54 protein-coding genes and 1 riboswitch (2 of these 55 only partly in view) are annotated in these 55149 nt (G+C 68.2%); of the genes, 22 read left to right on the forward strand and 32 right to left on the reverse strand.

The window, feature by feature from the left end:
- On the reverse strand, positions 1-896 hold the 5' portion of the coding sequence (locus ACMGEZ_RS16730) for a 6-hydroxynicotinate reductase (RefSeq protein ID WP_436823393.1). 712 nt of this gene lie to the left of the window's left edge; 896 of the gene's 1608 nt are visible here — the first part of the coding sequence; the start codon lies at positions 894-896; its stop codon lies beyond the left edge, outside the window.
- A 276-nt stretch (positions 897-1172) separates the two neighbouring features.
- Between ACMGEZ_RS16730 and ACMGEZ_RS16735 the strand changes: the two genes are divergently transcribed.
- The 3 genes from ACMGEZ_RS16735 to ACMGEZ_RS16745 are packed head-to-tail and all read left to right on the forward strand — an operon-like array spanning position 1173 to position 3849.
- The gene (locus tag ACMGEZ_RS16735; protein ID WP_436823394.1) at positions 1173-1946 is read left to right on the forward strand and encodes a ferredoxin--NADP reductase; all 774 of its coding nucleotides are present in this window, start codon (positions 1173-1175) and stop codon (positions 1944-1946) included.
- On the forward strand, positions 1946-2704 hold the full coding sequence (locus ACMGEZ_RS16740; RefSeq protein ID WP_436823395.1) for a TetR/AcrR family transcriptional regulator: 759 nt from the start codon (positions 1946-1948) through the stop codon (positions 2702-2704). The genes ACMGEZ_RS16735 and ACMGEZ_RS16740 overlap by 1 nt, the downstream gene beginning before the upstream one ends.
- Positions 2650-3849, forward strand: coding sequence for an amidohydrolase family protein (locus ACMGEZ_RS16745; RefSeq protein WP_436823396.1), 1200 nt, complete (start codon positions 2650-2652; stop codon positions 3847-3849). Before ACMGEZ_RS16740 ends, ACMGEZ_RS16745 begins: the two co-directional genes overlap by 55 nt.
- Positions 3850-3865: 16 nt before the next feature.
- Here ACMGEZ_RS16745 and ACMGEZ_RS16750 read toward each other — a convergent pair whose 3' ends face one another.
- The 5 genes from ACMGEZ_RS16750 to ACMGEZ_RS16770 all read right to left on the reverse strand — a co-directional run bounded on the left by ACMGEZ_RS16750 (position 3866) and on the right by ACMGEZ_RS16770 (position 10348).
- A complete protein-coding gene (locus tag ACMGEZ_RS16750) occupies positions 3866-4264 on the reverse strand; it encodes a GtrA family protein (protein ID WP_436823397.1) in 399 nt (132 codons plus the stop codon).
- Positions 4261-5250, reverse strand: coding sequence for a glycosyltransferase family 2 protein (locus ACMGEZ_RS16755; RefSeq protein ID WP_436823398.1), 990 nt, complete (start codon positions 5248-5250; stop codon positions 4261-4263). The genes ACMGEZ_RS16750 and ACMGEZ_RS16755 overlap by 4 nt, the downstream gene beginning before the upstream one ends.
- The gene (locus ACMGEZ_RS16760) at positions 5247-7034 is read right to left on the reverse strand and encodes an ArnT family glycosyltransferase (RefSeq protein ID WP_436823399.1); all 1788 of its coding nucleotides are present in this window, start codon (positions 7032-7034) and stop codon (positions 5247-5249) included. Before ACMGEZ_RS16760 ends, ACMGEZ_RS16755 begins: the two co-directional genes overlap by 4 nt.
- A complete protein-coding gene (metH, locus tag ACMGEZ_RS16765) occupies positions 7034-9787 on the reverse strand; it encodes a methionine synthase (protein ID WP_436823400.1) in 2754 nt (917 codons plus the stop codon). The genes ACMGEZ_RS16760 and metH overlap by 1 nt, the downstream gene beginning before the upstream one ends.
- 20 nt (positions 9788-9807) lie before the next feature.
- A riboswitch (S-adenosyl-L-homocysteine riboswitch) is annotated at positions 9808-9902 on the reverse strand.
- A gap of 8 nt (positions 9903-9910) precedes the next feature.
- On the reverse strand, positions 9911-10348 hold the full coding sequence (locus ACMGEZ_RS16770) for a PACE efflux transporter (protein WP_436823401.1): 438 nt from the start codon (positions 10346-10348) through the stop codon (positions 9911-9913).
- Between the two features lie 92 nt (positions 10349-10440).
- Here ACMGEZ_RS16770 and ACMGEZ_RS16775 point away from each other — a divergent pair, with 92 nt between their 5' ends.
- A complete protein-coding gene (locus tag ACMGEZ_RS16775) occupies positions 10441-11328 on the forward strand; it encodes a LysR family transcriptional regulator (protein WP_436823402.1) in 888 nt (295 codons plus the stop codon).
- Here the strand turns inward: ACMGEZ_RS16775 and ACMGEZ_RS16780 are convergent.
- Positions 11325-12257: an SH3 domain-containing protein gene (locus ACMGEZ_RS16780; RefSeq protein ID WP_436823403.1), complete on the reverse strand. Its 933-nt coding sequence runs from the start codon at positions 12255-12257 to the stop codon at positions 11325-11327. The two genes, ACMGEZ_RS16775 and ACMGEZ_RS16780, sit on opposite strands and share 4 nt — an antisense overlap.
- 225 nt (positions 12258-12482) lie before the next feature.
- On the reverse strand, positions 12483-13529 hold the full coding sequence (locus ACMGEZ_RS16785) for a homocysteine S-methyltransferase family protein (protein WP_436823404.1): 1047 nt from the start codon (positions 13527-13529) through the stop codon (positions 12483-12485).
- A gap of 141 nt (positions 13530-13670) precedes the next feature.
- Here ACMGEZ_RS16785 and ACMGEZ_RS16790 point away from each other — a divergent pair, with 141 nt between their 5' ends.
- From ACMGEZ_RS16790 to ACMGEZ_RS16800, 3 genes are read left to right on the forward strand one after another with little or no spacing between them, the layout of a single operon-like run.
- The gene (locus ACMGEZ_RS16790) at positions 13671-14114 is read left to right on the forward strand and encodes a CesT family type III secretion system chaperone (RefSeq protein ID WP_436823405.1); all 444 of its coding nucleotides are present in this window, start codon (positions 13671-13673) and stop codon (positions 14112-14114) included.
- A gap of 59 nt (positions 14115-14173) precedes the next feature.
- Positions 14174-14452, forward strand: coding sequence for a hypothetical protein (locus tag ACMGEZ_RS16795; protein ID WP_436823406.1), 279 nt, complete (start codon positions 14174-14176; stop codon positions 14450-14452).
- A gap of 51 nt (positions 14453-14503) precedes the next feature.
- Complete coding sequence (locus ACMGEZ_RS16800; protein WP_436823407.1) at positions 14504-14956, forward strand: hypothetical protein; 453 nt, start codon at positions 14504-14506, stop codon at positions 14954-14956.
- 67 nt (positions 14957-15023) lie between these two features.
- Here the strand turns inward: ACMGEZ_RS16800 and hutG are convergent, their stop codons facing one another.
- From hutG to ACMGEZ_RS16870, 14 genes are all read right to left on the reverse strand, one after another.
- Positions 15024-15842, reverse strand: a complete 819-nt coding sequence (gene hutG, locus ACMGEZ_RS16805) for an N-formylglutamate deformylase (RefSeq protein ID WP_436823408.1) — start codon at positions 15840-15842, stop codon at positions 15024-15026.
- The gene (locus tag ACMGEZ_RS16810; protein ID WP_436823409.1) at positions 15839-17233 is read right to left on the reverse strand and encodes a formimidoylglutamate deiminase; all 1395 of its coding nucleotides are present in this window, start codon (positions 17231-17233) and stop codon (positions 15839-15841) included. Before ACMGEZ_RS16810 ends, hutG begins: the two co-directional genes overlap by 4 nt.
- Positions 17230-18480, reverse strand: a complete 1251-nt coding sequence (hutI, locus tag ACMGEZ_RS16815) for an imidazolonepropionase (protein WP_436823410.1) — start codon at positions 18478-18480, stop codon at positions 17230-17232. The genes ACMGEZ_RS16810 and hutI overlap by 4 nt, the downstream gene beginning before the upstream one ends.
- Positions 18481-18490: 10 nt before the next feature.
- Positions 18491-19078: a HutD/Ves family protein gene (locus ACMGEZ_RS16820; protein WP_436823411.1), complete on the reverse strand. Its 588-nt coding sequence runs from the start codon at positions 19076-19078 to the stop codon at positions 18491-18493.
- Positions 19079-19082: 4 nt separating this feature from the next.
- Entirely contained in the window at positions 19083-20042 is a 960-nt protein-coding gene (locus tag ACMGEZ_RS16825; protein ID WP_436823412.1) for a Bug family tripartite tricarboxylate transporter substrate binding protein, read from the reverse strand.
- The gene (locus ACMGEZ_RS16830) at positions 20042-20848 is read right to left on the reverse strand and encodes a phosphate/phosphite/phosphonate ABC transporter substrate-binding protein (RefSeq protein ID WP_436823413.1); all 807 of its coding nucleotides are present in this window, start codon (positions 20846-20848) and stop codon (positions 20042-20044) included. Before ACMGEZ_RS16830 ends, ACMGEZ_RS16825 begins: the two co-directional genes overlap by 1 nt.
- 4 nt (positions 20849-20852) lie before the next feature.
- Positions 20853-21854 carry an ornithine cyclodeaminase family protein gene (locus ACMGEZ_RS16835; RefSeq protein ID WP_436823414.1) on the reverse strand — a complete coding sequence of 334 codons (1002 nt, stop codon included), beginning with the start codon at positions 21852-21854 and terminating at the stop codon, positions 20853-20855.
- A gap of 8 nt (positions 21855-21862) precedes the next feature.
- A complete protein-coding gene (hutU, locus tag ACMGEZ_RS16840) occupies positions 21863-23584 on the reverse strand; it encodes a urocanate hydratase (protein ID WP_436823415.1) in 1722 nt (573 codons plus the stop codon).
- A 26-nt stretch (positions 23585-23610) separates the two neighbouring features.
- Complete coding sequence (gene hutH / locus ACMGEZ_RS16845) at positions 23611-25161, reverse strand: histidine ammonia-lyase (RefSeq protein ID WP_436823416.1); 1551 nt, start codon at positions 25159-25161, stop codon at positions 23611-23613.
- Between the two features lie 86 nt (positions 25162-25247).
- On the reverse strand, positions 25248-26021 hold the full coding sequence (gene hutC / locus ACMGEZ_RS16850; protein ID WP_436823417.1) for a histidine utilization transcriptional repressor HutC: 774 nt from the start codon (positions 26019-26021) through the stop codon (positions 25248-25250).
- Position 26022: 1 nt separating this feature from the next.
- Positions 26023-26805, reverse strand: a complete 783-nt coding sequence (locus ACMGEZ_RS16855) for an ABC transporter ATP-binding protein (RefSeq protein ID WP_436823418.1) — start codon at positions 26803-26805, stop codon at positions 26023-26025.
- On the reverse strand, positions 26805-27665 hold the full coding sequence (locus ACMGEZ_RS16860) for an ABC transporter permease (RefSeq protein ID WP_436823419.1): 861 nt from the start codon (positions 27663-27665) through the stop codon (positions 26805-26807). The genes ACMGEZ_RS16855 and ACMGEZ_RS16860 overlap by 1 nt, the downstream gene beginning before the upstream one ends.
- Before the next feature lie 34 nt (positions 27666-27699).
- Positions 27700-28665 carry an ABC transporter substrate-binding protein gene (locus ACMGEZ_RS16865; protein ID WP_436823420.1) on the reverse strand — a complete coding sequence of 322 codons (966 nt, stop codon included), beginning with the start codon at positions 28663-28665 and terminating at the stop codon, positions 27700-27702.
- Between the two features lie 796 nt (positions 28666-29461).
- The gene (locus ACMGEZ_RS16870; protein ID WP_436823421.1) at positions 29462-30097 is read right to left on the reverse strand and encodes a CesT family type III secretion system chaperone; all 636 of its coding nucleotides are present in this window, start codon (positions 30095-30097) and stop codon (positions 29462-29464) included.
- A gap of 20 nt (positions 30098-30117) precedes the next feature.
- Here ACMGEZ_RS16870 and recQ point away from each other — a divergent pair, with 20 nt between their 5' ends.
- Positions 30118-32001, forward strand: a complete 1884-nt coding sequence (gene recQ, locus ACMGEZ_RS16875) for a DNA helicase RecQ (protein WP_436823422.1) — start codon at positions 30118-30120, stop codon at positions 31999-32001.
- Between the two features lie 91 nt (positions 32002-32092).
- On the opposite strand, the gene ACMGEZ_RS16880 is transcribed toward recQ, so the two are convergent.
- The 4 genes from ACMGEZ_RS16880 to ACMGEZ_RS16895 form a co-directional block, all read right to left on the reverse strand.
- Positions 32093-32413, reverse strand: coding sequence for a hypothetical protein (locus ACMGEZ_RS16880; RefSeq protein WP_436823423.1), 321 nt, complete (start codon positions 32411-32413; stop codon positions 32093-32095).
- A gap of 164 nt (positions 32414-32577) precedes the next feature.
- On the reverse strand, positions 32578-33312 hold the full coding sequence (locus tag ACMGEZ_RS16885) for a hypothetical protein (RefSeq protein ID WP_436823424.1): 735 nt from the start codon (positions 33310-33312) through the stop codon (positions 32578-32580).
- Between the two features lie 209 nt (positions 33313-33521).
- The gene (locus ACMGEZ_RS16890) at positions 33522-35099 is read right to left on the reverse strand and encodes a S41 family peptidase (protein ID WP_436823425.1); all 1578 of its coding nucleotides are present in this window, start codon (positions 35097-35099) and stop codon (positions 33522-33524) included.
- 47 nt (positions 35100-35146) lie between these two features.
- A complete protein-coding gene (locus ACMGEZ_RS16895; protein ID WP_436823426.1) occupies positions 35147-37468 on the reverse strand; it encodes an ATP-binding protein in 2322 nt (773 codons plus the stop codon).
- Positions 37469-37595: 127 nt separating this feature from the next.
- Here ACMGEZ_RS16895 and ACMGEZ_RS16900 point away from each other — a divergent pair, with 127 nt between their 5' ends.
- The 3 genes from ACMGEZ_RS16900 (at position 37596) to ACMGEZ_RS16910 (ending at position 41051) form a co-directional block, all read left to right on the forward strand.
- On the forward strand, positions 37596-38795 hold the full coding sequence (locus ACMGEZ_RS16900; protein ID WP_436823427.1) for a threonine ammonia-lyase: 1200 nt from the start codon (positions 37596-37598) through the stop codon (positions 38793-38795).
- A gap of 79 nt (positions 38796-38874) precedes the next feature.
- Positions 38875-39027: a hypothetical protein gene (locus ACMGEZ_RS16905; protein WP_174262778.1), complete on the forward strand. Its 153-nt coding sequence runs from the start codon at positions 38875-38877 to the stop codon at positions 39025-39027.
- 176 nt (positions 39028-39203) lie between these two features.
- On the forward strand, positions 39204-41051 hold the full coding sequence (locus ACMGEZ_RS16910) for a phosphoenolpyruvate carboxykinase (GTP) (RefSeq protein ID WP_436823428.1): 1848 nt from the start codon (positions 39204-39206) through the stop codon (positions 41049-41051).
- A 59-nt stretch (positions 41052-41110) separates the two neighbouring features.
- Here the strand turns inward: ACMGEZ_RS16910 and ACMGEZ_RS16915 are convergent, their stop codons facing one another.
- Positions 41111-41725, reverse strand: coding sequence for a hypothetical protein (locus ACMGEZ_RS16915; protein ID WP_436823429.1), 615 nt, complete (start codon positions 41723-41725; stop codon positions 41111-41113).
- Between the two features lie 11 nt (positions 41726-41736).
- Here ACMGEZ_RS16915 and ACMGEZ_RS16920 point away from each other — a divergent pair, with 11 nt between their 5' ends.
- Positions 41737-42711, forward strand: a complete 975-nt coding sequence (locus ACMGEZ_RS16920) for a LysR family transcriptional regulator (RefSeq protein ID WP_436823430.1) — start codon at positions 41737-41739, stop codon at positions 42709-42711.
- Here ACMGEZ_RS16920 and ACMGEZ_RS16925 read toward each other — a convergent pair.
- Positions 42708-42881 (reverse strand): hypothetical protein, encoded by a 174-nt coding sequence (locus tag ACMGEZ_RS16925; protein WP_436823431.1) that lies wholly within the window; start codon positions 42879-42881, stop codon positions 42708-42710. The two genes, ACMGEZ_RS16920 and ACMGEZ_RS16925, sit on opposite strands and share 4 nt — an antisense overlap.
- Before the next feature lie 123 nt (positions 42882-43004).
- Here ACMGEZ_RS16925 and ACMGEZ_RS16930 point away from each other — a divergent pair, with 123 nt between their 5' ends.
- Positions 43005-43835 carry a metallophosphoesterase gene (locus tag ACMGEZ_RS16930; protein WP_436823432.1) on the forward strand — a complete coding sequence of 277 codons (831 nt, stop codon included), beginning with the start codon at positions 43005-43007 and terminating at the stop codon, positions 43833-43835.
- Positions 43836-43841: 6 nt separating this feature from the next.
- Here the strand turns inward: ACMGEZ_RS16930 and ACMGEZ_RS16935 are convergent, their stop codons facing one another.
- Positions 43842-45383, reverse strand: a complete 1542-nt coding sequence (locus ACMGEZ_RS16935) for an alkaline phosphatase D family protein (RefSeq protein WP_436823433.1) — start codon at positions 45381-45383, stop codon at positions 43842-43844.
- Between the two features lie 84 nt (positions 45384-45467).
- Between ACMGEZ_RS16935 and ACMGEZ_RS16940 the strand changes: the two genes are divergently transcribed.
- A complete protein-coding gene (locus tag ACMGEZ_RS16940) occupies positions 45468-46697 on the forward strand; it encodes a nucleoside recognition domain-containing protein (protein ID WP_436823434.1) in 1230 nt (409 codons plus the stop codon).
- Between the two features lie 129 nt (positions 46698-46826).
- Entirely contained in the window at positions 46827-47270 is a 444-nt protein-coding gene (locus ACMGEZ_RS16945) for a flavin reductase family protein (protein WP_436823529.1), read from the forward strand.
- An 11-nt stretch (positions 47271-47281) separates the two neighbouring features.
- Here the strand turns inward: ACMGEZ_RS16945 and ACMGEZ_RS16950 are convergent, their stop codons facing one another.
- On the reverse strand, positions 47282-48001 hold the full coding sequence (locus tag ACMGEZ_RS16950; protein WP_436823435.1) for a GntR family transcriptional regulator: 720 nt from the start codon (positions 47999-48001) through the stop codon (positions 47282-47284).
- Positions 48002-48123: 122 nt separating this feature from the next.
- On the opposite strand from ACMGEZ_RS16950, the gene ACMGEZ_RS16955 reads away from it, so the two are divergent.
- The 6 genes from ACMGEZ_RS16955 to ACMGEZ_RS16980 all read left to right on the forward strand — a co-directional run bounded on the left by ACMGEZ_RS16955 (position 48124) and on the right by ACMGEZ_RS16980 (position 53793).
- Positions 48124-49113 carry a Bug family tripartite tricarboxylate transporter substrate binding protein gene (locus tag ACMGEZ_RS16955; protein WP_436823436.1) on the forward strand — a complete coding sequence of 330 codons (990 nt, stop codon included), beginning with the start codon at positions 48124-48126 and terminating at the stop codon, positions 49111-49113.
- Positions 49114-49128: 15 nt separating this feature from the next.
- Entirely contained in the window at positions 49129-49878 is a 750-nt protein-coding gene (locus ACMGEZ_RS16960; protein WP_436823437.1) for a TSUP family transporter, read from the forward strand.
- Positions 49879-49901: 23 nt separating this feature from the next.
- Positions 49902-51287 (forward strand): amidohydrolase family protein, encoded by a 1386-nt coding sequence (locus tag ACMGEZ_RS16965; RefSeq protein ID WP_436823438.1) that lies wholly within the window; start codon positions 49902-49904, stop codon positions 51285-51287.
- A gap of 52 nt (positions 51288-51339) precedes the next feature.
- Positions 51340-51837, forward strand: coding sequence for a BON domain-containing protein (locus ACMGEZ_RS16970; protein ID WP_436823439.1), 498 nt, complete (start codon positions 51340-51342; stop codon positions 51835-51837).
- Positions 51838-51906: 69 nt separating this feature from the next.
- Positions 51907-52836: a DMT family transporter gene (locus ACMGEZ_RS16975; RefSeq protein ID WP_436823440.1), complete on the forward strand. Its 930-nt coding sequence runs from the start codon at positions 51907-51909 to the stop codon at positions 52834-52836.
- 42 nt (positions 52837-52878) lie between these two features.
- Positions 52879-53793, forward strand: coding sequence for a glutaminase (locus ACMGEZ_RS16980; RefSeq protein ID WP_436823441.1), 915 nt, complete (start codon positions 52879-52881; stop codon positions 53791-53793).
- A 52-nt stretch (positions 53794-53845) separates the two neighbouring features.
- Here the strand turns inward: ACMGEZ_RS16980 and ACMGEZ_RS16985 are convergent, their stop codons facing one another.
- Positions 53846-54730: a LysR family transcriptional regulator gene (locus ACMGEZ_RS16985; protein WP_436823442.1), complete on the reverse strand. Its 885-nt coding sequence runs from the start codon at positions 54728-54730 to the stop codon at positions 53846-53848.
- 5 nt (positions 54731-54735) lie between these two features.
- Between ACMGEZ_RS16985 and ACMGEZ_RS16990 the strand changes: the two genes are divergently transcribed.
- A complete protein-coding gene (locus tag ACMGEZ_RS16990) occupies positions 54736-55038 on the forward strand; it encodes a YjiS-like domain-containing protein (RefSeq protein WP_436823443.1) in 303 nt (100 codons plus the stop codon).
- A gap of 54 nt (positions 55039-55092) precedes the next feature.
- Here ACMGEZ_RS16990 and ACMGEZ_RS16995 read toward each other — a convergent pair whose 3' ends face one another.
- Positions 55093-55149, reverse strand: the end of a protein-coding gene (locus ACMGEZ_RS16995; protein ID WP_436823444.1) for a LacI family DNA-binding transcriptional regulator. It continues 969 nt past the right edge of the window; the window shows 57 of its 1026 coding nt (coding positions 970-1026); its start codon lies off the right edge, out of view — the gene reads right to left on this strand; it ends in the stop codon at positions 55093-55095.

A 55149-nucleotide genomic window follows, 5' to 3' on the forward strand; every position in this document is an offset into this window, starting at 1 on the left:
AGGCAGCGCCCGGCCTGGTGCTCGGTGAGCACGCCGGTGATGTGGTCGTCGACCACCACCACCTCGTCGGCCTGGCTGAAGAGCTGGCGCGCGAAGATGCCGATGGCGGCCGAACCGCAGCCGACGCGCATGCGCTGTTCCTCGACCCCATTGACGATGGGCGCGCGGCCGGCCTGGATCACCATGCTGGCGCCGCCATCGATCACGCATTCGACCGGCTTCTTGTTGCCCAGCAGCTGCATCAGCTCGGCCGTCATCCGGCCTTCCTTCTTGCTGCCGCCGGTGAGGTGGTGCACGCCGCCGAGCGAGAGCATCTGCGAGCCGTACTCGGCAGTGGTGACGTGGCCCACCACCTCGCCGCGGTAGCGCACGTTGGCCTGCTCGGCGCCCAGGAAGCGGTCGGTGTCGATCTTCACCTTGAAGCTGCAGTAGCTGAAGATGCCCTCGGTCACCACCGTGACCATGTCCACGCCCTGGGCCTTCGAGGCCACGATGAAGGGCGCGGGCTTGTAGTCGGGGTAGGTGGTGGAGGAGCCCACGCCGGTCACGAAGACCTCGTCGGCGTGGAGGAGATCGCCGCTCCAGTCGGGCTCGGCACCGGGCGTTGCCGGCTCGGCCGCGGGGCGCGCGAAAGGCACCAGCGCAGGCGACGCGCTGGCCAGTTCGCGGCGCAGCAGCAGCACCGGGTCGACCCGCACCAGCACCCCCTCTCGATTCGCATAGCGGTCGCAGGCGCCGGTGCGGCCCTCGGAGATCTGGCAGAGCACGGGACAGGCGTTGCACTCGACCTTGGCCACGCTCATGCGCTCGTTGCGCAGCGGCGAGCGGCCGCTCGCCTCGGGCAGCACCGGCATGTCCATGCCGGGCAATCCATCTGTCTTGGTGTGTTCGGTCATCGCGGGCTTCTCGTGGAATCGTGGCGTCGGGCTGTGCAACAAATGTGCCGGAGGGCTCTCTTGTGCTGGGTCTTCGCTTTGTGTAGCATCCACTACAAATTCATGTGGTGATCACTACATGAAGTCAATGTAGCAAACAGACCCGATGCTTGCAATGGTGTTTTCTCAGGTGTCGCCGACAATCGGGGGGTTGCGGCAGACTGACGGTGCTCGGCTCCGCGCCACCGCGCACCCCGTCCGTGCGCGTTTTCTCGTTCACAACCACCCCTGATTCCTATGAGTGCATTCAGCGAAGAACGTGTGTTGAGCGTCCATCACTGGACCGACCGCCTGTTCACCTTCACCACCACCCGCGACCCGGCGCTGCGCTTCTCCAACGGTCATTTCACGATGATCGGCCTGAAGGTCAACAACAAGCCCCTGCTGCGCGCCTACAGCATCGTGAGCCCGAACTACGAGGAGCACCTGGAGTTCCTCAGCATCAAGGTCGAGGAAGGGCCGCTCACCTCCCGGCTTCAGCACATCCAGGTCGGCGACACCATCATCGTGGGCCGCAAGCCCACCGGCACGCTGCTGATCGACTACACGCTGCCGGGCAAGCGGCTTTATCTCTTCGGCACGGGCACGGGCCTCGCACCTTTCATGAGCATCATCCGCGACCCGGAGACCTATGAGAAGTACGAACAGGTCGTCCTGGTGCACGGCGTGCGCCAGATCGACGAGCTGGCCTATCACGACCTGGTGACCGACCATCTGCCCAAGCACGAGTTCCTGGGCGAGATGGTCGAGAAGCAGCTGCTGTACTACCCGACGGTCACGCGCGAGGAGTTCCGCAACATGGGCCGCATCACCGACCTGATCTCGACCAACAAGCTCACCGACGACCTGGGCCTGCCGCCGCTGAATGCAGCCGAGGACCGGGTCATGCTGTGCGGCAGTCCCGGCCTGCTGGTGGACCTGAAGCACATCCTCGAAGGCCGGGGATTCAAGGAGGGCAACACCTCCACGCCGGGCGATTTCGTCATCGAACGCGCCTTCGCCGAAAAGTAATGGCAGCGGCTCGCGCACCCAAGCCGGCCACGCGCCGCACCGGCGTGCGCGAAGCCGCCGCGCAGGCCACGCGCGACAGCATCCTGCGCGCGGCGACCAAGGTGTTCGCCAAGTACGGCTACGACGGCGGCAGCGTCGAGAAGATCTCGAAAGCCGCCAATTCGTACGACCGGATGATCTACTACTACTTCGGCAGCAAGGAAGGCCTGTTCATCGCGGTGCTGGAAAGCATCTACCGCCGCATGGACGATGCCGAGGCCGCGCTCCACCTCGATTCCAGCCGCCCCGTCGAGGCCCTCGCCGCGGTGATCCGCTTCGTGCTCGGCTACTACCGCAAGAACCCCGAGTTCGTGACGCTGCTCAACACCGAGAACCTGCACAAGGGCCGGCACATCGCGAAGTCGCTGCGCGCGCGCGAGTACTCGTCGCGCGCGATCGCGATCATTCAGGAGCTGCTCGAAAGCGGTGCGGCGCAGGGCCTGTTCCGCAAGGACGTGGCGGCGCGCGACCTGTACCTGCTGATCGCGTCCACCGGCTACTTCTACACCTCGAACCGCCACACGCTGACCGCCTTCCTCGGCGAGCCGCTGGAGACGCCGGAGGCGGTCGCGCACTGGGAGGACTTCGTGATCGAGACCGTGCTGCGCACGGTCGACGCGGGCGCTCCCGAGGAAGAAACACCACCACCCCACGAGGACAAGAAATGGCAGAAGTCGCAACTGGCGCAAAGTCGGGCAAGGTCGTCATCCGGAACATAGGCCTGCTGCTCTCGGGCGACCTCGACCGCCCCATCCTCGAGGCCGACACCCTCGTCGTGAACGACGGCCTGATCGTCGCGGTCGGCAAGGAAAAGGACTGCGACACCGAAGGCGCGCAGACGGTCATCGACGCGAAGAAGACCTGCGTCGCGCCCGGGCTGATCGACAGCCACGTGCACCCCGTCTTCGGCGACTGGACGCCGCGCCAGAGTCAGCTGGGCTGGATCGATTCCACGATGAACGGCGGCGTCACCACGATGATCTCCGCCGGCGAGGTGCACCTGCCCGGCCGCCCCAAGGACATCGTCGGCTTGAAGGCGCTGGCCATCACCGCGCAGCGTGCGTTCGACAACTTCCGCCCCGGCGGCGTCAAGGTGCTGGCGGGCGCGCCGGTGCTCGAGAAGGGCATGGTCGAGAGCGATTTCAAGGAGATGGCCGAAGCGGGCGTAGGCCTGCTGGGCGAGGTAGGCCTGGGCTCGGTGAAGGCCGGCTACGAGGCCAAGGAGATGGTGGCCTGGGCGCGCAAGTACGGCATCCAGAGCACCATCCACACCGGCGGCCCCTCCATTCCAGGCTCGGGCCTGATCGACAAGGACGTGGTGCTGGAGGCCGATGCCGATGTCATCGGGCACATCAACGGCGGCCACACCTCGCTGCCCGAGGCCCACGTGTGCGAGCTGTGCGAGAAGTCCTCGCGCGCCATCGAGATCGTGCACAACGGCAACGAGCGCGTGGCCATCGCCGCGGCCAGGGCGGCGCTGGACCTGAAGTGCCCGCACCGCATCATCCTGGGCACCGACGGGCCGGCCGGCTCGGGCGTGCAGCCGCTGGGCATCCTGCGCATGGTGGCGATGCTGTCCTCGCTGGCCAACATCCCGGCCGAGCTGGTGTTCTGTTTCGCGACCGGCAACACGGCGCGCATCCGCAAGCTGAACTGCGGGCTGATCGAGCCCGGGCGCGCGGCCGACTTCGTCTTCATGGACCGGGCGCAGCACACGGCCGGCAAGACACTGCTCGAAAGCGTGCAGCTGGGTGACATCCCCGGCGTTGGCATGGTGATGATCGACGGCATCGTGCGCTGCGGGCGCAGCCGCAACACGCCGCCGGCCACCGAGATCCCGGTGGTGGTGTCGGGCGCGCACTGACGCGGCGGCTGCCTTCTCAGTGCCGGCGCGGCGACTTGAAGATCAGCTGCCGCGCCGCCAGGAAGTTGAGCGCCAGCCCCGCGCAGCTGCCCAGCGCCACGCCGAGCGCCGGCACCCAGGCCCCGCTGAAGGCATGCAGCACGAGCACGTAGACGCCGTAGTTCACCACCGCGCCGCCGAGCATGGTCAGCAGGTAGCCGAGGTATTCGCGGGCCAGGGACGCGCCCGAATGGCGCGCACTGAAGGCATAGCGCCGGTTCAGCGCCCAGGTGGCGGTCGCGGCCGCGAGAAAGGACACCACGCGCGCCGCGTACCAGCCCAGCAGCGGCGCCGCCAGGTAGAGCACCCCCACGTCGACGCCGAGACCGATCACGCCGGCGAGCGCGAACAGCAGGAACTCGCGGCCCGCCTTCATCGTCGGGGCCGCTCGACGGGCCCACGATGCAGCACGCCCGGAATGGCCAGATAGCGCAGCCGCTTGGCCTCGCGGCGGCCCATGGTCACGGCGTGAAGCACGATGCCGCAGACGAAGGCCAGCATCGCGGTCAGCATGGTGCCGGTCAGCAGCACCGCGGTGGGCAGGCGCGGCACCAGGCCGGTGGCGAGGTAGGTCAGGGCCAAGGGTACGGCCGCGGCGATCGAGCCCAGCGTCAGCACGGTCGCGATTCCCGAGAAGAACAGCAGCGGCCTCTCGCTCACGAACAGCTTGCAGATGGTCCTGAGGATGCGCCAGCCGTCCCGGTAAGTGGACAGCTTGCTGTGCGAGCCCTCGGGCCGCGAGCGGTAGCGCACCGGCAGCTCGGCGAAGGGCATGCGCAGCTCCAGCGCGTGGACGGTGAGCTCGGTCTCGATCTCGAAGCCTTCGGAGACCGCCGGAAAGGACTTGGCATAACGCCGCGAGAACACGCGCAGGCCGGAGAGCATGTCGGTCAGCCGTCCGCCGAAAAGCGCCGCCACCGCGCCGGTGAGCAGCCGGTTGCCGAAGCGGTGGCCGGCGCGGTAGGTCTGGGCGTCCCCGCCGTCGTCGACGCGCGAACCGACCACCATGTCGAGGTTGCCTTGCACCAGCGTGTCGACCAGGTGGCGCAGCTCGCAGAGGTCGTAGGTGGCGTCGCCGTCGACCATGACGTAGATGTCGGCTTCCACGTCCGCGAACATCCGGCGCGCAACGTTGCCTTTGCCGCGCAGGGCCACATGCGTGACCTGGGCACCGGCTGCCCGCGCGACGGCCGCCGTGCCGTCGGTGGAGGCGTTGTCGAACACGTGGATCTCGATCTCGGGCAGCACGGCGCGGAACTCGTCCACCACCTGCGTGATGGCGAGCGCTTCGTTGTAGCAAGGGATCACCGCGGCGATGCGCAGCGCGGGCAAGGCGGCGTTGGAGGCAGGAGCTTCGGTCATGGTGCGGGGGGCAGGATACGGTACGCCTTGGCGCCGTCCTGCTCGTACATCAGGGCGAAGTGGCGGTTGAAGTCCTCATGGCCGGCCAGGTTGCGCGCCACCGTATCGGGCATCACGATGGCTTCGAAGCCCAGCCCGGCGAACCTGCGCGCGGCCTCGGCTCCGGGCAGCAGCGGGAAATCCGCATAGCGCCACGGGCCGAGCGTATCGCCCCAGATCGGGTTGGGCCCGTAGTAGATGGCCTCGCTGAGCGCGATCTGGTAGACGCGGCCGGAGACCTGCTCGCGCACGTGGTCCATCACGGCATAGCCCGGCACGTTGGCCCGCAGGAAAGCCTCCCGCGCGGCGGCCGTGGGCGACACCTTGGCCAGTTCGCGGGTGGTGTGCCGGACCGACACCGCCGCCAACATCACAAGGAACAGGCCGGCCGCGATGCCGCCCGCACTCACCGGCGAACCGGCACGGCCGGTCGCCGGCACCAGTCTGCGCAGCCCCGCCGCAACCCATCGCAGCAGCACCTGCCAGCCCAGCACCGCGACCAGAGCGAGCAGCGGGAAGGAGGCTGTCATGTAGCGCGGGTAGCGCGAGGTTGCCGCCCACACGAGCAGCGAGTAGGCGCAGAACACGATCGCCGCGTGCACCGCCGGCGAGCGCCGCCACGCCAGGCTGAAAGGTGCGAGCACCACCGGCCAGATCAGGAAGTTCGGCAACGCTGCGTGGGCGCGCACGTCGTCGACCTGGTTCTTGTAGTCGGCCAGGTTCCAGTTGCTGAAGCCGAACAGCTTGGCGCCGATTGGGTTGAAGGGGTCGCCAGTCATGACGGCGTTGCGCGCGTACCAGTAGACGCAGGGCAGCAGGAAGCACACGAGCCCCACCGCCCAGACGGCCGGGCGCCGTTCGCGCCGGACCACGAACCACGCGGCCAGCGGCAGGAAGGTCAGGGCCTGGTACTTGGAACCGGCCGCAAGCCCCAGGAAGAAGGCCGCCAGCGCCAGCCAGCGCGCGCCCTGCGCCGGTTGCGCCGCGTGCGACTCGTTCCACCACCACAGAGCGATCCAGGCGGACAGCACGAACAGCGCGACGCCCATGTCGATCAGCGCGTTCGAGTAGTCGCCGATGCCGAGCCAGATGCCGGCGGCCGCACAGGCCAGCACGCGATTGAGATGCTGCACGCCCAGGCGGTAGATCATCCATACCGACAGCCAGCCGGCCAGCCCGTTCATGAAGTGCGGCAGCGCGTCGTCGCCCACCAGCAGCGCGGCGGCATAGAGCAGGTTGTAGTTGTACGGGAACCAGGGGTAGCGCAGCCACTCGTGGATGCCCAGCGTGCCGGTCTGCGCCACCTGGCGCGCGTAAGGCAGGTGGTACATCAGCTCGTCGAAGGCCGCAGGCGGCGCCAGCGGCGCCACCAGCGTAGGCAGCGCGACCAGCGCCAGCGCGCCGAGGCCGGCCTTCTCGACCCAGGTGAGGGAGGGCCCCGGCTCGAGGGCACGCGCCTGTCGCAGCCATGCGGGGAACTGCACGCAGGCCGCGGCAAAGCCGACCGCGACGGGCAGCAGCACGCCGGGAACATTGAGCAGCCCCGCGATGCCGAGGGCCTGGAACACGCAGATGAAGATGCCCACGCCGAGCGCCATGGCCATGGCCATCTCGAGCCAGAAGTCGCGGTGCACCGGCGCACCGAGGCGCGCGAACACCGCCCGGCCGAAGCCCCAGCAGGCGGCGACGAAGATCGCGAGCGCCGCGTAATGCGCGGCTGCGAAGGTCAGTTTCTCGACCAGCATCAGAGATTGGGCGCCAACAGCCGCTCAAGGTCGGCTTCGCTCTCGTGGCGCCGTGCGGCCTGGTCCTGCAACTGGTCGCGCCCGATCTTGCCGACGTTGAAGTAGGTGGCCTCGGGATGGCTCAGGTAGAAGCCGCTGACGCTGGCGGCGGGCATCATGGCCAGGCTTTCCGTCAGCGTCATGCCGATGTCCTGGCACTGCAGCAGCTCGAACATCGGCCCCTTCACGCTGTGGTCCGGGCAGGCCGGATAACCGGGCGCCGGGCGGATGCCGCGGTACTTTTCGGCAATCATCGCCTCGTTGCTCAGCGCCTCGTCGGGCGCATAGCCCCAGAGGTCGGTGCGCACGCGGTGGTGAAGCGCCTCGGCGAATGCCTCCGCCAGCCGGTCGGCCAGCGCCTTCAGCATGATGGCCGAGTAGTCGTCGAGGTCGTCGAGGAAGAACTTCTCCTTCTTCTCGACGCCGATGCCGGCAGTGACTGCGAACATGCCCACGTAGTCGGCCAGGCCGCTGTCGCGCGGCGCCACGAAATCTGCCAGGCAGCGGCTGGGGCGCATCACGCCGTCGATCGCCTGCTTCTCGGTCTGCTGCCGCAGGCCGTACCAGGTGAGTGCGGTCTTGGTGCGCGTCTCGTCGGTGTAGATCACGATGTCGTCGTCGTTCACGGTGTTGGCGGGCCAGAAGCCGATCACGCCGTTGGCGGTGAGCCAGCGGCCCTCGATCAGGCGCTTGAGCATGCGCTGCCCGTCGCCGAAGACGCGCACCGCTTCGCTGCCCACCACCTCGTCCTTGAGGATCGCGGGGAAGGGCCCGGCCAGGTCCCAGGTCTGGAAGAAAGGCCCCCAGTCGATGTACTTCGCGAGCTCGCTGAGGTCGAAGTTGCGGAACATGCGCCGCCCGGTGAACTTGGGCACCGGCGGCACGTAGCCCTTCCAGTCGATCGGCGTCCTGTTGGCGCGCGCCTTGGCCAACGGCCACAGCGGCACCTGCTTCTTGCTGGCATGCAGCTGCCGGACCTTGTCGTAGTCGGCGTTGAGCTCGTCGATGTAGGCGGTGGCCTGCTCCGAGAGCAGCGACTGCGCCACGCTCACGCTGCGCGAGGCGTCGGGCACGTAGACCACCGGCCCCTCGTAGTGCGGCGCGATCTTCACGGCCGTGTGCACGCGGCTGGTGGTAGCGCCGCCGATCAGGAGCGGGATCTTGCGGATGCGGAAGTGCTCGTCCTTCTGCATCTCGCCGGCGACGTACTGCATTTCCTCGAGGCTGGGCGTGATCAGGCCCGACAGGCCCACGATGTCCGCGCCCTCGACCTTGGCGCGCGCCAGGATCTCGTGGCAAGGAACCATCACGCCCATGTTCACCACCTCGAAGTTGTTGCACTGGAGCACGACGGTGACGATGTTCTTGCCGATGTCGTGCACGTCGCCCTTGACGGTAGCGATGACGATCTTGCCCTTGGTGCGCACGTCGCGGCCGGCGGCCTCGTCCTGGCGCTTCTCTTCCTCGATGTAGGGGATCAGGTGGGCGACGGCCTGCTTCATCACGCGCGCCGACTTCACCACTTGCGGCAGGAACATCTTGCCGGCGCCGAACAGGTCGCCGACCACGTTCATGCCGTCCATCAGCGGGCCCTCGATCACGTGCAGCGGGCGGCCGCCCTTGGCGAGGATGGCGCGGTAGGCCTCCTCGGTGTCCTCGACGATGAAGTCGGTGATGCCGTGCACCAGCGCATGCGACAGGCGCTGGTTGACCGACACCGGCTGCTCGGGCGTGCCGCGCCACTCGAGCTTCTTGCTGTCGTCCTTGGCGCCGCTCTTGGCGGTTTCGGCCACTTCAACCAGGCGCTCCCCTGCGTCGGGCCGGCGGTTGAGCACCACGTCTTCCACGCGCTCGCGCAAGGACGGCTCGAGGTCGTCGTAGACGCCCACCATGCCCGCGTTGACGATGCCCATGTCCATGCCCGCCTGGATCGCGTGATAGAGGAACACCGTGTGGATGGCCTCGCGCACCGGGTCGTTGCCGCGGAAGCTGAAGCTTACGTTCGACACCCCGCCCGAGACCTTGGCGCCCGGCAGGTTCTTCTTGATCCAGCGCGTGGCCTCGATGAAGTCGACCGCGTAGTTGTTGTGCTCCTCGATGCCGGTGGCGATCGCGAAGATGTTGGGGTCGAAGATGATGTCCTCGGGCGGGAAGCCCACTTCATCCACCAGGATGCGGTAGGCCCGTTCGCAGATTTCGATCTTGCGCTGGTACGTGTCGGCCTGGCCCTTCTCGTCGAAGGCCATCACCACCGCGGCCGCGCCGTAGCGGCGCAGCAGCGTGGCCTGGTGCTTGAAGCTCTCCACGCCCTCCTTCATGCTGATCGAGTTGACGATGCCCTTGCCCTGGATGCAGCGCAGGCCCGCCTCGATCACCTCCCACTTGGAGCTGTCGACCATGATCGGCACGCGCGCGATGTCGGGCTCGCTGGCGATCAGGTTCAGAAAGCGCACCATCGCGGCCTTGCTGTCGAGCATGGCCTCGTCCATGTTGATGTCGATCACCTGCGCGCCGTTCTCGACCTGCTGGCGGGCCACCGCCAGCGCCTCCTCGAACTGGCCGTTGAGAATCATGCGGGCGAAAGCCTTGGAGCCGGTGACGTTGGTGCGTTCGCCGATGTTGACGAACAGCGTGCCCGCGCCGATCTGCACCGGCTCCAGGCCGGACAGCTTCATCGGGGGGACTTGGACGGGAGAAGTGGAATCTGAAGACATGTACTCACCTGCGAACGGGGTTCAGGCGAGCGTCGTTGCACTCCAGCGAATGGAAGCCCAAGCCTGACGCGGCGCCCTGGTCAAGGGAGGCCGCGCTGCAACGCTCCTTGGGAGCCGGGGATTTTACGCCGGCTTCGCGGCCCCGGACGCCGACGCGGGCAGGCCGAAGATCCCGTCGAAGGCCCAGTTGAAGATGAAGGTGTAGACCAGAAAGAACACCACCAAGCCCAGGTCCATCACCAGCGCCTGCCACAGGCTCACGTCCAACCACCAGGCGAAGACCGGCACCAGGAAGGCCACCAGCCCGCCCTCGAAGCCGATCGCGTGGGCGATGCGGCGGCGCAGGCTGCGTCCACGTACGGTTTGGCGCGACTCCCAGCGCTCGAACAGGGCGTTGAAGCTGAGGTTCCAGAGAATGGCGATGGCCGAGGCCAGCACCGCCGCCACGCCTGAATGGCCGGCGCTCTGCCCCGTCATTAGTGCCAGTCCCGCACTTGCCACAATGATGGCGATGCCCTCGTAGAGCGTGATGTAAAGGACGCGGCGCTTGAGCCCTTGCATGAAATCGATCCTGTGGTGCTGTGGATCCGCTCGACTTTATGTGTCTGTTGCTGATATAAAAAGTCATCTTCTTTCAGGTTTTCTGATAGCCGATGAGTTTCACCAGCGACAACGTGGAGGTTTTCCTCGCCGTGCTCGACCACGGCTCGTTCTCGGCCGCCGCGCGCGCCCTGCACCGCGTGCCCTCGGCGGTCAGCATGGCGATCGCCAACCTCGAAGCCGAGCTGGACCTCGCCTTGTTCGACCGCAAGGGACGTGAGCCCCAGCCGACGCCCGCCGCGCGTTCGCTGGAGCCGCAGGCCCGTTTGCTGGCGGCGCAGCTGCAGCAATTACAGGTGCAGGCACTGGCCCTCACCCGGGGTCTGGAGAACCGGCTGACCCTCGCCATCGCGCCCGAGCTGCTGGCCGCGCCTTGGAGCGGCGCGTTGGCCACACTCGCGCAGGAGTATCCGCAGCTGGAGGTCGAGGTGCTGGCCGCGCCGCAGGACGACGCGCTGGCGCTGCTGCACAGCGGCCGCGCGCAGCTGGCGCTGGTCTTCGAACGCCCGAGCCTGGACGGCCGCGAGGCCTTTCACGAGGTCGCCAACGAGATGATGGTGGCCGTGATCGCGCCAGGCCATCCGGTGCTGGCCGGTGCCGGCGGGCGGCTGCGCGAGGATCACCTGAGGACGACCCGGCAGATCGTCGTGGCGGGCCGCGACCTGGCCACCCGTGACCCGCGCTTCGAGTTCGCGCGCCATGTCTGGCGCACGGACAACGCGCTGGCGGCGCTAAGCCTGATCACCGCCGGGCTGGGCTGGGGTTGGCTGCCGCGCAACTTCGCCCGGCCGCATGTGGCGGCCGGCGCTCTGCTCGAGATCCCTTTCGAGAACCTCTCGAACGGGTTGGACCTGTGGGTGGACGTGGTCTGGTCGCGCGAACGCCCACTGGGCCTGGGAGCGCAGCGCTTCGTGGCGCTGATCGCGCGCAAGAAGGACTAGGGTTGATCGTTCGACGGCGGCCGGTTGATCCGGTCAAGCTGCCGTTGCCGCAGATCCGCGCCAGGCATGGCCGGCGCCGGGCCCGGCGCGGGACTTGGCGCCGGCGGGCGGCCGGCCGCTTGGCCCGGGTGCATTTGCGGGGGGCGAGCGCCCGGCTGCATGCCCGGCGGCTGGGCGTGCTGGGGCGGCCGGACGCCAGCATCGCCCCGCGGCGGACGGAAGTCGTGGCCAGGTTGGGGGGGTTGGACGCCAGCATCGCCCCGCGGCGGGCGGAAGTCGTGGCCGGGCTGCGGCGGACGGACGTCACGGTCAGGCCGCGGCGGCCGGAAGCCGTGCTCCGGCGGCGGACGCTGCCCGGGCGGCGGTTGCCAGCCAGGTTGCGGCCGGAAGCCTGGGTCCGGATGGGGCTGGTAGCCAGGGCCCGGGCGCGGCCGGTACCCCGAGTCGCGGTCATGCCAGGGCCGGGGCTCCCAATTCGGCCTCGGCGGCGGCACCGGACGCCATCCCGCCACCGGCGGTGGCGGCCGCCCATGCCACCAGCGCGGCTCGCGGTACCAGGGCCGGTCGCGGTAGTGGTCGGCCCAGTAGTTGCCGATCGTGAAGCCGACGATCGGCACGCCGATGGTCGCCCCGTATGTTGCCAGGGGGAGGCGCCGATCCTCGTAGACGTAGTCGATGGCGTCTGCATATACCCACCCGCGCAGGCCATCGGGCAGCACCACGTCGCACCACCTGTAGCCGCTGGTGCAGCCCAGCACCTCGAAGGGTTGGCCCCGCCCCAGCCGCGCCACCACCGGGTAGTCGCCCGAAGGGCCTGCTCGAAGATTGACGGTGCCGCGCGCGACGGCCTCCTGGGCCGCCGCGGCGACCGGAAGCACTAGGGCTAGGGTTCCGATGCCGATCCAGCGCTGCGCGAGCTTGCTGTTCATGGTGCCTCCTTGATGAACTTTCGGGGCAGACCGCGTGCCCGGGCATTGCCTTTCGGCGACGGCCTGACCGTCCAACGGGCCCGCTCGGGAGGCGGTGCACCGCCATAACCCTTGGAGAGCTTCTTCATCCGACCTTTACAGGAGGCCGGCGGCGGGGCGGATTCACTGAAGGTACCTTCGCCTTCGGCTGCGGTACGAGCCCCTTCGGAACGGCCGGGCGAGGGCTCAGGCGGCTTCGGGATAGAAGGCTGCTCGGTGCAGCGCCCGGCCCGCCAGCGGCGAAACCGCCTGCCCGATCGCGGCGATGTGTTCCGGCGTGGTGCCGCAGCAGCCGCCCACGATGTTGACCAAGCCCTCGGAGGCGAACTCGTGCAGCAGGCGCGAGGTGACCTCGGGCGTCTCGTCGAAGCCGGTCTCGCTCATCGGATTGGGAAGGCCGGCGTTGGGATAGCAGCTGATGAAGGTGTCGTCCGCCACCCGGGCGAGCTCCTGGATGTAGGGCCGCATCAGGGCCGCGCCCAGCGCGCAGTTCAGCCCGATGGCGAGCGGGCGCGCATGGCGGACGCTGTGCCAGAAGGCGGTGACGGTCTGGCCGCTGAGAATGCGCCCGGAGGCATCCGTCACCGTGCCGCTGATGATCAGCGGCAGGCGCTCGCCGCTCGCCGCGAAGTACTCGTCGACCGCGAAGAGCGCGGCCTTGGCGTTGAGCGTGTCGAAAATGGTCTCGACCAGCAGCACGTCGGCGCCACCTTCGACCAGCGCCTCCACCTGCTCGTAGTAGGAAACACGCAGTTCCTCGAAGCTCACGTTGCGCGCGCCGGGGTCGTTCACGTCGGGGCTGATGCTCGCGGTCTTGGGCGTCGGGCCGAGCGCGCCGGCCACGAAGCGGGGCTTGTCGGGGGTGGAGAACTTGTCGCAGGCGGCGCGGGCGATGCGGGCCGACTCGAGGTTCATCTCGCGCGCGAGGTCGGCCATCTTGTAATCCTCCTGCGCGATGCGGGTCGCGCCGAAGGTGTTGGTCTCGATCAGGTCGGCGCCAGCGGCCAGGTAGGCCTCGTGGATGTCTCGGATCACCTCGGGCCGTGTCAGCGAAAGCAGCTCGTTGTTGCCCTTCACGTCGCGCGGAAAGTCCTTGAAGCGCACCCCGCGGTACTGGGCTTCGGTGAGCTTGAAGCGCTGGATCATCGTGCCCATGGCCCCGTCGAGGATGGCGATGCGGTTGGCGAGGATGGCGGGGAGCTGCTGGGCGCGCGTGTAGGCGAGGGGCTTCATGGGGCGATTGTAGGAAGGGCTCGACGCCCGTGTCAGGGCCCGGCCTTGTGCACTGATGGAACCAATCCGCCAACGGGGGTTACGCATCTGGACGCGCTGCTTCGTCCATGGTGGACAAGGCCGCAAAACAGGAACAGCACCATGAACCAGCTCCAATTCAACGGCATCTGCGAAGCCGCCGCCCGGGCATTGCACGTCGAACCGTCGCCGCAGGACGGGCGCTACTCACTCTCGGTCGAAGAGCCCGAAATCCTCATGGATTTCGACGACGCGGAAGACGGCGACGCGCTCTTCTTCTACATCGACCTGGGCGACACCGACTCGCACGAGCGCGCCGAGGTCTGCGAGCAACTCCTGCAGCTCAACCTGCGCACGCACGGAACGCTCCGTGGCGCCTACGCCTTCGACACCGCCTCGTCGCGCGTGATTTTCTGCGGGGAGCTTCGCGATGGCGAAGCGCTCGACGGGGCATTCGTGGCGGAGATGCTCCGGTTTCACCTGGAGGAAACCAGGACGGCGCGGGACGTCATCGGGGTGCGGGCGTCGGAGGGCCATGGCGTGTTGCTGACCAGCGTGCTGGCTTGACCGGCGTTTGCCATTACTCAACTGTTTCTTCCATCATCATCCAATCGCAAAAATTCGTCATGACAGATAGATTCTCAAGCCTGAACCACCCTGCAATCAACCGCGGTGCTTCTCGATCAGCACAAAAAGTCAAAAAAAAGGAGAAGGAAAAGAAGCAGTCAAAACTGACAAGTTTGGTCCCCCGATTGCCGTTGAAAGACACGGCTGGCACGAAATCCACCGATCGACCTAAGCAATCAAAGAAAGCAGAACAATCAACGAAAGGCCAGCGCTTTCAAGACGATGAATTCGACTCGAGTGAAGCATCTATGACTCGTGAAGCATCAGAACGCAGGTGAAAGTCTGATTGTTTTCAGCCCGCTTGAAGACAGCGAAACAAGTACCCGGAAGTGGGAAGCCAGCACCAGTCACCAGTTGCCGAAGAGAAGCCCTCAGGATTCAAAAAGGCTAATCCATCCCGACAGACCAGGCAGAACCTAGGTACGGTCTTGTCTCCTAGAGAAAAGAAAAAAGTTCCTGTATCAACAGGTCCGTGGAAAGCACCTGCTGCTGACGCTGAGCACGAGGAGCGCCACCGCCAACACCCTGCACCGGCGCGATTGGTGCGTCAGGAGCGCGTCTTGACTATGACAAAAATTGTGCAAAGTTCCAGCATTGCTCGATCTCAAGACCCTGGCGTCCGCCAAGGCTTGGCCAATCCGCCCGTCGCCCTGCATACCCCTACAAATGTCGACGATCCGAGTTCCACGCATGTCGTGAACAGCTTCGCGACATTGACATTGATCCCGGATGACGCAGGCTCTGCAACTGCCTCCGAAGACGATCAGCGCAACGAAAATTAGTGAGCAATGCAGGATGCAAACCTGCATCCTTGACTTCCCCGGCGATTTCGGGACGAAAGCGCAGCTCTTACCGCCTTTCAACAAACTCCAGCACCGCCTCCACCATCCGCCGCACCACCGGCTGCACGCGGATGGCGGTCTCAGGCAGGTACGCAAAGGGCGGTTGCTCCTCCATGTAGCTGGCCTGCGTCATTTCCAGCTGCACTGCATGCACGCCACCCGCGGGATTTCCGTAGGTGCGCGTGATGTGGCCGCCTTTGAAGCGGCCATTCAACACCGCGGTATAGCCGCTTGCCGATGAGGCGATCCGGAGCAGCGCATCAGCCAGCTCCGGATCGCAGCTCGTCCCGCCCCCTGTCCCCAGATTCAGATCGGTCAGCCGCCCTTCGAAGAAGCGCGGCAGCACCGACCTGATCGAGTGCGCGTCCCACAGCGCGACGGTGCCGTGCACCGCCTTCATGCGCTCCAGCTCGGCCGCCAGCTTCTGGTGATACGGCTTCCAGATCGCATCGACGCGCGCCGCAATCTCGGCTTCGTCCGGCACATCGCCGGCGGCGTAGACCGGGGTCTTGTCGAAGGTGTCGACAGGACACAGGCCAGTGGTGTCCTGGCCCGGGTAAAGGTTCTGGTTGTCGGGCGGCCGGTTGAGGTCGATCACATAGCGCGAGTGCGTGGCCACGAGCACGGAAGCCCCCAGTTCGTCGGCGAAGCCGTAGAGGCGCTCCAGGTGCCAGTCGGTGTCGGGCACCTGCCTCGCCTCCTCGGTCAGGCGCGCGGCCAGCGCGGGCGGCAGGTGGGTGCCGACGTGCGGCATGGAGATCAGCAATGGCCGCGTGCCCTGGCGGAAGCGGAAAGGCGGCTCGGTGGTTTCGAAGAAGTTGTTCATGATGAAGTGGTGAGCAGTTGGCTGCGCGCGGCGACGAAGGCCGCCGCCGCATCGTGGTGAAGCGGGTGCAATCCGCCGGCGACGCGCTGTTGACCGGCCACCCAGGCCGAGGCAATCGCGTTGGTCCGGTGGCTGGCGAAGACGTGCGAAGAGAGCATGTCGCTCGCGCAGAGGCCGGCGAGCGCGGGATGGACGGCGTCGAGCATCACGAAGTCGGCCCGCTGGCCAATGACCAGGCCCCCGATCGCGCGGCCCGAAGCCTGTGCCCCGCCCTGCACGGCCGCGAGCGTCATGGCCGTCGCGACGCAGGGCTGGGCCGCATCGGCGCCGATGTTGCGCTGCCGGGTCGCCAGCCGCTGGCCGTACTCGAGCAGCAGCAGTTCCTCGGCCGCGTTGACGCACGCATGGCTGTCGGAACCCACGCCCCAGCGCCCGCCATGCGCGCGCCACGCCCCGAAGTCGAAGAGGCCGTCGCCGAGGTTGGCCTCAGTGGTCGGGCACAGCCCCGCGACCGCGCCGCTCGCGGCGGCATGGCGGTATTCGCTTGCGTCCATGTGCGTGGCATGGACCAGGCACCAGCGGGCGTCGACCGGCGCATGGTCGAGCAGCCAGGCGACAGGGCGCTGGCCGCTCCAGGCCATGCAGGCCTCGACCTCGGCGATCTGCTCGGCGATGTGGATGTGGATGGGTGCGGTGGCATCGATCGCGTCCAGCCCCGAGAGCACCTCGCGCAAGGCATCGGGCGCGACCGCGCGCAGCGAATGCGGCGCGAGGCCGAGGCGCGCCCCCTGCGACTCGCACAAGGGACGCAGCCGCTCGAGCAGGCGCAGCATCGAATCCGTCGAGCGGATGAAGCGCCGCTGCCCCGCGTTGGGCGGCTGGCCGCCGAAGCCGCTGGACTGGTAGAGCACGGGCAACAAGGTGAGGCCGATGCCGGTTCGCTCGGCGGCGCGCAGCAGGGCCAGCGCGAGCTCGGCCTCGTCGGCATAGGGGCGGCCGTCGCGGTCGTGATGCAGGTAGTGGAACTCGCACACCGAGGTGTAGCCGGCCTCGAGCATCTCGACATAGAGCCAGGTGGCGATGGCCTCGACCTGCGCCGGCGAGAGCTGGGCCGCGAAGCGGTACATCAGCGTGCGCCAGCTCCAGAAGCTGTCTTCTCCGCTGCCGCGGAATTCGGTGAGGCCGGCGAAGGCGCGCTGGAAGGCGTGCGAATGCAGGTTGGGCATGCCGGGGACGATGGGGCCGGTGGAGAGAGGCGCATCAGCCTGCGCTTCGGCATCGGGCTGCACCAGCGTGAGCCGGCCTGCCGCGTCCCAGCGCAGCAGCACGTTGCGCGCCCAGCCGGAAGGCAGCAGCGCATCGCAGGCATGCAGGGCGCCGGGTTCGGTCATCGTCCGCCCCCCTGCGCAATGCGGCCTTGACGGACCACGCGCCTGGCCGCGCGGTGGCCGAACCAGTAGGCCAGCTCGGAGGCATCGGTGGCGTCCCACAGCACGAAGTCGGCGGGCCGGCCCGCACCGAGCACGCCATGCGTGTCCGACAGCCCCAGCGCCCGCGCCGCGTGCACGGTGACGCCGGCCAGCGCCTCGGGCACCGTCAGGCGAAACAGTGTGCAGGCCATGTTCATCATCAGCAGCAGGCTGAGTGCCGGCGAGGTGCCGGGGTTGTGATCGGTCGACACGGCCATTGGCACGCCGGCCGCGCGCAGCGCTTCGATGGGCGGCAGGTGCGTGTCGCGCAGCGTGTAGTACGCCCCCGGCAGCAGCACGGCGACGGTGCCGGCCTCGCGCATGGCCGCGATGCCGTCGGAGGAGAGGTGCTCGATGTGGTCGCACGAGAGCGCGCCGTAGCGTGCCGCCATTGCCGCACCGCCCATGTCGGAAAGTTGCTCGGCATGCAGCTTGACCGGCAGGCCTAGCGTGCGGGCAGCCTGGAACACGCGCTCGGTCTCTTCCAGCGAGAAGGCGATGCGCTCGCAGAAGACATCGACCGCGTCGACCAGCCCTTCGGCGGCGAGCGCGGGCATCATCTCGCCGCACACGGCATCGATGTAGTCGCCGCTGCGGCCGGCGTATTCGGGCGGCAGCGCATGGGCGCCGAGGAAGGTGGTGCGCACGGTCACGCCGTACGCTTCGCCGAGCCGTCGGGCCACGCGCAATTGCTTGCGCTCGTGCTCGAGCGACAGGCCGTAGCCGGACTTGATCTCGATGGCGCACACGCCGTCGGCCAGCAGCTGTTCCAGGCGCGGCGCGGCCTGGGCGAAGAGCTGGTCTTCGTGGGCCTCCCGTGTTGCGCGGACCGACGAGACGATGCCGCCGCCGGCTTTCGCAATCTCCTCGTAGCTCGCACCCGCGAGGCGCATCGCGAACTCGTTGGCGCGCTGCCCGCCGTAGACCAGGTGCGTGTGGCAGTCGATCAGGCCGGGCGTGACAAGCGCGCCTGCGCCGTCGTGGCGCGGCGCATCGGCGAAGCGCTCCGGCACGGCGCGGCTGCCGCCGATCCAGGCGATGCGGCCCTGCTCCACGGCAATTGCCGCTTGCGCACCTTCGGGCAGCATCACATCGGGCGCAGCGCCGGGCGCGAGCCGCAGGTCGCTCCACAGGCCGTCGGCAGAAGGAAGTTGGTTCAGGTTGTTCATCGTTCGCCCCTCAAGGCTGCGGGTTGGCGGGCAGGATGCGCACCACGGCCATGCGTGCATCCGGGGTTTCCGGCACGGCCTGCCACCCGCGCGATGCATCGGTCCAGCACAGGCCCTCGCCTTCGCGGCAGATCTGCTCCTCGCCGCCCAGGCGCCAGTCTCCGCGCAAAGCAAGCAGCACGCCATGAGGAGCCGCTTCGACGACGGCTGCACCCCCGAGCACTCGCACCTCGGCCTGCCATTGCCCGCGCCGCGTCATCACGTTGAAGTCGCTCGAGGCCCCGCCCTGCAGCGTGCAGTCGATCTCCGCATCGCCGGCAAAGGCGTAAGGCCGGTGCGGCATGTCGAGCCGGTGATCGATACGCCCATCGCGCGAACGCAGGCGAACGCCCTCGCCCTCCAGCAGCATGATGCTGCGATCGATGCCCGCGAAGACCGAGAAGGGCCCCCGGGCCGCGATGGTCGCGATGCTCACGCGCCAGCCGAAGTCGGACAGGCCCGCGCCCGGTGGCCAGCAGGCGATCTCCTGCGTGGTGCCGCCGCCGTTCTTCCACGGCGTTACGGCCAGGCTGCGGCGCGAGAAACGCGTAAGGGCCATCACGTCAATCGGGCTTGATGTTCTGCTTCTTGATCACCTCGGACCAGCGCGCGGTTTCCGTGCGGATGGTGGCCGCGAGGTCCTGCGGCTTGCCGCTGCCGGGTTCCAGGCCTTGGGCAGCGAACTTTTCCTTGATCGCAGGCTTGGCCAGCGAGCGCGCGCTCTCGGCGTTGAGGCGATCGACAACGGCGGCAGGCGTCCCGGCAGGCGCCATCAGCGCATACCACGACACGGCCTCGAACTTCGGCAGGCCCTGCTCCGCGATGGTGGGCAGCTCGGGCATGGCGGCCGAGCGCTTGAGGCTGGCGACGCCGAGCGCGCGCAGCTTGCCGGAGTTGACGTGCGGCAGCACGGCCGACATTGCACCGAACATCATCGTCACCTGGCCGCCGACCAGGTCGTTGATGGCCGGGCCGATGCCCTTGTAGGGCACGTGGATCAGCTTCACGTCGGCCTCCAACGCCATCAGCTCGCCGGCCAGATGGGCCTGGCTGCCGGCGCCGGGCGAGGCGAAGCTCAAGGTGCCGGGCTTCTGCTTCGCCAATGCGAGCAGGTCCTTGAGCGATTGAATGGGCACCTCCGCATTGACCGCGAGCACGTTCTCCACCGTCGCCAGCATTGCGACCGGCGCGAGCTCGCTGGCCTTGTAGGGCAGCGAGGGAAAGAGGGTGGGGTTGACCGCGATGTTGCCCACCGGGACGATGCCCAGCGTGTAGCCATCCGGCACGGCCTTGGCGATCTGCTCGACGCCGATGTTGCCGGCCGCGCCCACCTTGTTCTCGACGACGAAGGGCTGGCCGAGCGAGTCGGAAAGCTCCTGTCCGATCACGCGTGCCAGCACGTCGGCCGGGCCGCCGGGCGCGAAGGGCACGATGATGCGTACCGGTTTGGCAGGCCATGCCTGCGCGTGAACGACGGACGCGAACAGAAGAGGCAAGAGAAGGGCAAGACGACGCTGGATCATCAGAGTTCCTCGAAGGTGGGAAGGTCGGAATGGGCGATCTGCGCGAGGACGTCATAGTCCGCGCGATCGGGCACGGCGAAGCCCGCAAGCAACAGGCGTTGGGTCACGGCACGCAGCTCGGGCGCTTTCGTGCTGGCCTGCAGCGCATCGCGCAGGCGCGCGAGTTGGTCAGGCTCCAGTGCGTCGGTGGCCACCAGCGGCGGAATGGGCCGCGCCTCGGTGCTCGCGATGGTGCGCACCTGCTGCGCGAATGCGGGCTCGCCTTGCCGCAGCAGGTCGTGGTAGTAGCTGTCGAGCGGGCCGACGTCGATGGTGCCGGCGGCCAGCGCATCGATCACGCCGCGCGCGTGGATCAGGTTGCCGACCGCCTTGCGGTAGAGGCGCTGTCCCCGCACTTTCCGATAGGGCGCGAGGTGGTGCGCCAGGGCGACGCCGCCCGACATCGAGTCGGCCAGCGTGTAGCCCACGACGCCGCCGAAGGTGTCTTCGAGGCGCTGGTACGGCGCATCGGAGCGCACCACGACGTCGGTGAAGTAGACCGGCCGGCCGCCATAGCGCGTCGGCGAAGGCACCGGCGCTGCGACCAGCGTGGGCCGTGGCGTGCGCTGCGAGAAGGGCAGCCCGCACATCATCGCCAGGCCCAGGTCCTCGCGCGCCCACAGCGCGGAGAGCGGCGCGGGCGCGTCGTAGTCGATCACCTCCCAGGCGAGCTCCGCGCGCGCAAGCACCCATGCGAGCAGGGTCTTCCAGTCGGCCCGCGCCGAGGCGGTGGCCGAGTACATGCGCGCGTTGGCGACGCGGGCCATGGCGTCAGCGGAAGCGAAGCTGCTGGCCCAGCCCCATGCGCTTGGCCTTCTCGAGCATGGCCGCGCCCAGCGCAATGTCCGACAGCGAGAGGCCGCGGTGCCAGAAAAGGTTGGTCTCGTCCTCGCTCTCGCGCCCCGGCTTGAGCCCCGCGACGATCTGGCCCAGCTCGGCGTGCAGCGTCTCTTCGGAGAGCTTGCCGCTGTCGACATGCGCGCGCAGCGCACCCAGCGGGCCAGCCTTGGCCTGGCCCCAGTCGTCCATCACCATCTTGTCCATGATGTCGGTGAGCGAGAGCTCGACCGCGCTCATGGTGCCGTAGGGGATGACGCAGGCGCCCTTCTTGATCCACTCGGTCTTGAGCATGGGCGTGGGCTTCTCCAGGCGCGATGCCTCGACCACGATGTCGGCGCCGCGCACGCAGGACTCCCAGTCCTCGGTGATGGTGATCTTCGTGCCGAGGTCGCGCTCGAGCCGCGCGGCGAACTTCTCGCGGCTCTCCGGCCGGCGCGAGTGCACGCGGATCTCGTCGAAGTGGAAGATCGAATGCAGCAGCCGCACGTTCCAGTAGGAGGTGCCGCGTGCGCCGATGTGGCCGAGGATCTTCGAGTTCTTGCGCGCGAGGTGCTTGGCGCCGATGGCGGTGATCGCGCCGGTGCGCATGTCGGTGATGTCGGAGGCATCGATGATGGCCACCGGCACGCCGGTCTTCGGGTCGAAGAGATTGAGCAGCGCCAGCTCCGACGGCAGGCCGATCTCGTAGTTGCGGTAGAAGTCGCCCACCACCTTCACGCCCGCCACGCCGAGCGGCCGCACGTAGCCGCGCAGCACGTTGAAGTGGCCGGGGTAATCCTTCTCGGGCACCAGGTGCATGCGCGGCTCGATGGTGGTCTCGCCCCGCCCTTGCGCGAGCAGGCCGGCCTCGACGGCTGCGACGATCTCGGCGTCGGTCATGGCGAGTGCCTGGACGTCGAGGTGGTTCAGGTAGTGCAGGTAGATCTCTGACATGGGAGGGCTCACTTGATCATGGGCAGCTGAAGGGCGTGCTTCTTCGCCGTCGCGACGGCCTGTTCGTAGCCCGCGTCGGCATGGCGCATGACGCCGGTGGCCGGGTCGTTCCACAGCACGCGCGCGATGCGCTTTGCCGCGGCGTCGGTGCCGTCGCACACGATCACCACGCCCGAATGCTGGGAGTAGCCCATGCCGACGCCGCCGCCGTGGTGCAGGCTGACCCAGGTCGCGCCGCCTGCGGTATTGAGCAGCGCATTGAGCAGCGGCCAGTCGGACACGGCATCGGTGCCGTCCTTCATGGCCTCGGTCTCGCGGTTGGGGCTGGCGACGGAGCCGGTGTCGAGATGGTCGCGGCCGATGACGATCGGGCCCTTGAGCTCGCCCGACTTCACCATTTCGTTGAAGGCCAGGCCAGCCTTGTGGCGCTCCCCCAGGCCCAGCCAGCAGATGCGCGCCGGCAGGCCCTGGAACGAGATGCGCTCGCGCGCCATGTCCAGCCAGCGGTGCGTGTGCTTGTTGTCGGGGAAGAGCTCCTTGATCTTGGCGTCGGTCTTGTAGATGTCTTCCGGGTCGCCGGAGAGCGCGACCCAGCGGAAGGGACCCTTGCCCTCGCAGAAGAGCGGACGGATGTAGGCAGGCACGAAGCCGGGGAAGTCGAAGGCATTCTTCACGCCTTCGTCGAAGGCGACCTGGCGGATGTTGTTGCCGTAATCGACGGTGGGGATGCCCATGGCCTGGAAGTCGAGCATGGCCTGCACGTGCACGGCGCAGGACTTCGCGGCCTCGGCCTTCAGGCGTGCGTGCTGCGACGGGTCCTTCTGCGCGTCGATCCATTGCTCGACGCTCCAGCCGGCGGGCAGGTAGCCGTTGATCAGGTCGTGCGCGGAGGTCTGGTCGGTGACGAGGTCGGGCTTCAGTCCGCCGGCCTTGGCGCGCCTGACCAGCTCGGGCAGGATCTCGGCCGCGTTGCCGAGCAGCGCGATCGAGACCGCCTCTTTCGCGGCCGTGTGCTGCCGGATGAGCGCGATCGCGTCGTCGATGTCCTTGGCCTGCTTGTCGACATAGCGCGTGCGCAGGCGGAAGTCGATGCTCGACTGCTTGCATTCGATGTTGAGCGAGACCGCGCCCGCCAAGGTGGCGGCAAGCGGCTGCGCGCCGCCCATGCCGCCGAGGCCTGCGGTCAGGAACCACTTGCCTGCCAGGTCGTTGTCGTAGTGCTGCCGCCCGGCCTCGACGAAGGTCTCGAAGGTGCCTTGCACGATGCCCTGGCTGCCGATGTAGATCCAGCTGCCGGCAGTCATCTGGCCGTACATGAAGAGGCCCTTGCGGTCCAGCTCGTTGAAGTGCTCCCAGGTCGCCCACTTGGGCACGAGGTTGGAATTGGCGAGCAGCACGCGCGGCGCGTCGGGATGGGTCTTGAAGACGCCCACCGGCTTGCCCGACTGGATCAGCAGGGTCTCGTCGTCCTCGAGCGTCTTCAGCGAGGTGAGGATCTGGTCGAAGCATTCCCAGTTGCGCGCGGCGCGGCCGATGCCGCCGTAGACCACCAGGTCCTGCGGGCGCTCGGCGACCTCGGGGTCGAGATTGTTCTGCAGCATGCGGAACGGGGCCTCGGTGAGCCAGCTCTTGCAGCTGAGCTGGCTGCCGCGCGGCGCGCGGATCACGCGGGTCGGGTCGTGACGGGGATCGGTGGCGGTCTGGGCGACGAACTTGTCTGGAGCGTTCATGGCGGCTTGTCCTTTCGTTGGCGGGTTCAGGGGCGGCTGGGGAGGATGTCCAGCAGGGCGGCGGGCCAGTTGCTGCGGCGCGCCCACTGGCGCATGGCCTCGATATCGGGCGCGATGAAATGGTCCTGGTCGATGAAGGCGACGCGCTGGCGGATGGCGGCGAATTCGGCTTCGAGCAGTGCGGAGCTCTTCGGGCCTCTCTTGAGCTCGATGCCTTGCGCGGCGGCCATGGCCTCGATGCCCACGACCACCGCGGTGTTCTCCACCATCTCGGCCAGGCGGCGTGCGGCGAAGGTGGCCATCGACACATGGTCCTCCTGGTTGGCCGAAGTGGGGAGGCTGTCCACGCTGGCCGGATGGGCGAGCGACTTGTTCTCCGAGGCGAGCGATGCAGCCGTGACCTGCGCGATCATGAAGCCGGAGTTGACCCCGCCATCGCGCACCAGGAAGGGCGGCAGGCCCGACAGGCCGCTGTCGAGCAGCAGGGCCATGCGGCGCTCGCTGATGGCGCCGATCTCGGCCACGGCCAGCGCGATGATGTCGGCCGCGAAGGCCACGGGCTCGGCGTGGAAGTTGCCGCCGGAGATCACGTCGCCGTTGTCGAAGACCAGCGGGTTGTCGGAGGCCGCGTTGGCTTCGATGCGCAGCACGCGTGCCGCGTACGCCAGGTTGTCGAGGCAGGCGCCCATGACCTGCGGCACGCACCGGATGGAATACGGGTCCTGCACGCGGCCGCAGTCGGCATGCGAGGGGATGATCTCGCTGCCTTCGAGCAGCATGCGCACCGCGGCCGCGACGGCGATCTGCCCTGGCTGACCACGCGCGGCATGGATGCGCGCATCGAAGGGCTTGATCGAACCCTGGATCGCCTCGAGCGACAGTGCGCCCGCCATGAGGCCGGCGGCGAACACGTCCTCGGCACCGAACAGGCCGGCGAGCGCCAGCGCGGTCGACACCTGCGTGCCGTTGAGCAAGGCCAGGCCTTCCTTGGGGCCGAGCACGAAGGGCTCGAGGCCGATGCGCGAGAGCGCCTCCGCGCCGCCGATCACCGCGCCCTCGGGCGTCGTGACCTCACCCTCGCCGATCAGCACGCAGGCCAGGTGGGCGAGCGGCGCCAGGTCGCCCGAGGCGCCGACCGAGCCCTTGGACGGAATAAGAGGCAAGAGGCCGGCGTTGTGCAGCGCGATCAGCGCATCGACGATCTCCGGCGCGATGCCCGAGTGGCCGCGCGCCAGGCTCACGGCCTTGGTGGCGAGCACCAGGCGCACCACGCCGCCGGGCAGCGGCGCGCCGGTGCCCGCGCTGTGCGAGAGCACGAGGTTGCGTTGCAGCTCGGCGAGGCGCTCGTGCGGGATGATGGTCTGTGCAAGCTTGCCGAAGCCGGTGTTGATGCCGTAGACGACCTCGCCGGCCTCGACGATCTTGCGCACGGTCGCCTGCGCGTTCAGGAGGCCTGCGCGCGCCGCAGGGTCGAGGGCGAGCTGCACGCCACCGGCGTGCACGCGCCGAAGCGCGGCGAGCTCGACCTCGCCGGGCGTGAGCAGCAGCGGTGCGGTGGAGAGGGAGGCGTTGTCCATGCGTCGATCCTGTCTATACAAGTGGGTGCGTGCGAAGAGCAAAGGGGCAAAGGGCGAGGGGCGGTCCTGGCTCCGGCGACCTTCGCTCAGCCGAAGCTCGGGTTGCCGTCGGCGCGGAAGCGGCTGCCCAGCCGATAGCGCGAGGCCGGATGCAGGCAGCGCACCATGGTCACGGGGGTGCTGCGCGACCAGGTGCGCCGCGTCAGCAGGAGGCAGGGGTCGCTGGACGGCATGTCGAGCCGCTCGGCCTGCTCGGGCGTGGGCAGCACGGCGTCGACCACGTGCTCGATCTGGTCGAAGGGCACGTTGCGCACCAGGTACTCGCTGGGCGACGTGGCCGAGAAATCCTGCTCGAGGAAGGCCGGCACCATGCGCGGATTGACGTGGCGGTCTTCCAGCTGCACGGGCAGGTTGTTCTCCAGGTGCAGGCACACGGTGTGGAACACCGACTCGCCAGGCCGCAGGTCCAGCCACACGGCCACGTCGGGCGCGGCGGCGATGCGCTCGGCCACGAGGAACTTGCAGCGGTAGTCGTGGCCGCGGGCGCGGATCTCGCTCGCGATGTTGGCGATCTGCAGCAGCGTGGACTGCGGCTTGTCCTCGGCCACGAAGCTCCCCACGCCGGCCACCCGCACGATGCGGCCCTGCTCCATCAGCTCGCGCAACGCGCGGTTGACCGTCATGCGCGCCACGCCGAACTTCGCCACCAGTTCGCTTTCCGAAGGCAGGCGATGGCCGGCAGGCCAGGAGCCGTCCTGGATCTTGTGGGTGATGAAGGACTTGACCTGCTCGTACAGCGCGAGCGCGGGCTGCGGCGCGTGGGCCTTGCGGGCGGGGGAGGCGCGGGCGTCCGCTTTCATCTCAATGCTCCGCGGCCGCCATCGACTCCGCCCGGATTTCTTCGGTCAGGCGCGCCTTGATCTGCATGAACTCGGGCGAGGTCTTGATGGTGTAGTGGCGCGGGTGCGGGAAGTCGACCGCGATCTCGCTTTTGATCCGGCCCGGCCGCGCGCTGAACACAGCGACGCGGTTGGCCATGAAGATCGCCTCGTCGATGTCGTGGGTGACGAAGAGCACGGTCTTCTGCGCCGACTCCCAGATGCCCAGCAGCAGCTCCTGCATCAGCACGCGGGTCTGGTTGTCCAGCGCGCCGAAGGGCTCGTCCAGCAGCAGGATCTTGGGGTCGTTGGCGAGCGCGCGCGCGATTGCGGTGCGCTGCTGCATGCCGCCCGAGAGCTGCTTGGGGTAGTGGTTCTCGAAGCCGCGCAGGCCGACCTTGGCGATGAAGTAGTCGCTGCGCTCCTTCTGCTCGGCCTCGCCCATGCCGCGCTCGCGCAGGCCGAAGCGGATGTTCTGCGCGATGGTGAGCCAGGGGAAGAGCGTGTAGCTCTGGAACACCATGCCGCGGTCGGCGCCCGGCCCTTCGATGGGCTGGCCGTCGAGCAGCACGCGGCCTTCGCTCGGATGGTCCAGGCCGGCCACGATGCGCAGCAGCGTGGACTTGCCGCAGCCCGAGGGGCCGAGGACGGTGACGAAGTCGTTCTCGCGCACGTCGAAGTCGATGGGCAGCAGGGCCTGGGTGCGCTGGCCCCGGTTGCCGGTGAAGGTGCGGGACACGCCGCGGATCGAAAGCTGGCTTTGCATCACAGCGTGCTCCAGGCGAAGAGGCGCCGGTTGACGAACTTGAAGACGAAGTCAGAGACCAGCCCGATCACGCCGATGACGATGATCCCGAAGATGATCTGGCCGGTGTTGAGCAGCGCCTGGCTGTCGGTGATCATGTGGCCGATGCCGGACGACGAGCCGATCAGCTCGGCCACGATGACGTAGGTCCAGGCCCAGCCCAGCACCAGGCGCAGGGTCTCGGCGATGCCCGGCGCAGCGCCCGGAATCAGCACGCGCGCGACGATGCCGCGGCTGTTGGCGCCCAGCGTGTAGGCCGCCTCCACCAGGTCGCGGCGCGCGCCGCCCACGGTGACCGCCACCATCAGCGTGATCTGGAACACCGAGCCGATGAAGATCACCAGCAGCTTCTGCGCCTCGCCGATGCCGGCCCACAGAATGAGCAGCGGGATGAAGGCCGAGGCCGGCAGGTAGCGGCAGAAGGAGACGAAGGGCTCGAAGAATGCCTCGATGGGCTTGTAGGCACCCATCGCGATGCCCAGCGGCACCGCGACGATGGTGGCAAGCACGAAGCCGCCGACCACGCGCCACACCGTCATGCCGATGTCGTGGATGAAGTTAAATTCGGTGAAGAGGCCGTAGCCCTCCTTCACCATCGTCACAGGGCTCGCGAGGAAGGTGGGCGGCACGTAGCCGCCGAGCGTGAACGCGGCCCAGACCGCGAAGAACAGGACGAAGAAGCCCAGTCCGAGCATCCAGCGCGTGCGCGGGCTGACGGGCTCGAGCGGCGCCATGCCGCGTCGGCGGCGGGGCGCCGCCGTGACCGGCATGGCGGCGGGTGCTGCAGGCGCAGTGGTGGGGACGGCGGTGGTCGCTTGCATGGCAGTGGCGCGGGCAAGTTGGTGCGCAGCGCTCTTACTTGATGAAGCTCGCGTCGAAGGTCGCCGAGAGATCCTCGGGCGCCTTGCGGATCACGCCGGCCTCGAGCAGGATCGGCACCGCCTCCTTCATGAACTGGGTGAGCTCGCCCGCGAAGAACTTCTGGTTGGCCGCCTTGTCCTGCCAGCGCAGGTAGGCCGAAGACTTGGCGAACTGTTCCCCGCTCTGCTTGACGGCCGAGCCCATCAGCTCGTTGGCCTTGGCCGGGTCGTTCTTGATCATCTCCAGCGCCTCGAAGTAGGAGTTGGTCAAGGCCTGCGCGGCCTTGGCGTTGGCCTTGAGCCAGGTGGGCGCGCAGCCGACGGTGTCCATCACCATCGGGTAGTCGAGCGTGGTGGCGAGGATCTTGCCGGCCTGCGGGTTGGCGCGCACGGTCGAAAGATAGGGCTCGTAGGTCATCGCGGCGTCGTTCTGGCCGGCGACGAAGGCCTGCGCCGCGGGCTGCGGCTCGAGCGAAACGGTCTTCACGTCCTTCAGCGTCATGCCGTTCTTGCTCAACATCCAGGCCAGGCCGAAAAACGGGGCGGTGCCGGGCGCGCTGACCCCGATGGTCTTGCCCTTGAGGTCGGCGAAGGACTTGATGTCGTTGCGCACCACGATGCCGTCGGCGCCGTAGGACTTGTCCATCTGGAAGATCTGCACGATGGGCACGCCGTTGGCGTTCCAGGCCACGTGCGTCTCGACGGTGGTGGCCGCGCACTGGATGGCGCCGGAGGCCAGGGCCAGGTGGCGGTCCTTCTGGGGGATCATCTTGATCTCCACGTCGAGACCGTTCTTCTTGAATATGCCGGCCTTGTCCGCCAGCGAGAGCGGGGCGAAGCCGGTCCAGCCGGACATGCCGAGGGCGATCTTGCTTTCCTGGGCGTGGACGCCGGCCGCCATGCCTGCGGCGCAGAGGCCGGCCGCGAGCAGCGAGGCGGTTTTGGCGAGGTTCTTGACCATCTGGGGTACTCCTGTTGGGTTCGTAAAAAGCCTGGCTCGCCATACGTGACACACGCGGCATTCAGGCATATGTTGCCGGCCCGCGATGCACCTGTATATACAGGCAAACCCCAAAATGGCACTTTTTCATGACTTCGAGGCGCTCAGGCCCGGTGCACGGGGCTTGTCGGGCAGCGTGCGCAGGCGCTGGCGGGTACTTGGCTAGCAAGGCGCGTGCCGCACCTGCGGCAGCGCCTCGCGCTGGGGGCCGCCGCTCGGCGGCTACGAGCCGATCCAGGCGCGGGATGAAGGCGTTCACCTGCGCCTAGGCGCGCGCGGCTCAGGCCGCGCTGCCGGGCGCAGTCAAACCAGCACTCTTGGCGGTTCTCGTCTTTCCACGTAGGAGCTCTTGCCGCTCTTGCTCCGCTCGCGCTCCGTCGCTCGCTGATAAAAGCGGTGGAACTGCGGCTCAATGGCGTTGCGCGCAGCATCGAGTTCGTCGGAAGGAATCCCAAATCCATCATGCCCCAATGCATCAGGGCGGCTGGGCTGCGATGGCACTTGTTCTGAAGGTCGAATGCTTCGGCCTCCCCTGCTTGCGTCGGGTCTGGGATTTTTTCCTCGACGTTCGCCTCTGGAGGGAATTCACGAGGTGTGAACTCTCCTCCCGGCGGGGCGGGCTTGAAGGAGCGAACAAGCGCCGCTCCCGACCCCAGCCCTTGGTGTGGGTATATTGCCGTAGTCCTGTGCAGCGGGGACGCGCAGTGCCAGGCGCTGTGGGGCCTACCGAAACTGATCTCATCGCAAGGCTCCTTCTTCAAGCCGACGAGCCGGAGAAAGACAAGGCTCCGGTTCCGGGTGGCGCAGTGTCGAGTGCGTCCCGCAACATGCCTTTCCACTCGTCCACCAAAGGAATCAGTTGCTCGGTGAGCACGGACGCGAGGTCGACGTCCTCGTCGAGCAAGGTCTGCAGGGGAATGTGGCAAGCCACCACCGGATGGTCGCTCTCGGGGTGCAGGCTGAAGGTGGGCAGGTAAAAGCTGGTGTTGCCGAGGTTGGCCTGCAGCAGCAGCTCGCGCATTGCGTTGCGGTCGATGTCGTCCTCGAGTTCGCCGAGGTCTGCGAGCAGGCGAATCTCGTCTCGTTCTTCCAGGTACTCGATGCCGACCAGCGTCTCGTCGACCTGCAGCAACCCGCGTTCCAGAAACTCGCCGGCGTCGCCGAGCTCCAGCTCCAGCTCCTCGCAAAGATCCTGTACCAGTTCGATATAGTTCTCTCGACTCATTGGGGCCTGTCTCCTTGCGAGGTCGAACAAGAAAAACTCGTCTCGCTGGTTGGTAACAGTCGTGTCTTGAGCAATCCGTCGGCAACCCTGAACTTTTGTGACGGCGGTTGAAGCAACAATCAGTTCGCTGCCAAATTCGGGCCGATCGGCCCCTTCGAATCCATTCACGCCTCATCGGTCTCATACCCGTGTCCGTCCTGCCGTCCTCATCCGCCGAACGCGAGCTGTCGCAAATCCTTCGCGACGTCTTCGGCTACACCGAATTCCGCGGCCATCAACAAGCGATCGTCGAGCACGTCACGGGCGGGGGCGACGCGCTGGTGCTGATGCCCACTGGCGGGGGCAAGTCGCTGTGCTATCAGATTCCCGCCATCGCGCGGCAGAGCGCAGGACGCGGCGTGACGATCGTCGTTTCGCCGCTGATTGCGCTGATGCACGACCAGGTAGGTGCGCTGCACGAGGCAGGCGTCGATGCCGCCTTTCTCAATTCCACGCTGGATTGGGAACAGACGCAGGATGTCGAGCGCCGCCTGCTGCGCGGCGAGATCACGTTGCTCTACGCAGCACCCGAGCGCGTGACGACGCCGCGATTCCTGTCGCAGCTCGACGGGCTGCACGAGCGGCGCCGGCTGTCGCTGTTTGCAATCGACGAGGCGCATTGCGTGAGCCAGTGGGGCCACGACTTCCGGCCCGAATACCGCGCGCTGACGGTGCTGCACGAGCGCTATGCCGGCGTACCGCGCATCGCGCTCACCGCCACCGCCGACGCGCTGACGCGCGCCGACATCGTGGAGCGGCTGCAGCTCGAGGAGGCGCGCCAGTTCGTCTCCAGCTTCGACCGGCCGAACATCCGCTACACGATCGTCGAGAAGAAAGACCCCACCACGCAGCTCTTGCGCTTCATCGAGCGCGAGCACGAGGGTGACGCTGGCGTGGTGTACTGCCAGTCGCGCAAACGTGTCGAGGACACGGCCCAGACCCTGCGCGACGCCGGGATCGAGGCCCTGCCCTACCACGCAGGGCTCGATGCCGCGGTGCGCCAGAAGCACCAGGATCGCTTCTTGCGCGACGAGGGCATCGTGATGGTGGCAACCATCGCCTTCGGCATGGGCATCGACAAGCCGGACGTTCGCTTCGTCGCCCACCTGGACATGCCGAAGAACATCGAGGGCTACTACCAGGAGACGGGCCGCGCGGGCCGCGACGGCGCGCCGGCCGATGCCTGGATGACCTACGGGCTGCAGGACGTGGTGAACCAGCGCCGCATGATCGACGAAAGCCCTGCCGGCGAGGAGTTCAAGCAGGTGATGCGCGGCAAGCTCGACGCCCTGCTCTCGCTGGCCGAGGCGAGCGACTGCCGGCGCGTGCGCCTCTTGAACTACTTCGGCGAGCAGAGCACGGCCTGCGGGAATTGCGACAACTGCCTGAACCCGCCACAGGTCTGGGACGGCACGGACGCGGCGCGCAAGCTGCTCTCGACCATCTACCGCGTGCAGCAGCAGAGCGGCATCAGCTTCGGCGCGGGCCACATCATGGACATCCTGCGCGGGAAGACGACGGAGAAGGTCACTCAGTTCGGCCATGCGCGGGTCAGCACCTTCGGCCTGGGCGCAGAGTTCAGCGAAGCGCAGCTGCGCGGCGTGATGCGCCAGCTGATCGCCACCGGAGCGCTGTCGGTCGACTCGCAGGCCTTCAACACACTGCAGCTCACCGAAGGCTCGCGCGCGGTGCTCAAGGGCGAGATGCCGGTGCTGCTGCGCGAGTCGGTGTCGTCACCGGCCGAGCGCAAGAAGTCGCGCCGCGACAAGCCGGCGCGCGGCGCGCCCTCGCCCGCTGCGGCCACGCTTGACACGGCCGGCCAGGTACGTTTCGCCGCGCTCAAGGCTTGGCGCAGCGAGGTGGCGCGCGAGCACAACCTGCCGGCCTACGTGATCTTCCACGACGCAACGCTGGCGGCCATAGCCGAGCGTGCCCCGGCCACGCTCGAAGACCTGCAAGGGCTGAGCGGAATCGGCAGCAAGAAGCTGGAGGCCTACGGGGCCGACGTGCTGCGAGTCTGCGCGGCGTTCTAGCCCGGCCAGCGCCCGGGGCGGAGCAGCCGGTTCTCGAGGATCGGAGAGCGCACCAGGTAGGGCACGCGCTCGGCTTCGGCCTTGCGCATGGCTATATCGGCCTTGCTGGCCGATGCTGGGGTGGGGCAAACGCCGCCCCCCAGAATGTGCAATGCCACTGCAAGCCGGGCTTCTTTCGGATCGCCAAGCTCGTGTTTGAAGTCGTCCACCACCGCACAGGTCGGCCTGAAGCCATCGCCGTAGTCGCCGAAGACCTTGTCGTTGACGCCTGGAACTGGATCGCATAGTGGATGGACTGGAATAGCTCCATCGTGGAGGTGAGCCAGTATTCGGCTGTCGCAATGTCTTCGTTGAAAAGCATGTAGCCGACATTCTTGCCGCCGCCGATGTCGAAGGCGTTCAGCGTCGGCACGGGGTCGCGAGTGATCGACGCCGACGCGAGCGTGAGGGTGCGCTCGGTGCCGTCGTTCGCCCGCAGCTAAAAGCTGTGACTCTCGCCTGCGCGCTGGGGCACGATCGCGGAATTGAGTGCGTCGACATCCGTCCCGTTCACGACATCGATGCCGTCGATCTCGATCAGTCGTCCACCGCGAGCCACAAGCGCCCGTGCCGCCGGAGAACCCGGCTCGGTGAAGCGACGCGGATGTCGCGCGGCGCCGAAGCGCTGATGAAGGCGAGCTGCATGCCATAGCCGATTTCGGTGCCGTTCTGCGAAAGTGCGCGCGCCTGCTCCGTGTTGGCGGTGAAATGGAAGCGGTCCTTGGGTTTGCCTGATGCAGTGAGCTTTGGTGTCTTCAGCACATTGAAGTAGGAGACTGGCGTGGCGTGGTCCTTCGCGAGCAGCGTCGTGGGCACCTCGTCGAACCAAAGGTGGGTCTCGTCGATCCATGCGCGCACCCAGTCTTTCTCGTTGGCCAGAGTCCCCTGGCGATCCAGGAAAGCGGCGTTGGTCGACGGGTCGATGCCGGCCCGCGGCGCGGCGCATTGGGCGGCGACTTCGGAGGACTTGACGATCTCTTGCCGAGCGTCCGGCGCGGAAGGCACCGCCGGCGTCTCGGGCATCGGCGACGGAGGGTTGGCGGGCAGCAGGGGCGCTGAGGGATCCAGTGGCGTCGAAGGCGGCGGAGGCACTGCCGGGTCCTCGGGCGAGGCCGGCACCGGCGCTGGATCGGAATTGCCGGGTGCGGCAGTCGTGGCGAGCGGCAGGAAGCCGGGCCCGCCGCCACCGCCACCTCCACATGCCGCCACAGCGACGATCCATGCCAGGCTGAGCGCGCATTGCGCCAACTTCTTGTCGAGAACTTTCCCCATGCTCCCCCCCGATGAGACTTCGCTGTCCATTTGCAGCCAGGGGATCCTAGGAATACTCAGGTCACAAAAGTTCTCGCGACCACAATTCTTCAGAATGTGGAGAAATCACGGTCCACCGGAGGACCTGCGATGGCTCGAGCAGATCTTCAGAAAAGAAGGCAGGGGCATCACCACCCTCGACGGGCGGTGACACCTGCGTGAGCGCCGCGTCAGGGCTGCGTCGCGCGCAGCGTGGCCACCAGCCGGTTTTCACGAACCGGCGATCGCATGAGATAGGGCGTGCCCTGCGCCTCTGTCTTGCGCAGCGCCAGCTCGGCCTTGCTCGACCCTGGCGCCGGGCACGCGCCGCTGCTGAGGAAGGTCAACGCCGCCGCGAGCCGCGCCTCGGCGGGGTCGCCCAATGCATGATCGAAGTCGTCGGCCACCACGCAGGTCGGCGCAAAGCCGTCGCCGTAGTCGCCGAATCCCTGGTTGTTGACGCCCTGGAACTGGATTGCAAAGTAGGTGGTGCCGCAGTTGTCCTGCGGCAGGAAGCCATAGGGCTTGCCGCAGGTGGCGCCGCCGATCAGGTTGACCGTGATCCCGACGCCGCGCAGGCTGTTGATCACCGACTCGCTCGCGGAGCAGGTGTCAGGGCCCGCGAGCACGGTGACGCGCGACAGGCCCAGGCGCGGCAGTCCCTGCCCTGCCGGCGTGGAGAAGCCGCGCGAAGTCACGTGGAAGGGCACGGTGGCCTGCGCGGGCGCCAGGCGAAACGGGTTCTTGCTGTTGAAGACCAGGCGCTCGAAGACGGCGCCGGTGGTGGCGCCCGCCGAGCTGACCATGGAAGCCAGCTCGCTCGCGACATCGAGCAGGCCACCGCCGTTGTAGCGCATGTCGATCACCAGGTCGACCACGCCTGCGCCCTGCAGCTGGTTCACGGCCGCGATCAGCGCCGCCTCCGCGGTCGCGAGATGGTCGTTGAATTGCATGTAGCCCACCGGCCCGCTCGCGGTGGCGATGGTCTTCACGTTCTGCACCGGAAGACGGGTCACGCGCGCCGCGGCCAGCGCGAGCGTGCGCTCGGTGCCGTCGGGCGCGCGCAGCCTGAAGCTATGGGTCTCCCCCTCGCGTGCAGGTGCAAGGCCCGCGTTGAGCGTGGGCGTGTCGGTGCCGTTGGCGACGTCGACGCCATCGATTTCCACGACGCGCGTGCCGCGCACGACGCCCGCCTGCGCCGCGGGCGAATTGGGCTCGGTGTAGGCCACGCGCACGTCGCGCGGCGGCGATGCGCTCAGGAAGGCCAGCTCCAGACCGTAACCCACAACCGTGCCGCCTTGCGACAGTGCGCGATAGGCGGCCGTGCCCTGCGTGAAGTGAAAGCGGTCCTTGGGTCGGCCGGAAGCGGTGAGCTGAGGCGTCTTGAGCACGCTGAACCAGGCGATCGGGCTGGTGTAGTCCTTCGACGCCAGCGTGGTCGGCACTTCGTCGAACCAGAGGTAGGTTTCGTCGATCCAGCCGCGCACCCAGCGCTTCTCGTCGGCGACGGTGCCGTCGCGGTCGGGGAAGGCGGCGCCGGTATCCGGGTCGATGCCTGTGCGCGGCGCGGCGCACAGGCCAGCGACGCTGGCAGAAGCGACGATGGCGTCGTCCTCGGCCGCCGCGGGCTCGGTCGGGCGCTGGGGTGCCGCGGCCAGCGGCACGAAGGCGCCGCCGCCTCCTCCGCCACCGCCCCCGCATGCCGTCAACGCAACGGCGGCCGCGCACACGGCCAGCAGTGCAGCCAGCCGCTGCAATCGAAGCTCCATGAAGAAATCCCCCTCCGCGCGCCGCGCGCGGCGCGACCATCGCAGTCTTAGTGAACGAAGCCCATGCCGCGCGATTCGCGTACCTCGGGCTTGATGCGGTGCTCGGCCTCCAGCTGATCCAGGAACTCGTCGGCCGAGAACGCGACCCCGAGGATATCGGTCTGGCGTTTGACGGCCGCGAAATCGCCGGGACATAGCTGCGGCAGCCTGGCCAGGCGCTGTTGCCGTTCGCTCGTCAGGCCGGCAGCATCGCCGCCCAGGGCCTCGATCAGGAACATGCGCTCGCGCTGCACCGGCGTTAGCGGCATGAACTTGATCTTGAAGGTGAAGCGCCGCAGCGCCGCCTGGTCGAGGCGGTCCAGCAGGTTGGTGGTGCAGACGAAGATGCCGTCGAAGCGCTCCATGCCCTGGAGCATTTCATTGACCTCGGTGACCTCGTAGGTGCGCTGTGCGCCGCGGCGGTCCTGCAGGAAGCTGTCGGCCTCGTCGAGCAGCAGGATCGCCTCTTCGGCCTCGGCCTCCTTGAACATGGCGGCCATGTTCTGCTCGGTCTCGCCCACGTACTTGCTCATCAGGTCGCTCGCCTGCTTGATGATCAGCGGCCGGCCGATGGCGCGCGCCATGTGCTCGGCCAGCGCCGTCTTGCCGGTGCCGGGCGCGCCGTAGAAGCACAGGGTGCCGTGGCCGCGCACCTTGAGCGCTTCGACAATGCGCGGAATCTCGAAGCGGCTCTCGACGTTGAGCATGTCGAGGTCGTAGGTGGTCACGCTGCGGCGCGCTCCCAGGCCGCCCTGCGTGCCGAGTGCCAGGTCGGCATTGCGAAGCTGACGTTCGATCAGGCTCTCGATGGAGGTCCCCTCCGACATGGCCAGCCCCGCGAAGCGCACCGCCGTGCGGATCTGGGCCGGCGTGAGGCCCTTGCGGGCGGCCAGTTTCGCGGCGAAAGCATCGGACACCGCCGCGCCCTCGAGCGTCTTGCGCACCAGTTGCTCGCGCGCACCGGGCGGCGGCGACTTGAGCTCGAGGTGATAGGCGAAGCGGCGCCGGAAGGCAGGGTCGATCTGCTCGATGCGGTTGGTCACCCAGATCGTGGGCACGGCGTTCGATTCGAGGATCTGGTTGACCCACGCCTTGCCGCTCACGCTGCCGCTGGCGGATGCGGGAATCTGCTCGGCGCGCGCCATGAGCTGGGCCGCCTCGGTGCTGATCGGCGGGAACACGTCCTCGACCTCGTCGAAGAGCAACGCCGCCTGCGCGCTCCCCTTGAGGAAGACCTGCGCGATCTGCAGCGAGCGGTAGCGGTCGCGGCCCGAGAGCGAATTGCCGTCGCGGTCGGCGTACTCGACCTCGAAGAGCTCCAGGCCCGCGGCCTGCGCCACGACCTTCGCGAGCTCGGTCTTGCCGGTGCCGGGCGGGCCGTAGAGCAGCACGTTGACGCCCGGCTCCTTGCGCGCCACCGCGGCAGAGAGCAGGGTGATGAGCATCTGCGCGTCTTCCTGGACGAAGCTGAAGTCCTGCACGACGAGCGCGCTCTTGGCGGAGGGCCGCGTGAACACGGCCATCAGCTCGTTGTGGTCGCGGTATTCGCGCATCAGCACCGGCGGCAGCTTCTCGCTGACCTTCATGAGGTCGGCCAGGTCGGTGATGTTGTGCTCGGAGATCAGGTTCTCGACCAGGCCGATTCGCTCCAGCCGCGAGCCGGCGCGCAGTGCCTCGCCCACATCGCTGGCATCGACGCCGGCCACCTCGGCGATCGCGGCGTAGGCCTCCGGCGCGTTGTTGACCTTGAACTCGACCAGGAGGGAGCGCAGATCGCGCTGGTAGCGCGCGAGCGTGCCGTAGAGCAGGAGCGCGCGCTCGGCCTTGTTGAGCTGCAGCAGGCCCGCGAGCGCGTCGATGTTCTTCTCGACCAGGGTCGACTGCTTGCGCAGCGCATGGGTGAGCCAGTCGCGCGTGGCCGAGAGCACCGAGAGCAGATCCTTCGGCTGGTCCTTGGCGTACTCGTCGAGATAGAAGAAGAGAGTGCCTTCCTCGTAGGGGCCGCGCCACACGCCGTGGCGCTCCAGCAGCGTGCGGCCGTCGAAGTGCTCGACGCCTTTCCAGACTTCGTTGCCGGCGCAGCGCCGGCCCAGGAATTCGCGCAGGCGCTGCAGCACGGCCAGCGGCCACACCAGGTGGCGGCCGGTCAGCGAGAGCAGGCCGTTGAGGTCGCGGCGCACGTTGAAGCGCGGGCCCTGCTTGGCCGCGAGGGTGAGCACGAAGTGCGAGCACATGAGCTCGAGCACCGGCGCTTCCTTGAGTCCGGGCGACGGCAATGCATGACCGCGGGAAGCCGCAGCCACGACATCGGCACCGGAACGCTTGACCATCGAGCAACCTCCAGATAGGAGAACCAGAATCGGAAACTGATCGCGACCATAGCGCAGAGTTTTAGCTTCGGGAAGACTCGGGAACGGTAAAAACCCGCATGTTGCGATTCCGTCCACAATGCCGCCCATGATTGGAATCGACGACATCGAACGCGCCGCCGAGCGCCTGCGCGGCCAGGTGCTCGATACGCCTTGCGTGGAATCGCGGACGCTTTCAGAGATCGTCGGGGCGCAGGTTTTCCTCAAGTTCGAGAACCTGCAGTTCACTTCCTCCTTCAAGGAGCGCGGCGCCTGCAACAAGCTGGTCGACCTGTCGGAGAACGGCGTCGGGGGCGTGATCGCAATGTCGGCCGGCAACCACGCCCAAGGGGTGGCCTACCATGCCCAGCGTCTTGGCTTGCGGGCGCTGATCGTCATGCCGCGCTTCACGCCGGGCGTGAAGATCGAACGCACCCGCGGTTTCGGCGCCGAGGTGGTGCTGCACGGCGACACGCTGGACGCAGCGCGTGCCCACGCCCTGGCGCTCGCGCAGCAGGAAGGCCTGGCCTTCGTGCACCCTTACGACGACGAGGCCATCATCGCCGGCCAGGGCACCGTGGCGCTCGAGATGCTGGCCGCGGTGCCACAGCTCGATGCGCTGGTGGTTTCGGTGGGCGGCGGCGGCCTGATCGCCGGCATGGCGCTGGCGGCACGCGCGCGCAGCCCGGGGATCGACATCGTGGGCGTCCAGACCCGGCGCTTCCCGGGCATGGTCAATGCCGTCCAGGGAACGCATCATCCGCAGGGGCAGAGCACCATCGCAGAGGGGATCGCAGTGGGCACGCCGGGCGAGCTGACGCAGGCCATCATCGGCGCGCAGGTGAACGATCTGCTCCTGGTCGACGAGGGCGACATCGAGCAGGCGGTGCTGATGCTGCTCGAGATCGAGAAGACGCTGGTCGAGGGCGCGGGCGCGGCCGGGCTGGCGGCACTGATCCGGCATCCGGAGCGGTTCAAGGGCAAGCGCGTCGGGCTGGTGCTGTCGGGCGGAAACATCGACCCGCTGCTGCTGGCGGCGATCATCGAACGCGGCATGGTTCGCGCCGGCCGGCTGGCGCGCGTGCGCGTCAGCGCGCGCGACGTGCCGGGCTCTTTGGCACAGATCACGGCCACTGTGGCGGAAGCGGGCGCTAACGTCGACGAGGTGCATCACCAGCGCGCCTTCACCATGCTGGCGGCGCAGAACGTGGACATCGAGCTGGTCCTTCAGACCCGCGGGCGTGCGCATCTCACGGCGGTGCTCGAGGCCTTGCGCAACGCCGGCTTCGAAGCCGACGAGCAGCGCTGAGGGGCTGGCAACCCCCTAGACCGCGGCGACCGGGCCGGTCGGTAAAATGGCCTCAGTTTTGCGTACCCGAGGAATAACCATGTCCAATCCCACTCCTGTCGATCCGGCCAAGGCCGCCGCTGTCGAGGCCGATGCGGTCGAGTCGATCGTTCACCTCATGCCCCTCGTGCTGCCCGTCGCGGGCGGGGTGCTGATGCTCCTCCTGGCCTCCATCGCCGTCTACTTGGCCTGACAACCGGCTGCGGCAGCGGCGGACACCCTGCAGGCTGCCGCCGTTCAAGGATTGCGAGCCCCGTCTCGGGCTGCACGATCCACTCTCCCGAGACTGAAACGTTTTCTCCAACGGACCTCGACGGCCCGGCGCCCGAGCCCCGTTCGAAAAGACGATTTTTCAACTTAGGAGTTTCTATGAACGCACCATTGAAGGGCCTTGCCGTACAGGCACCCGCATACGTCAAGAACGCGAAGCTGGTCGCCTGGGTCGCGGACATGGCCGCGCTGTGCAAGCCCGAAGCCATCCACTGGTGCGATGGCAGTCAGGAAGAATACGAACGCCTGTGCCAGTTGCTGGTGGACGCCGGCACCTTCAAGAAGCTGAACCCCGCGAAACGGCCCAACTCCTTCCTCGCGACTTCCGATCCGAGCGATGTTGCCCGTGTCGAGGACCGCACCTTCATCTGCTCCGAGAAAAAGGAAGACGCCGGCCCCACCAACAACTGGATGGCGCCCGCCGAGATGCGCGCCACGCTGCAGCCGCTGTTCGACGGCTGCATGAAGGGCCGCACGATGTACGTCGTGCCTTTCAGCATGGGCCCGCTGGGCTCGCCGATCGCGCACATCGGCATCGAGCTGTCCGACAGCCCGTACGTGGCGGTCAACATGAAGATCATGACCCGCATGGGCAAGGCCGTGTATGAGGTACTGGGCGCCGAGCGCGAGTTCGTGCCTTGCGTTCACACGGTCGGCGCGCCGCTGCAGGCCGGCGAGAAGGACGTGGCCTGGCCCTGCAACAAGACCAAGTACATCGTCCACTACCCCGAGACGCGCGAGATCTGGAGCTACGGCTCGGGCTACGGCGGCAATGCGCTGCTGGGCAAGAAGTGCTTCGCCCTGCGCATCGCCTCGAACATGGGCCGCGATGAAGGCTGGCTTGCAGAGCACATGCTGATCCTCGGCGTCACCAACCCCGAGGGCAAGAAATACCACGTGGCAGCGGCCTTCCCCAGTGCCTGCGGCAAGACCAACTTCGCGATGCTGATCCCGCCCGCCGGCTTCGAGGGATGGAAGGTCACGACGATCGGCGACGACATCGCCTGGATCAAGCCCGGCGCCGACGGCAAGCTGCGCGCCATCAACCCGGAGGCCGGCTACTTCGGCGTTGCGCCCGGCACCAACATCCAGACCAATCCGAACTGCATGGCCAGCCTCGGCCGCGACGTGATCTTCACGAACGTGGCGCTGACCGACGACGGCGACGTCTGGTGGGAAGGCATGGGCGAGCCTCCGGCCCACGCGATCGACTGGCAGGGCAAGGACTGGACGCCCGCCATCGCGAAGGAGACCGGTGCCAAGGCTGCCCACCCGAATGCGCGCTTCACGGTTGCGGCGGTCAACAATCCGGCGCTCGATGAGGCCTGGGACGACCCCAAGGGCGTGGCGATCGACGCCTTCATCTTCGGCGGCCGCCGCTCGACCACCGTGCCGCTGGTGACCGAGGCGCGCAACTGGGTCGAGGGCGTCTACATGGCCGCGACGATGGGTTCCGAGACCACCGCGGCCGCCGGGGGCCAGCAGGGGGTGGTGCGGCGCGATCCGTTCGCGATGCTCCCCTTCGCCGGCTACAACATGAGCGACTATTTCCAGCACTGGCTGGACCTGGGCAAGAAGCTCGAGGCCGCGGGCGCGCGCCTGCCCAAGATCTACACCACCAACTGGTTCCGCAAGGGCGCGGACGGCAAGTTCGTCTGGCCCGGCTACGGCGAGAACATGCGCGTACTCAAGTGGATGATCGACCGCATCGAAGGCAAGGGCGAAGGCATCGAACATGTGTTCGGGGTCAGCCCGCGCTACGAAGACCTCAACTGGTCCGGCCTGGATTTCAGCGCCGAGCAGTTCGACACGGTGACCCACATCGACAAGGCCGCCTGGCAAGCCGAGCTGAAGCTGCATGCGGAGCTGTTCCAGCAGCTGGCGCATCGTCTACCGAAGGAACTGCCGGCAACCAAGGCAGCCATCGAGCAGCGGCTGGCTGCCTGACGATCTCGCCAAAAAGAAAAAGCCGCCCGAGGGCGGCTTTTTTTATCGATGCGGCCGGCTCAGTAGTACTGGCCCAGATTCACGCGGCGCAGTGCGGAGTACAGGGTCGGCACGCTGGCGTCGGCGGCGAGCCTGGCCGATTGCGCGGCCTCGGCCGAGTCTGCTTCCTGGCGTGTGCTGATCGCCTGCAGGTCGCGAAGAACGCGCGGGTCGTGCCTGGCATAGGCCAGGAACTGCTCGTCGGCGCGCGCTGCGGCGCGGCGGCGGGCCGCCGCGCGAACGGCGGTCAAAGCGCGAACGGCCAGACTGCGGGCGGTGCCTGCGAAAAGGCCGATCGCTGCGAAGGCCACGCCCCACAAGACAAGCCAGGCAACGAGCAAGCCGCCTTCGTTCCAGCTCGAGACGAGCGTGTCGGCAACGACGAGCAGCGAAGCGACGATGGCCGCCAGCAGCAGAGCCGCCAGGCCGCGGGCGCCGTCGAAGCTGCGGCGGGCAGCGCGAATGTGATCGATGACGGCTTCCGCGCGGGCAACGCCCGGGTGAGTGGCCGGTTGTTCAACGTGGACAAAGCTGGTCATGGTGAAGTCCCTCCTAGGACGGGTGGCTGAAGCTGATGCAGTGATATTAGTGGTTTCCCTAATGTTTTCCCACTTTAGCTTCATGATGTCTATCATTCACAAGGCTGATGGATGTCAACTTTCGCACACTGGACCTGAACCTCCTCCGCGTCTTCGACGAGGTCATGGCGGAGCGCAATCTCACGCGCGCCGCACGCAATCTCTCGATCACGCAGCCGGCCGTGAGCAACGCGCTGCGCCGCCTGCGGGAGACGCTGGGTGACGAACTGGTGCGCCGCTCGGGCGCCGGCGTCGAGCCCACGCCGCGCGCGCTGGCACTGTGGCCGACCGTGCGGGGTGCGTTGCGGCAACTGCAGCACACGCTCGCGCCGGGCGAATTCGACGCCGCAATTGCCGACGACACCTTCGTGCTCGCAATGGCGGATGCCACCGCGGCGGAGCTGATCCCGGGGCTGATCAAGATCGTGGAGGAAGAGGCGCCCGCCATCTCGCTGCGAGTCCTGCCCCTGACCACCCGCGATCCCCGGCGCCTGCTCGAGACCGAGGAGGTCGACATGGCCATCGGCTACTTTCCGGCCGTGATCGCCAATCTGGCGGCGCGTGGCCAGTCGGACGCCGCCCTGCTGCCTTTTGACACCCAGAGGCTTTACGTCGGCGAATACGTGTGCGTGATGCGGCGCGGCCATCCGCTGGCGGAGCAGCCGCTGACGCTCGACACCTTCTGCGCGGCGCGGCACCTGCTGGTGAGCTTTTCGGGCAGACCCTACGGCTTCATCGACCAGACCCTGGGTGCACTCGGCCGCGAGCGGCGCGTCGTGGCGACAGTGAACCAGTTTTTCACGGCCGGCCGGGTGGTCGCCAATTCGGACCTGCTGACCGTCCTGCCCCGCCATTTCGTCAAGGTGACGGGGATCGACGAGCAGCTCTTGCTGCGGGAGCTGCCGTTCCAGCAGCCGCTGGTGCACGTGGACGCCATCTGGCATCGCCGGGCGCAGCACGGCCACGCCCATGGCTGGTTGCGGCAGGCACTGCTGCGCTCGGCGAGGGCCGCCTTTGCCGGCTCGCCCGGCGGTCCGGCTTAGCGAACGACGCTGAGCCAGGCGCTGGCGGCGGCGCGCAGTTCCTGGGCGTGGTGGGCGTCCAGGCCCGCGCGGGAGTCGGCGCTTTCCATCAGGGTGGCGGCAGGGCTCGACGGGGTTTCGATCGCATTGAAGCGAAACAGGCGTGCCACTTGGGCAACAAGGCTGAACATGACGTGTGCGGGGCGTGCAAGCCGCGCTGGAGTGGTAATGAACCAAGATTAAGGGTTTTCCCCAGTATTTCCAGGCCCATCTCATGCGCTTTGTGCATGGGGATATTCGCCTAGACTGCAGCGATGAAGCTTCAGCTGCTCTCGGATCTGCATCTGGAGGCGCACCCCCAGTTCCGGATTGCCCCCGCAGCCGGTGCAGATCTGCTGATCCTGGCCGGCGATATCGGCTCCTATCAATCCGGATCGCGCCTGCTCGAGTCCGACTTCGGCCTCACCCGCTTTTCACCACGCCACGGCTGGCCGACGCCGGTGCTCTACGTGCCGGGCAACCACGAGTACGACAACGCCGACTTCGACCTCACCCACGAGCGTCTGCGCGCCTTGTGCGAAGCCCTGGAGATCCAGTGGCTGGAGCGCGAAAGCCGCGTGGTCGACGGTATCCGCTTCGTCGGCACCACCCTGTGGGCCGATTTCGACGCGCTGGTCGAGCCCGGCGACAGCATGAGCGACGCGTTGAAGAAGCGCGGCAAAGCCATGCGGGCTGCCAATTTCTACCTCGAGAAAGCAAAGACGCTGCGGGCCGGCGAGATCTTTCTGGCCGAGGCGATGAGAGAGCACTCACTGACGTGCCAGGCCTGGCTGCGTCAGGCGCTGCTCCAGGACTTCGAGGGGCCGACCGTCGCCGTCACGCACTTCGCGCCAACGCTGGCCAGCGCCGATCCGCGCTACGGCCTGAGTCCAGGCACCGCCGGTTTCTGCAACTCGCTCGACGAGTTGCTGCCCCGGGCCGACCTGTGGCTGCACGGCCACCTGCATTGCGCCTTCGATTATGTGAAGGACGGTTGCAGGGTGGTCGCCAACCCGCTGGGCTACATGAGCAAGGGCGAGCAGGAGGGTTTCAGGCCCGACCTGCTTGTCGAGGTGCCGCCGCGGCGGCCGGATCGCGCCGCCTGAGCAGGATCAGGCAGCCTTCACGCCGGCGCGGCCCGCTTCGACGGCGAAACTCGCCTGGGTGTGGAAGGGCGCGTCGACTGCCACCGGATGCGCGGTTGCGCGGAACTCGCAGTGCATTGCCTTGGGCGTGGCCTCGATCAAGGCATAGCCGCGCTCGTCGCCGCGCGCATGCACCACGTCGGGGTTGTCGCGCTGCAGCCATTCCATGGACTTCCGGCTCGCCCCGCGCGAGCTGATCGAGCCGCCGACGAACTCGCTCGCGACCACCGGAGACGCCGTGTCGTTGGGCACGACGCGCAGGTCGGCCGCCACGAACCGGTGCACATCGCCGCCCAGCACCACGACATCGCGTATGCCGCCCTCGCCGAGGCCCTGCAGCAGCTGGCGCCTCGCCTCAGGATAACCGTCCCAGCCGTCGGTCCAGAACTGGCGGCCCCGCGGTGCCTCGAGGCTGGTAGGGCTCATCTGGGTGGACTGGCCCAACAGCTTCCACTGCCGTCCGGATGACGCCAGGCCCTGGGCCAGCCACAGCGACTGCTCGGCACCGAGCATCGTGCGCGACGGGTCCGCCAGCGCTTCGCACCCGATCACCAGCCGGCCCCAGTCGTGTGCCGGGTCCGGGCAGGCGTGGTGACTGCGGTACTGCCGCGTGTCGAGCGTCCAGAGCTCGGCCAGCCGCCCCCAGGCAAAGCGGTCGTGGATGCGCATCGCGGCCCCTTGCGGCGGCAGCAGCAGCGGCATGTGCTCGAAGTAGGCGCGGTAGGCGGCTGCGCGGCGCTGCAGGAAGAGCGCGGGCTCGGTATACGCGGGGTCGCGGTCGTTCGCGTAGTCGTTGACCACCTCGTGGTCGTCCCAGGTCAGGATCCAGGGGTGGGCTGCATGCGCGGCTTGCAGGTCGGCGTCGCGCTTGTAGAGCGCATGGCGCGCGCGGTATTCCTCCAGCGTCACCGGGATGGGCGCGCCATGCCGGCGCGGCACCGGGCCCTGGCTGCTGCCTTCGTAGATGTAGTCGCCGGCGAACAGGACGAAGTCGAGCTCGCGCGTTGCGATGTCGCGATGCGCGGCGTAGTAGCCATGCTCGTAGTTCTGGCAGGACGCGAGCGCGAAGCGCAGTCGCGACACCGCCGCGTCCGCGGCAGGCGCCGTGCGCGTGCGGCCGACCGGGCTCCGTGCATCGCCGCAGCTGAAGCGGTACCAGTACTCCCGCTGCGGCGCCAGGCCTTGCGCATGCACATGAACGCTGAAGGCATGCGCGGCTTCGGCCTGCACTTCCCCCTGCAGGACGGGTCGCTTGAGCTCGGCATCCCCGAAGACCTCGTAGCGCACGGCACAGCGCTGCAGGCCTTCGAGGCCCGGCTCGTCCCCGGCCGCCAACCGGGTCCAGAGCACGATGCTGTCCGGCCGCGGCCGGCCGCTGGCGACGCCCAGCGTGAAGGGATTGGAACGCCAGCGCGGCGCCGGCTGCGCGCGCGCGGGCCGCACCGACGACCAGCCGCACAGGGCGAGCCACAGCGCGGCGCGGTTCAGATCTCGGCGGCGAAGATTCATTGGTCTTTCAAAGAGAAGAGGACGCCTCGGTGCCGCCTATGATCGCGCGCAACTTCGAAGAACGGCATCGGCAAAGGGATACGCGTGCTCAACGGCTTGTGGCTCGGGTTTTTTCTGGCGGCGGCACTGGCTGCATTCTCGCGCTGGCTGATCGGCGGCGATGCGGCGGTGTTCGCCGCCCTGGTCGACAGCCTGTTCGCCATGGCCAAGCTCTCGGTCGAAGTGATGGTGCTGCTGTTCGGCACCCTCACGTTGTGGCTGGGCTTCCTGCGCATCGCCGAGGCGGCAGGCCTGGTCGCCGGCCTGGCGCGGCTGCTCGGGCCGCTGTTCCGGCGGCTGATGCCCGAAGTGCCTGCGGGTCACCCGGCGCTGGGGCTGATCACCATGAACTTCGCGGCCAACGCGCTGGGGTTGGACAACGCGGCCACGCCCATCGGCTTGAAGGCGATGCGCGAGCTGCAGAGCCTGAACCCGAGCGCGACCACGGCCAGCAATGCGCAGATCCTGTTCCTGGTGCTCAACGCCTCGTCGCTCACGCTGCTGCCCGTCAGCATCTTCATGTACCGCGCGCAGCAGGGCGCGGCCGACCCGACGCTGGTGTTCCTGCCGATCCTGCTCGCCACCAGCTGCTCCACGCTGGTGGGCCTGCTCTCGGTGGCCTTCGTGCAGCGGCTCAGGTTGTGGGACCCGGTGGTGCTCGCCTATCTGCTGCCGGGCGCGCTGCTGCTCGCCGGCTTCATCGCACTGCTGGCCACGCTTTCGGCCGCGGCGCTGGCCTCGCTCTCCTCGCTGCTGGGCAACCTCACGCTGTTCGGGATCGTGCTCGTCTTCCTGCTGGCCGGCGCGCTGCGGCGGGTCAAGGTCTACGAGTGCTTCGTCGAGGGGGCCAAGGAGGGCTTCGACGTGGCGAAGAACCTGCTGCCCTACCTGGTCGCGATGCTGTGTGCGGTGGGCGTGCTGAGGGCCTCGGGCGCGCTGGAGCTGGTGCTGTCGGGCATCCGCTGGGCGGTCGGCCTGACGGGCTGGGACACACGCTTCATCGACGCACTGCCCACCGCGCTGGTCAAGCCCTTCTCCGGCAGCGCGGCGCGCGCGATGCTGATCGAGACCATGCAGAGCCACGGCGTCGACAGCTTCGCGGCGAGGGTCGCAGCCACCATCCAGGGCAGCACCGAGACCACCTTCTACGTGCTGGCCGTCTACTTCGGCGCGGTGGGCATCCAGCGGGCACGGCATGCCGTCGGTTGCGCGCTGCTGGCCGAGCTCGCCGGTGTGCTGGGCGCAATCGCCGTGGGTTACTGGTTCTTCGGCTGAACCCGCGCGACGGCGCCCGCCGGAGTGATCGGCCAGAATAGCCCCTCACTTCACAGCTCCCCCGTGACCGCTCCCGCCCAGGCGAAACCGCCCTCCTTCACGACCGATGAATTCCGCGCAGCCCTGGGCATGTTCGCGACGGGCGTGACCATCGTCACCGCGCGCGCGACCAACGGCCGGCTGGTGGGACTCACCGCCAACTCCTTCAACTCCGTGTCATTGGATCCGCCGCTGGTCCTGTGGAGCCTGGCGCGCAGCGCGGCCTCGATGGCCGCGCTCAGCACCGGCTCGCACTACGCGATCAACATCCTGGCCTCCAACCAGAAGGACCTGGCCGAGCGTTTCGCCACCAAGGACGTCGACCGCTGGGCCGATGTGGCCTTCACCGAAGGCTTCGGCGGAGCGCCGGTGCTGGCGGGCGTCGCCGCGAGCTTCGAATGCTTCAACCGCAGCCGCTACGACGAGGGTGACCACGTGATCTTCGTCGGCGAGGTGGAGCGCTGCGCGCACAGCGCCGGCGCCTCACCGCTGCTGTTTCACGGCGGCCGGTTCTATACCGAGCACCCGCTGTAGCGGCTGTGCGCTCAGCGCCGGAGGCTGAGCTTGTAGCGGAAGGTGTCGGCGCGGTAGACCGCGATCTCCACATGAACCGGACCGCCGCCGGCCAGGTGCAGCAAGCGCTCCACCTGCAACACCGGCGCGCCGGGCTTGAGCTGCAGCAACTTCGCCTCCTGCGGCTTCGCCAGGCCGGCGCCGATCTCGAGCTGGGCCTCGCCGATCTCGAGGCCGCCCTCGTGCTCGAAGATTTCGATCAGGTCGCGCTGCGAGAAATCGACCCGCGCCAGCCGCTCGCCCAGGAAGCGCGGCAGCCAGGAGCTGTTGACCGACAGCGGCTCGCGGTCCATGTAGCGCAGCGTCTGCAGGTGGTACACCGCCTCGCCGGCGGGCACCTGCAGCTGGCGCGCCACCGCGGCGGGCGCCTTCACCTCGCGCCAGGCGAGCCGCTTGCTGCTGACCGCGTGCTGTTCCAGCGCCAGCGCCTCGTTCAGCCCCTGCAGCCGGTTGAGGCTTTGGGACGCCTTCGAATGGGACACGAAGGCGCCCTTCCCATGCAGCTTGACGATCAGCCCCTCCGCCTGCAGCGCGCTGAGCGCCTGGCGCACGGTGATGCGGCTGACGCCGTGTTCGGCCGTCAGCTCGGATTCGGAAGGCAGCTTGGCCCCCGGTGCCAGCTCACCGTCGAGGATGCGGGCGCGCAGCGCGTCGCGCAGTTGCGCGTGCAGGGACTGAGGAAGCTCAGACATCGATGGCCTTGACGCCGACGATGGCATGCGACTTGCGTCGCTTGTCATAACTTGTCATAACAAGTAGATTCTGCACCGCCAGGGTGCTTCTTTCCGTTTATTCACCGACCAAGGAAACGACCATGTCCGCAGCCCGAGCCTTCTTCTTCCGTTCCGCGGCCGCCACGCTGGCGCTCGCAGCCGGCACCGCCGCCGCCCAGGCGCCAAGCTACCCGACCAAGCCGATCACGCTGATTGTGCCGTTCGCCGCCGGCGGCGGCGTCGATGCCACGGCTCGCCTGCTCACCGCCAAGCTGGGCGAGCAGCTCAAGCAGCCGGTGGTGATCGAGAACGTGGCGGGCGCGGCCGGCACCATCGGCACGCAGCGGGTCGCGCGCTCGCCGGCCGACGGCTACACCCTGCTCTTCGCGGTGGCCAGCCCGCTCAACGTGGCGCCGCTGGTGGCACCGTCCGCCGTGCGCTACGACAGCTTCAAGGATTTCATTCCCGTCGCGACGGTGGGCACCTCGCCCTTCGTGCTGATCGGCAAGCCTGCCCTGCCCGCTCGCACCACGGCCGAGCTGATCCAGCTGGCGAAGGCGCAGCCCGGCAAGCTCAACTTCGGCACCGACGGGGTGGGCACCTCGCTGCACATCACGGCCGAGATGTTCAAGCAGCGCGCCGGCATCGACCTGATGCACGTGCCCTACAAGTCGGGCCCGCAGGTGCTGACCGATGTGGCTGGCGGACAGGTCGACCTCGCGGTGCTGCCGCTGTCGCTCGCATTGCCTTTCGTGAAGGATGGCAAGGTCAAGGCCTTCGGTGTCACCTCGCTGGCCCGTTCGGCGATCGCGCCGGCGATTCCGACGCTCGCGGAGTCGCCCGAGCTCAAGGGGATGGAGATGGATGCCTGGCTCGGCGTCCTCGCCCCTGCGGGTACGCCGGCCACCGTGACGGCAGCCTGGGTCAGCGCCCTCGAGGCCACGCTGAAGGATCCGGAAGTCGTGCGCAAGCTCGGCGACATCGCCGTCAAGCCCCAGCTGATCGCAGGCCCCGCCTTCGCCGACTACCTGGCGAAGGAACGCAAGACCATCGCCGGCGTGGTGCAGACCGCGGGCATCAAGACCGAATAGAAAGAAGACCGCTCCATGCTGATGTCGCTCGCCAGTGCCTGGATCGTGCTGCCCGCCGTGCTGCTGGCCGGCGGCCTGATCGGCGCGAGCGGCATCGGCGGCGTGCTGCTGGTGCCGGTGCTGACCAAGCTGGGCGCGGTGCCGCTGCCGCAAGCCATCGCCGCCGCTTCGCTGGGCTTCGCGCTGCCGGCGCTGGTGGCGCTGCGCCCGCTGATGCGCGAGCGCGCGCAGGCGGCGCGCTGCGTCCCCTTGCTCGCGGGTGCGCTCGCGGGCGCGGCCGCCGGCGCGCTGCTGGTGCGCTGGCTGCCCGCTGCCGCGCTGATGACCGGCGTGACCCTGCTGGTGCTGTTCTCGGGCTGGCGCGGCCTGCGTGCCTCGGCGAAGGCGTCGGCGCCCGCGGCACCGCTCGGCACGCCGGTGCTGCTTGCACTGGGTGTCGCGGTCGGGCTCGGCTCCGCGCTCACGGGTACCGGTGGCCCGGTGCTGGTCTTGCCGCTGCTGATGCTGCTGCGCCAGCCGGTCGTCTTTGCGGTGGTGGCCGCGCAGGCGGTGCAACTGCCCGTGGCCCTGGCCAGCAGCACCGTGCATGCGATCGAAGGGCGCCTCGACCTCGGGCTGGCTGCCCTTTGCGGCCTGCTGATGCTGGCGGGCTCCATCGCCGGGCAACGCGCTGCGGCCAGCCTGGACATGCAGCAGTTGCAGCGATTCGTCTCGATGCTGCTGCTGGCCGTGGGTGCCTGGTTCGCCTGGCTCCTGCTGGCCTGAATCGATTCATTCAAGGAAACGCCATGCTGTCTCCCGAACTCCTGCAGTCAGGCCGGCCGCTGCTGCTGGCGCCCGAGTGGGTGCTGCTTCCCGATGGCCCGCGCGAGGGCCTCGGCGTCGTGGTGCGCGACGGACACTTCGCGCAGGTGGCCCCGCTCGCCGAGGTGCGCGCCGCGCATCCGGGCCTGACGCCGATCGAGCTGCCGCAGCGCCTGCTGATGCCGGGGCTGATCGACACCCACACCCACCTCACCCAGTCCTTCGGCAAGGCACTGGCCTTCGGTGAGCCTTCGGAGATCTTCCGCCGCATCTGGGTGCCGATGGAGGCCACGCTCGATGCGGACGCGGCCTATCTCTCCGCCAAGCTCTCGGCACTGGAATCGCTGCGCGGCGGCTTCACCACCGTGGTCGATGCGGGCACGCGCTCCGAAGCCGGGCTCGATGCGGTGGCGAGCGCAGCGCGCGACGCCGGCATCCGCTGCGTACTCGGCATGATCTGCAACGACGCGGGGCTGGAAGGCGACGAGGCCGCAGGCCGCCGCATCCTCGACGCCGCCGCCACCTTCCTCGCGCGGCTCGAACACGACGCCCTGGTGCACCCCTCGCTCGCGATCTCGATTCCCGAGGCCGCGAGCGATCGCATGCTGCGGGCCGTCGCCGCGCTCACCCTCGAAAGCGGCCGGCGCTTCCAGACGCACGTCAACGAACACCTGGCGGCCGTCGAGCGCTCGCTCGTCGCGCGCGGCCTGCGCCCGCTGGAGCTGCTGCAGGCCTGCGGCGCGCTCAACGCATCGGCCCTGCTGGCCCATGCCACGCTGCTGACGCCGCGCGAACTGGGTCTCTTGCGCGACAGCGGTGCCGCAGTCGCCTACAACCCCGTGGCCAGCCAATGGAAAGGCAACGCCGTGCTCGACGCCGGCCTGCTCGAAGTGCTCGGCGTGCCCTTCGGCCTCGGCACTGACGGCACGCGCGCCGACGGCTTCCGCCTCATGGACGCGGCCGAGGCCACGCAGCGCCTCACGCAGGGCCTCGCCAACGGGGACTCCTCCTGCGGCGGCGGCTGGCTCTGGCTCGACCACGCGACGCACCGCGGCGCCGAGGCCGCGGGCCTGGGCGCGCGCACCGGCCGCATCGCCGAGGGCCTGGCCGCCGACTTCCTGCTCCTCGACCTGGACGTGCCCGAGTTCGTGCCGAGCTGGGACCTGACTTGGGAGCTGGTGCGTTTCGCGAACCGCGACCAGATCGAGGCGGTGTTCGTGCAGGGCGCGCTGCGCCTGTGGAAGGGCTGGCCGGTCGACTGGGACGCGCGTGCGCTGATGCGCGAGGTGGCGACGATCGCACGTCGCGATGTCAGCCGCGCGCCGATCCAGCGCGTGCATCCGGTCGCCGATCTGCACCGCGCCCGTTAGCGCCCCGGCAACCCGGCCTGAAGCTTTCACCTGGGCGGGCTACGATCGGCCCATGCCTTCACGCTTGCGCCGCGACACGCTCGCGGCACTGCTCGCGCTGGCCTGCGCAGCGGCTTGCGCCGGTCCCGAGAAGAAAAACTGGTTCGACGATCCCTTCTTTCAGGTGTCGTCGGGCGCGCGCGGCTGCCCTGTGCCCGAAGGCCCGCTGTACACCGCCGAGGAGCGGCGTGCCCAGATGCATGCGCGGCTGGAGCGCGGCACCAGCTGTTGGCTGGAGGGCCGCTGCAAGGACAGCAACGCCTACCGCTACGACAAGGTCATCGCGCCCCAGGTGCAGGCCGCGCTGGCTGCCGTGCCGGGCGTTGGCCGCGCCAGTGTCTGGGCCGTGGTGCAGCGGCGCTGGGTCTACCTGCAGGGCTGCGTGCCCTCGCGCGCGCTGGCGCGCCGGCTGGAGCAGGCCGCTCGCGCCGTTCCCGACGTCGAGCTGGTCGTCGTCGACCTGATGCTCGGCACCCGCGGCAAGCCGCCGTATGCCGTTGCAAGCCCTTGACGGCATCGCGAGAGACATGCAGAACAGACACGCGCAGAACAAGAGACATACAGAGACAGAGCAAGAACGATGACCGACCGCAAGAACCACCTCGACACCCGCGCCACCACCCTGCTGCTCGCCTGCTGCGCCTTCTGGGGCCTGCAGCAGATCCTGATCAAGACCACGGTGCCCGAAGTGCCGCCGCTGTGGCAGGCCTCGATCCGCATGACGGGCGCGGTCGTGCTGCTGTGGCTGTGGTGCCTGTGGCGGCGCGTGCCGCTGTTCGATCGCGACGGCACGCTCGGAGGCGGCCTGCTCGCGGGCCTGCTGTTCGCGGGCGAGTTCGTCTGCATCTACCTCGGGCTGCAGCACACCACGGCCTCGCGGCTCACGGTGTTTCTCTACACCGCGCCCTTCGTGGTGGCGCTGCTGCTGCCTCGCTTCGTGTCCGCCGAGCGGCTGCGCGGCGTGCAGTGGTTGGGCCTCGCGATCGCCTTCACCGGCGTGGTGGCCGCCTTCAGCGAGAGCTTCGGCCACAGCAGCTCCGGCCAGTTGCTGGGCGACGCGCTGGGCCTCGCGGCCGGCGTGCTGTGGGGCCTGACGACGCTCGCGATCCGCACCACGCGGCTCGCCACCGCCAGCGCCGAGAAGACGCTCTTCTATCAGATCGCTGTCACCGCGGCGGTGTCGCCCGTGCTGTCGCTGGCGCTCGGCGAGCACTGGGGCTTTGCCTACTCGGGCTACGCCTGGTTCTCGATCTCGGTGCAGACCGCGATCGGCGCCTTCGCGAGCTACCTGGCGTGGATGTGGATGCTCAGGCACTACCCGGCCACGCGCATCTCGTCCTTCACCTTCCTCACGCCGCTGTTCGCGCTGGTGTTCGGCGTGGTGCTGCTGGACGAACCGCTCACGCTGCAACTGGTGCTGGCGCTGGCGGGCGTGGCCCTGGGCATCGTGCTGGTGAACCGGCGCCCGAGCCCGACAGTGCAAGCCGAAACCGCCCGCCGTGCGAACTAAGAAAAATCTCCTCGATCCGCACGACACGCTGAGACGCAAGCGATGAACTTCCAGCCACTGCTCGACGAGATCAATGAAGAGATCCGCCCGCTGCTGGGCCAGGCCGGCACGGTGGCCAGCTACATCCCCGCGCTCGCCCGCGTGCCGGCGCGGCAGTTCGGCATCGCGCTGCGCACCTGCCACGACGAGGAGGCCGCGGCCGGCGATGCCGGCACGCCCTTCTCGATCCAGAGCATCTCCAAGCTCTTCACCCTCACGCTGGCGATGCGGCACCTGGGCGATGCGCTGTGGGAACGCATCGGCCGCGAGCCTTCGGGCAACCCCTTCAACTCGCTGGTGCAGCTCGAGAGCGAGCAAGGCAAGCCGCGCAATCCGTTCATCAATGCAGGCGCGATCGCGGTCGCGGACCGCCTGCTGAGCCGCGGCGATGCCAAGGCGGAACTGCTGGCGCTCATGCACAGCCTGTGCGGCGAGCCGATCGGCTTCGATGCCGAGGTCGCGGCCTCCGAGGCGGCCACGGGCTACCGCAACTACGCGCTCGCCAACTTCATGAAGAGCTTCGGCAAGCTCGACAACGCGGTCGAGGCCGTGCTGGACCTCTACTTCCACCAGTGCGCGCTGCGCATGAGCAGCGTGCAGCTGGCGCGCGCCGCCGGCTTCCTGTGCCGCGACGGCCGCCATCCCCTCGCCGGCGAGGCCGAGATCACCACCGAGCGCCATGCGCGGCGCATCAACGCGCTGATGCTGACCTGCGGCACCTACGACGCCGCGGGCGACGTCGCCTTCTCGATCGGCCTGCCCTGCAAGAGCGGCGTGGGCGGCGGCATCGTCGCGGTGGTGCCCGACCGGCTCACGCTGTGCGTCTGGTCGCCGGCGCTCGACGCGACGGGCAATTCGCTGCTGGGGCGCAAGGCACTGGAGCTGTTCGTCGCGAAGACCGGGCTGTCGGTGTTCTGAGCGGGGGCCCGGGCCATGCGCCCGCGCGCAGATGCCCCATCGGCTGCAACGCCTAGCGGAACTCCAGCAACGTTTCGATCACCCGCTGCGTGGCGCCGTCCAGCGCGCCTTGTGCGCGGTACGCGATCGCCAGGTGGCGCGTGAGCTTCGGGCTCAGCGGCCGCGTCTGCACATGGGCCTCGGCGACCGTCCCCTTGTCGGGGGCCGGCAGCAGCGCCACGCCGTAGCCGGCGGCGACCAGCCCGCGCATGGCGACGTCGTAGTCGTGCTCGATCCGTGCGCGCGGCGCGAAGCCGCCGCGCGCGAACCATTCCATGGTCAGCGCGTACATGCGCGAACCCGGCTCGTTCATGATCAGCGGGTGCTGTGCGAGCCATGCGGGCGTGACGCGGCGCGGCACCTGCCAGCGCGCCGGCAGGAAGGCCATCATCGAATGCTGGCGCCAGGGCTTGAGTGCCAGCCCCGGCACCGCCGGCTGCGGCAGCGCGATGATGGCCAGGTCCAGCGTGCCGGCCAGGATGCCCGACACCGAGTACTCCGAGCCCAGGAAGCTGGGCGTGAGCACGATGTCGGGGTAGCGCTCCAGCAGCGCGTGGAAAACCGGCGGCAACAGGTCGACCACCACGCTGGTGGTGCTGCAGCCGATGCGCACCCGGCCGGCCAGCCCCTGGTGCTGGCGCCGCACCGCGTCGATGGCGTCGTCGGCGTCGCGCAACAGGCGCCGGCCACGCTCCACCAGCACGGCGCCGGCCGGCGTGGGCATGACACGCCGCGCGCCGCGCACGACCAGCGGTGCGCCCATGCGCGATTCCAGTTCGCTGACATGCAGGCTCACGGTGGGCTGCGCCAGGTGGAGCGCCTGCGCCGCGGCTGAGAAGGTGCCGAGGTCGGCGATGGCGACGAGGGTGGCGAGTTGGTCGAGGTTCAGCTGTCGCATCAGGAATGCTGATTGGTGGCTTCAGAAATCTCAACTTCCACAATAGCACGCCGCGCCGCACCATCTGCCGCATGACGAACGCACGCACGATGGAACTGGAGATGCAGATGCCCTTGACCCAACTGCTCAGACAGCTACTGGCCCGCCTCCTCGTGCGCTGGGCGGCACGCCGTCGCGCCCACCGCCAGGCACTGCAGCTCGCGGCGATGAGCGAGCACGAGTTGCTCGACCTGGGCATCGGCCGAAGCGAAGTCCCGGCGCTGCTGCGCGGCACGCAGCCACACGCAGGCTGCTGCCCGAGACGCTAGGTCGCGAATCCGGGCGCCGGCACGCCGCTCGGCCACCCTTGCCGCCAACATCCGCTAAGGCATCACCTTGCGCGTCGACTCTCGCACCACCAGCTCGGGCCGCAGCACCAC

It is taken from the genome of Variovorax stachyos, assembly GCF_051400855.1.
In the GTDB taxonomy this organism is placed as follows: Bacteria; Pseudomonadota; Gammaproteobacteria; order Burkholderiales; family Burkholderiaceae_C; genus Variovorax.

Coding starts and splice junctions, on each gene's coding strand:
- ACMGEZ_RS16975 (WP_436823440.1), top strand. CDS start 51,907: ATGACCGACCGCAAGAACCACCTCGACACCCGCGCCACCACCCTGCTG.
- ACMGEZ_RS16990 (WP_436823443.1), top strand. CDS start 54,736: ATGCTGATTGGTGGCTTCAGAAATCTCAACTTCCACAATAGCACGCCG.
- ACMGEZ_RS16785 (WP_436823404.1), bottom strand. CDS start 13,529: ATGAAGCCCCTCGCCTACACGCGCGCCCAGCAGCTCCCCGCCATCCTC.
- ACMGEZ_RS16960 (WP_436823437.1), top strand. CDS start 49,129: ATGCTGATGTCGCTCGCCAGTGCCTGGATCGTGCTGCCCGCCGTGCTG.
- ACMGEZ_RS16955 (WP_436823436.1), top strand. CDS start 48,124: ATGTCCGCAGCCCGAGCCTTCTTCTTCCGTTCCGCGGCCGCCACGCTG.
- ACMGEZ_RS16855 (WP_436823418.1), bottom strand. CDS start 26,805: ATGCAAAGCCAGCTTTCGATCCGCGGCGTGTCCCGCACCTTCACCGGC.
- ACMGEZ_RS16770 (WP_436823401.1), bottom strand. CDS start 10,348: ATGCAAGGGCTCAAGCGCCGCGTCCTTTACATCACGCTCTACGAGGGC.
- ACMGEZ_RS16935 (WP_436823433.1), bottom strand. CDS start 45,383: ATGAATCTTCGCCGCCGAGATCTGAACCGCGCCGCGCTGTGGCTCGCC.
- ACMGEZ_RS16735 (WP_436823394.1), top strand. CDS start 1,173: ATGAGTGCATTCAGCGAAGAACGTGTGTTGAGCGTCCATCACTGGACC.
- ACMGEZ_RS16985 (WP_436823442.1), bottom strand. CDS start 54,730: ATGCGACAGCTGAACCTCGACCAACTCGCCACCCTCGTCGCCATCGCC.
- hutC (WP_436823417.1), bottom strand. CDS start 26,021: ATGAAAGCGGACGCCCGCGCCTCCCCCGCCCGCAAGGCCCACGCGCCG.
- ACMGEZ_RS16860 (WP_436823419.1), bottom strand. CDS start 27,665: ATGCAAGCGACCACCGCCGTCCCCACCACTGCGCCTGCAGCACCCGCC.
- ACMGEZ_RS16950 (WP_436823435.1), bottom strand. CDS start 48,001: ATGTCTGAGCTTCCTCAGTCCCTGCACGCGCAACTGCGCGACGCGCTG.
- ACMGEZ_RS16830 (WP_436823413.1), bottom strand. CDS start 20,848: ATGGCCCGCGTCGCCAACGCGCGCATGTACTCGGCCACCGCCTCGGCG.
- ACMGEZ_RS16915 (WP_436823429.1), bottom strand. CDS start 41,725: ATGATAGACATCATGAAGCTAAAGTGGGAAAACATTAGGGAAACCACT.
- ACMGEZ_RS16760 (WP_436823399.1), bottom strand. CDS start 7,034: ATGCTGGTCGAGAAACTGACCTTCGCAGCCGCGCATTACGCGGCGCTC.
- ACMGEZ_RS16925 (WP_436823431.1), bottom strand. CDS start 42,881: ATGTTCAGCCTTGTTGCCCAAGTGGCACGCCTGTTTCGCTTCAATGCG.
- hutG (WP_436823408.1), bottom strand. CDS start 15,842: ATGAACAACTTCTTCGAAACCACCGAGCCGCCTTTCCGCTTCCGCCAG.
- ACMGEZ_RS16965 (WP_436823438.1), top strand. CDS start 49,902: ATGCTGTCTCCCGAACTCCTGCAGTCAGGCCGGCCGCTGCTGCTGGCG.
- ACMGEZ_RS16905 (WP_174262778.1), top strand. CDS start 38,875: ATGTCCAATCCCACTCCTGTCGATCCGGCCAAGGCCGCCGCTGTCGAG.
- ACMGEZ_RS16980 (WP_436823441.1), top strand. CDS start 52,879: ATGAACTTCCAGCCACTGCTCGACGAGATCAATGAAGAGATCCGCCCG.
- ACMGEZ_RS16920 (WP_436823430.1), top strand. CDS start 41,737: ATGGATGTCAACTTTCGCACACTGGACCTGAACCTCCTCCGCGTCTTC.
- ACMGEZ_RS16945 (WP_436823529.1), top strand. CDS start 46,827: ATGTTCGCGACGGGCGTGACCATCGTCACCGCGCGCGCGACCAACGGC.
- ACMGEZ_RS16910 (WP_436823428.1), top strand. CDS start 39,204: ATGAACGCACCATTGAAGGGCCTTGCCGTACAGGCACCCGCATACGTC.
- ACMGEZ_RS16895 (WP_436823426.1), bottom strand. CDS start 37,468: ATGGTCAAGCGTTCCGGTGCCGATGTCGTGGCTGCGGCTTCCCGCGGT.
- ACMGEZ_RS16755 (WP_436823398.1), bottom strand. CDS start 5,250: ATGACCGAAGCTCCTGCCTCCAACGCCGCCTTGCCCGCGCTGCGCATC.
- ACMGEZ_RS16790 (WP_436823405.1), top strand. CDS start 13,671: ATGAACCAGCTCCAATTCAACGGCATCTGCGAAGCCGCCGCCCGGGCA.
- hutH (WP_436823416.1), bottom strand. CDS start 25,161: ATGGACAACGCCTCCCTCTCCACCGCACCGCTGCTGCTCACGCCCGGC.
- ACMGEZ_RS16810 (WP_436823409.1), bottom strand. CDS start 17,233: ATGACCGAACCCGGCGCCCTGCATGCCTGCGATGCGCTGCTGCCTTCC.
- hutI (WP_436823410.1), bottom strand. CDS start 18,480: ATGAACAACCTGAACCAACTTCCTTCTGCCGACGGCCTGTGGAGCGAC.
- ACMGEZ_RS16820 (WP_436823411.1), bottom strand. CDS start 19,078: ATGGCCCTTACGCGTTTCTCGCGCCGCAGCCTGGCCGTAACGCCGTGG.
- ACMGEZ_RS16745 (WP_436823396.1), top strand. CDS start 2,650: ATGGCAGAAGTCGCAACTGGCGCAAAGTCGGGCAAGGTCGTCATCCGG.
- ACMGEZ_RS16865 (WP_436823420.1), bottom strand. CDS start 28,665: ATGGTCAAGAACCTCGCCAAAACCGCCTCGCTGCTCGCGGCCGGCCTC.
- ACMGEZ_RS16970 (WP_436823439.1), top strand. CDS start 51,340: ATGCCTTCACGCTTGCGCCGCGACACGCTCGCGGCACTGCTCGCGCTG.
- ACMGEZ_RS16835 (WP_436823414.1), bottom strand. CDS start 21,854: ATGTCAGAGATCTACCTGCACTACCTGAACCACCTCGACGTCCAGGCA.
- hutU (WP_436823415.1), bottom strand. CDS start 23,584: ATGAACGCTCCAGACAAGTTCGTCGCCCAGACCGCCACCGATCCCCGT.
- ACMGEZ_RS16890 (WP_436823425.1), bottom strand. CDS start 35,099: ATGGAGCTTCGATTGCAGCGGCTGGCTGCACTGCTGGCCGTGTGCGCG.
- ACMGEZ_RS16930 (WP_436823432.1), top strand. CDS start 43,005: ATGAAGCTTCAGCTGCTCTCGGATCTGCATCTGGAGGCGCACCCCCAG.
- metH (WP_436823400.1), bottom strand. CDS start 9,787: ATGTCTTCAGATTCCACTTCTCCCGTCCAAGTCCCCCCGATGAAGCTG.
- ACMGEZ_RS16795 (WP_436823406.1), top strand. CDS start 14,174: ATGACAGATAGATTCTCAAGCCTGAACCACCCTGCAATCAACCGCGGT.
- ACMGEZ_RS16740 (WP_436823395.1), top strand. CDS start 1,946: ATGGCAGCGGCTCGCGCACCCAAGCCGGCCACGCGCCGCACCGGCGTG.
- ACMGEZ_RS16780 (WP_436823403.1), bottom strand. CDS start 12,257: ATGAACAGCAAGCTCGCGCAGCGCTGGATCGGCATCGGAACCCTAGCC.
- ACMGEZ_RS16900 (WP_436823427.1), top strand. CDS start 37,596: ATGATTGGAATCGACGACATCGAACGCGCCGCCGAGCGCCTGCGCGGC.
- ACMGEZ_RS16775 (WP_436823402.1), top strand. CDS start 10,441: ATGAGTTTCACCAGCGACAACGTGGAGGTTTTCCTCGCCGTGCTCGAC.
- ACMGEZ_RS16885 (WP_436823424.1), bottom strand. CDS start 33,312: ATGGGGAAAGTTCTCGACAAGAAGTTGGCGCAATGCGCGCTCAGCCTG.
- ACMGEZ_RS16825 (WP_436823412.1), bottom strand. CDS start 20,042: ATGATCCAGCGTCGTCTTGCCCTTCTCTTGCCTCTTCTGTTCGCGTCC.
- ACMGEZ_RS16750 (WP_436823397.1), bottom strand. CDS start 4,264: ATGAAGGCGGGCCGCGAGTTCCTGCTGTTCGCGCTCGCCGGCGTGATC.